Raw genomic sequence first — 57671 nt, 5'->3', positions numbered from 1 at the left:
GGGGATGATGAGAAGGATGCCACAGGGGACTACGAATCGGATCGGTTCTATAACGTGCGCGGCGGCACCCTGATCTCCCCCTGGGTCCAGGGCAAGGTGGGCGAGGTGGAACTGACGGCCGGTGCCCACTATCTGGGCGGCGGGGATGCCCTGTTCACCAATGACACCTATGCAGGATTTGTGCGCGGCGGTTTTGACGTCACCCCCGCCTTCAAGCTGGAAGGCCAGTACTTCTTTAACCTCAACGGCTCACTGATCGAGCCCGGGTTCGACAGCTTCTCCAGCCTGATTCAAAGCAGTCCCCGCCACGATGCCACGGCCACCCGGATCGACGCCCTGAGCATGACCGGACTGGGCAAGGGAGCCAGGGAGTTTGCGAACGTGCGACAGGATTTCGACCGTCATCTGATCGCGGTCCGGGGCACTTTCAGTCCCCGCGACAGCTGGCAGCTCAAGCTGGCCGCCGGTTGGGTGCAGTATGACGGTCTGGCACGGGATCTGAACCAATCCGAGGACGTGGTGTTCGGTGACATCCAGCTTCACTACAACGTCACCCAGTCCACCCGTCTTTGGGCCACTTACGGCTTTGCCGATACCGCTGATCTGCTGCCCGAGCGGGACAGCGTCAACGCGGTGAGCCTCAATCTGCAGACGCGATTCTGATCGCGAGCCATCCTTCGGGGAGCCGAATGGCTCCCCTTTTTTCGTAACGGATTTGATAGAGATGGACTTGCAACCACCGGACCCTGCCGGCTCCCTTGCCTCACGCTACGCCCCGTCGGGGCTTGAACAGATCCTGCGTCAGGCCCTGATCCAAGTGGGGCTGAACCCGGATCGACTTGCCTGCGATGATGTCGCCGCCATCGACCAACTCCATTTGGGCGGACGGGCGGCCAGCCGACGGCTGGCGGGTCGGGCGGGTTTTTCCCACGCTGAGCGGGTGCTGGATCTGGGCTGCGGCACCGGGGGCGCGACCCGTCTGCTGGCCCATGACCATGGGCTACGGGTCACCGGCCTGGATATCACGCCGGATTTCGTGTCCACCGGCCGGTGGCTCAGTCGCGCCACCGGGCTGGCCGCCAGGACTGATTTTGTTCACGGCGATGCCCAATGCCTGCCCTTTGCCACGGCTACCTTTGATGCGGTCTGGGCACAGCATGTGTTCCTGAACGTGCCGGACCTGCCGCAAGCACTGGATGAGATCGTCCGGGTGCTGCGCCCCGGCGGGCGACTGCTGATCCATGAAGTGGTGGCAGGGTCGGGGGAGGGGGCGTTGCAGTTACCCGTACCCTGGGCGGACCTGCCCCGGCACAGCCATCTGCCGGACCTGGCAACCCTGAAAGTGCGGCTGGAGACGATCGGACTGCGTCCCCTGTTCATGGAGGATATCAGCGAGCAGGCGCTGCAATGGCGCCGCAAGCACACCGGCCGTGAGGCCCGGGGCGAGTCCGGGGCGCTGAACCCGTCATTGATCTTTGGTGAGCGCTTCTTCGTGATGGGTCGCAACGTGATGGAAAACCTGGCCGCCGGTCGGATACGGATCATTCAGGGCGGGTGGGAGCGCGCCGGCTGACCAGTCTTCAGGTATCACAAGGCGCCATGGCCCGGGCCACCCGCGAGTTCACGGGCCGCCCCAACTGTCCGCAGATCCAGTGGGCTGTTTCCACCAGGGCCGCCAGGTCCACGCCGGTGTCGATACCCATGCCGTGCAGCATGTAGACCACGTCTTCGGTGGCCACGTTGCCCGAGGCGCCCCGGGCATAGGGACAGCCCCCCAGGCCCGCCACCGAGGTGTCGATGGTGCGGATGCCCAGTTCCATGACGGCATAGAGATTGGCCAGGGCCTGGCCGTAGGTGTCATGGAAATGGGCCGCCAGTTGTGCCATGGGCACGACCTCGGCCACCCGCTCCACCATGCGCCGGGCCTTGAGGGGCGTACCGGTGCCGATGGTGTCTCCCAGGGAGATCTCATGGCAGCCCATGGCATGAAGTCGTGCCGCTACCCGGGCTACGGCCTCCGGCGGGATCTCGCCTTCGTAGGGACAGCCCAGGGTGCAGGAGACATAGCCCCGTACCGGGATGTCCAGCGCCCTGGCCCGTTCCATCAGCGGGGCAAAACGGTCCAGACTGTCGTCGATGCCGCAGTTGATGTTCTTGCGGGAAAAGCTTTCCGAGGCCGCGGCAAAGACCGCAACGTCCCTGGCGCCCGCGGCCACGGCGGCCTCCAGGCCCTTGAGGTTAGGCGTGAGCACCGGATAGCGCACCCCGGGTCGGGGCGCCAGGACGGTCATGATCTCTCCATGGTCCGCCATCTGGGGCACCCATTTTGGGGAAACGAAGGCGGTGGCCTCGATCCAGGTCAGGCCCGTGTCGGCCAGGCGCTCGATAAGACCCAATTTGACGGCCGTGGGAATGGTGCCCGGTTCGTTCTGCAGACCGTCCCGGGGGCCGACCTCCACCAGACGCACGGAAGATCCGGGCAGGTTCATCCGGCGATCTCCCCGTCGCGGGCGCGCACCAGCACACTGGGCTGGAGTTCGACCACCACTTCGTCATGTTGGTTGATACCGGTCCACTGCACCCGCACCACCCCCCAGCCGGGCCGGGATTCCCGCGGGCGGGCCTCCAGAATCTCCAGGTGCAGCCGGATGCGGTCACCGGGGCGAACCGGCTTGGCGAAGCGGATCCCTTCCACGCCCACGCCGATCTGACCTTCCGCCAGGGGCATGCCGGAGCGCACCGCCAGGGCGGTCATGACGCCGATGGTGTGCCAGCCACTGGCCACCAGACCGCCGAACAGGGTGTGACGGGCGGCCTCCGGGTCCACGTGGTGGGGCTGGGGGTCGAATTCCCGGCCGAAGCGGATGATGTCCGCTTCGGTCATGGTGGTGGCCTCGGTCTCGAAGCACATGCCGGGACTCAGGTCTTCCAGGTAATAGGGGGTCGTGATGTGTGCCATGGCTCATTCTCCCTGGCGAATGGTCAGGAGCTGGGCGCCTTCGGTCACCTGTTCGCCTTCACTGTAGTTCACGCTGTCGACGATGCCGTCGGTGAGGGCGCTGATCTGATACTCCATCTTCATGGCCTCCAGCACCATGAGGGGATCGCCTTCCTGCACCACGTCACCTTCCTTCACATGGACGGCGACCACCAGGCCCGGCATGGGGGCCATCAGGCTGCCTTCCTGGATCTCGTCGTCCATGCCTGCCGCCAGGGGATCATGGATCACCAGGTCACGGGTGTGACCTGCCATGAAGACACTGAGGCGGCGCCCCTCCTGCAGCACCCAGGCATCCTGATGCACGCCGTCCACCTGCATACGCAGGCGACCGTCGGGCTGCAGATGGCCCTGGACCCAGTGTTCGCCATGCCCCAGGTCCAGGCGAAAGCCCGTATCCAGATAATGGGCCGCGACCTTGAGATCCCGGTCCTGAGCCGAGTCGAAAAAATGCAGGGAGCGATGGCTGTCGGTGTTCAGGCGCCAGCCGGTGGTGGCATGCCAGGGAGAGGTGGTATCGCCGGACTGCTGCGCCCGTGCCCGGGCTGCCTGTTCCACCCGCAGCAGCTCATGCAGGGTGGCGGCACAAAGCTGTCCGTCAGTGATCGGTGGTACCGGCGGCAGCAGGTCGGCCCGGTGGATGTCGATGAAGCCGGTATCGATCCGTGCCTCGGCAAAGGCCGGGTGGCGGGCCAGTCGGGACAAAAAACCCACATTGGTGGTGGTGCCGACGACGATGAAGGATTCCAGGGCCGTCGCCAGGCGGCGCAGGGCGGTGGTCCGGTCCTGATCCCAGACCACCAGCTTGGCGATCATGGGGTCATAGTGGACGCTGATCTCGTCACCTTCCTGTACGCCGGTATCGATGCGCACGTGCCGGCTCGGCGGCGGGGTCCGCAGGTGGCCGATGGTGCCGGTGGCGGGCAGGAAGTCCCGGTCTGCGTCCTCGGCATAGATGCGGGCCTCGAAGGCGTGACCCCGGATGGCCAAGTCCGCCTGTTCGCAGGGCAGGGGGTGGCCGGCGGCCACCCGGAGCTGCCAGGCCACCAGGTCCTGACCGGTGATCATCTCGGTGACCGGGTGCTCCACCTGCAGGCGGGTGTTCATTTCCATGAAATAGAATTCGCCGCGACTGTCCATGATGAATTCCACGGTGCCGGCGCCCACGTAGCCGATGGCACGGGCGGCGGCAATGGCCGCCTCGCCCAGCTGGTGCCGACGGTCCTGGTCCAGGCCGGGGGCGGGCGCTTCCTCGATGACCTTCTGATGGCGCCGCTGCACCGAGCAGTCCCGCTCGAACAGGTGGACCACCCGGCCCTGGCTGTCCGCAAAGACCTGGACTTCCACGTGGCGGGGCTGGAGCAGGTACTTTTCCACCAGCACCCGATCATCGCCGAAGGCGGAGCGGGCCTCGCGCCGGGCCGCTTCCAGGGCCTCGCGGAACCGGGCCGGATCATCCACCCGTCGCATCCCCTTGCCGCCGCCACCGGCGGAGGCCTTGATCAGGACCGGATAGCCGATCCGGGCGGCCACGTCGGCCAGCAGGGCGGGGGACTGATCGTCGCCGTGGTACCCCGGTACCAGGGGCACGCCGGCGGCTTCCATGATCGCCTTGGCGGCACTCTTGGAGCCCATGGCCTCGATGGCCCCCACCGGGGGACCGATGAAGACGATGCCGGCCTCGTCGCAGGCGCGGGCAAAATCGGCGTTCTCGGACAAAAACCCATAGCCGGGGTGGATCGCCTGGGCGCCGCTGCGTCGGGCCGCCTCCAGGATGCGGGGGATGTTCAGGTAGCTATCCCGGGCCGGTGCCGGGCCGATGGGCCAGGCCTCGTCGCAGGCCTTGACGTGCATGGCCTCCCGGTCCGCCTCCGAATAGACGGCCACGGTACGAATCCCCAGCTCGCGGCAGGTGCGGGCAATGCGGCAGGCGATCTCGCCCCGGTTGGCAATCAGTATCTTGTGGAACATGCTCGATTCCCTGCGGTTGGGGGCCATCAGGCCGGCTCGGAGGGGCACCAGGCGGGCTGCCGTTTTTCCTGGAAGGCACCCAGGCCCTCCTGGGCTTCCCGACCGGCCCGGATACGTGCGATGCGCCCGGCGGTCTCGGTCACCAGGGCAGCGTCGACGGGGCGATGGCTCACGTCCCGGACCAGGGCCTTGGCGGCGGTCATGGCCTCGGGGCCGTTGCGACGGATCTGGTTCAGGGTCTGGAGGATCTGTGCATCCAGGGCGGCCTCGTCCGCCAGCACCTGATGGATCAGGCCGATGCGCATGGCCTCTTGGGCATCAATGCGCTCGGCGGTGGTGAAGTAGCGCCGCGCCTGACGTGCCCCCATGGCCTCAATCACGTAGGGGGAAATGGTGGCCGGGATCAGGCCCAGGCGGACCTCCGAGAGGCAGAAATGGGCCTGCTCCGTGGCCAGGGCCAGGTCGCAGGCGGCCACCAGGCCCACGCCGCCGCCCAGGGCGGCACCATGGACCCGGGCGATGGTGGGCTGGTTCAGGCGATAGAGGGTGTCCATGAGTTCCCCCAGGGCCTGTGCATCTGCCAGGTTTTCCGCCTCGGTGTAGCCGGCCATGCGCTTCATCCAGCCGATGTCGGCGCCGGCGGAAAAGCTCTTGCCGGCGCCTGCCAGCACCAGGGCGCGTACCGCCGGCGTCGCCGACACCCGGCGCAGGGTCTCGGTGAGGTGACGGATCAGGGCGTCATCGAAGGCGTTGTGCCGCTCGGGACGGTTGAGGGTGATCCAGGCGATGTCGTCCCGGATCTCGCAGGTCAGGGCTGAGGTGTCGGGCATGAAAGGGCTCCTTGCGACTACATGCGGAACAGGCCAAAGCGGGTCTCGCGGATGGGGGCATTCAAGCTGGCGGAAATGCCCAGTCCCAGCACCATGCGGGTATCCGCCGGATCGATGACGCCGTCATCCCAGAGCCGGGCGGTGGCGTAATAGGGGTGGCCCTGGCGTTCGTACTGCTCGCGGATGGGGGCCTTGAACCGTTCCTCTTCGTCGCTGCTCCAGGTCTCGCCGCGACGCTCCAGGGTGTCCCGCTTCACCTGGGCCATCACGTTGGCCGCCTGCTCGCCCCCCATGACGGAGATGCGGGCATTGGGCCACATCCACAGGAAGCGGGGCGAATAGGCCCGGCCGCACATGCCGTAGTTGCCGGCGCCGAAACTGCCGCCGATCAGGACGGTGAACTTGGGCACTTGGGCGCAGGCCACGGCGGTGACCATCTTGGCGCCATCCTTGGCGATGCCGCCGGACTCGTACTTGCGCCCCACCATGAAGCCGGTGATGTTCTGCAGGAATACCAGGGGAATGCCCCGCTGGCTGCATAGCTCGATGAAATGGGCGCCCTTGAGGGCCGATTCGGAGAACAGCACCCCGTTGTTGGCGATGATGCCCACCGGGTAGCCATGGATGCGGGCAAAGCCGCAGACCAGGGTAGTGCCGTAGAGGGCCTTGAATTCGTCCAGCTCGGAACCGTCGACGATGCGGGCGATCACCTCGCGCACGTCGTAGGGCTTGCGGCTGTCGGCGGGGATGATGCCGCCGATCTCGGCCGGGTCGTACAGGGGCGGGCGACTGGGGCGAATGTCCAACTCCACCCGCTTGCAGCGATTGAGGCGACCGACGCTGCGCCGCGCCAGCCCCAGGGCGTGGGCATCGTTGAGGGCGTAATGGTCCGTGACCCCGGAGACGCGGGAATGTACATCGGCCCCGCCCAGTTCCTCGGCGCTGACCACCTCCCCGGTGGCCGCCTTCACCAGCGGCGGCCCGGCCAGGAAGATGGTGCCCTGTTCCTTGACGATGATGCTTTCCTCGGCCATGGCGGGCACATAGGCGCCGCCGGCGGTACAGGAACCCATCACCACCGCGATCTGGGGAATGCCCTGGGAGGACATCACGGCCTGGTTGTAGAAGATACGGCCGAAGTGATCCCGGTCCGGAAAGACCTCGTCCTGGCTGGGCAGGTTGGCGCCGCCGGAGTCCACCAGATAGATGCAGGGCAGCCGGTTCTGCCGGGCGATCTCCTGGGCCCGCAGGTGCTTCTTCAAGGTCATGGGGTAATAGGTGCCGCCCTTCACCGTGGCGTCATTGGCCACGATCATGCACTCCTGGCCGCAGACCCGCCCGATGCCGGCGATGATGCCGGCGGACGGCACTTCATCGTCGTACATCCCCAGAGCCGCCAGTTGGGACAGTTCCAGGAACGGGGAGCCCGGGTCCAGCAGGACCTGGATGCGTTCCCGAGGCAGCAGCTTGCCCCGGGACAGATGCCGGTCCCGGGCCCGTTCGCTGCCCCCCTGGGTGATGCGGGCCACCCGGGACCGCAGATCTTCCACCAGGGCGCCCATGGCGGCCCGGTTGGCGGCAAACTCCCCGGATCGGGTGTCGATCTTGCTCTTGATGACGTTCATGGTGGTCCCTGACTCCCCTGTGCTGGCATCCCCGACAGTGACCCGGCTGAAGCAGGCTCAGCGGGTTTCCTTGAACAGTTCGCGACCGATCAGCATGCGCCGGATCTCCGAGGTGCCGGCGCCGATCTCGTAGAGCTTGGCATCCCGCAGCAGGCGCCCGGTGGGGTACTCATTGATATAGCCGTTACCGCCCAGGCACTGGATCGCCTCCAGGGCCATCCAGGTGGCCTTTTCGGCGGCAAAGAGGATGGCGCCGGCGGCATCCTTGCGGGTGGTCTCGCCCCGGTCGCAGGCCCGGCCCACGGCATAGACATAGGCCCGGGAGGCGTTGAGGCCGGTGTACATGTCCGCCAGCTTGGCCTGCATGAGTTGGAACTCGCCGATGGCCTGCCCGAACTGCTTGCGTTCATGCACGTAGGGGATGACCACGTCCATGCAGGCGGCCATGATCCCCAGGGGACCGGCGGCCAGCACCGCCCGCTCATAGTCCAGCCCGGACATCAGCACTTTCACCCCACCGCCTTCCTGGCCGAGGATGTTGTCCGCCGGGATCACGCAGTCTTCAAAAATCAGTTCGCAGGTGTTGGAGCCGCGCATGCCCAGCTTGTCCAGTTTCTGCGCGGTGGAAAAGCCCGCCATGCCCCGTTCCACGATGAAAGCCGTGATGCCCCGAGGACCGGCTTCGGGGTCGGTCTTGGCATAGACCACCAGGGTGCCGGCCTCGGGGCCGTTGGTGATCCACATCTTGTTGCCGTTGAGGATGTAGCAGTCGCCTTCCTTGCGCGCCCGCAGGCGCATGCCGACCACGTCGGAACCGGCGCCCGGCTCGGACATGGCCAGGGCGCCCACATGCTCGCCGGTCATCAGTTTAGGCAGGTACTTGCGCTTTTGCGCCTCGGTGCCGTTGAGCTTGATTTGGTTCACGCACAGATTGGAATGGGCGCCGTAGGACAGGGCCACCGAGGCCGAGGCCCGGGAGATCTCCTCCATGGCGACCATGTGCGCCAGGTACCCCATGCCGGTACCGCCGTACTCCTCGCCCACCGTGATGCCCAAAAGGCCCATTTCCCCCAACTTGGGCCACAGATCCTGGGGGAACTGGTTCTCCCGGTCGATATCCGCCGCCCGCGGGGCGATCTCGGCGGCGGCGAACTCGGCCACCGCATCCCGCAGCATGTTGATCTCGTTGCCCAGGGCAAAGTCCAGGGTAGGGAAATGGCTCATGGAAAGTCCCTCTGTGTTGGGTGGTTGAGATGGAGCTTAAATTCCGTTGACGTAAACGTCAATATTTGGGCGTGCTTATTTTACGGAATGGTCAAACTTTTGCTTTTAGAGAGGGGCGCGGGGTGCGGGATCATGCCGACCCGATGCGGCCATCAGGGCGGCATGTCGGCGTGGAAGCGGGACGCGGGACGCGCCCCTGCCGTCAGTCTTCCATCCGGGTGGCGGCGGGTGAGGGACGCGCCTGACGGGACGCGGCGGCAGTGCCGTGGTCCTTCACCTTGTGCTGTTCCTGCTGCGCCAGCAGTTGCTCGCAATGGGCGTAGGAGTGATCCAGTTCACGCAGGGTTTCTTCCAGATCTTCCCGCTGGCGGATCAGGTGCTGGCGCTTTTCCTCAAGCACCGACAGGTAATAGCGCAGCTGGTGGGCCTCGCCATGAGCCTCGTCGTACAGATTGAAGGTCTCGCGGATCTCCGCCAGGGTGAAGCCGAGGCGCTTGCCCCGCAGGATGAGTTTGAGTCTGGCCCGGTCACGGCGGCGATACAGACGCTTGGAACCGATGCGTACCGGGCTGATCAGGCCCTCATCTTCGTAGAAGCGGATGGCGCGGGTGGTGATGTCGAATTCCTTGGCCAGTTCTCCAATGGTGTAGGTGGTGCCGTTGAGGTCGTGTTCCCGAATCGTCGGCAGGGGATCGCTCATGGTGGTTTCCTGTTGGCTATCGATACTTCCGGATAGTGATGACGCTCTATGCCGGTCAGGCCTGGGTTTGGACCTGCTGGAATCGGGCAGGTTTCCGTTAACGGAACATTTTACGCAATCAATGTCTGCCCTGCATGGGTTTTGTGCGCTGCACACAGAAACCCTGGTGTATACATGGAAAAAAATAGTTGACGTGGACGTAAACGGTAAATAAATTGGCCATAACTTCATAACCAGACTGGCATCATTCGGAACGTCGGCGCTCCGGAGGAAGGAGAACATGAGCCATCCTGATTACAGTTATGTGCACGGCGCGGGCGCAGAGCCGCTGCAGGGCACCACCGTGGGTGACTGTCTGCGCCGTCAGGCGTCCACCCGGCCGGAGGACCTGGCAGTGGTGGATTGCACCCATGATGTGTGCCTGAGTTGGCGGGAACTGGATGCCGCGGTGGACCGGCTGGCCGTTGCCTTCCTGGCGCTGGGGCTGGAGCCGGGGGACCGCATCGCCATCTGGATGATGAACCGCAGCGAATGGACCCTGACCCAGCTGGCTGCGGCGCGCCTGGGCATGATCTCGGTGAACATCAATCCCGGGGCGCGCAAGGCGGAACTGCAGCGTTTCCTGAACTTGGTACAGGTACGGGCACTGGTGACCCAGGATGTCTTCAAGACCAGCGACTACATCCAGATGTTACAGGAACTGTTGCCGGAACTTGCCGACGCTGAAAACGGCATCCTGAGCGCAGCCGCCATCCCGTCACTGCAGCGAGTGATCCGTGTGGGGGAGGCGGAAACCCCGGGCACGCTCAATTTCTCCCGCCTGATGCAGGCCGAATGTACCCCGCAGGCCCTGGCCCGGGTGGCCGAAATGGCCGCCCGGGTGGAGATGGACGACCCGGTGAACATCCAGTTCAGCAACGCCATGGGCGGCGAGCCCGCCGGCACCACCCTGACCCATCACAATATCCTCAACAACGGCCACATGGTCGGGCAGAGCCTGTGCCTGGGTGCCGATGACCGGGTCTGCATCCCGGTCCCCCTGTTCCACTGCTTCGGCATGGTGATGGGCAACATGGCCTGCCTGGGACATGGGGCCGCCATGGTCTATCCCGGCGAGGCCTTCGACCCGCTGGATACCCTCAAGGCCGTGGCCGGTCAACGGTGCACCGCCCTCTACGGGGTGCCCGCCATGTTCAAGGCCATGCTCGACCATGAACGGTTCTCTGATTTTGACCTCGCTTCCTTGCGCACCGGCATCATGGCCGGTGCCCCCTGTCCGCCGGAAACCATGGATCAGGTGATGCGCCTGATGCACATGGCGCAGGTCACCATCGGCTACGGCATGACCGAATCGTCCCCCATCTCCTTCATGAGCGATGTGAACGACCCGGTGGAACGGCGCCTCAACACCGTCGGCACCATCCGTCCCCATGTGGAGGCCAAGGTCATCGACAGCGAGGGCCGCATCGTCCCCAGAGGGGTTACCGGTGAGCTGTGCGTGCGGGGGTACAACGTCATGCGCGGGTACTGGGACGATCCGGAGCTGAGCCGGCGGGTGGTGGATGCCGCCGGCTGGCTGCATACCGGCGACCTGGCGCAGATCGACGGGGCGGGTTACTGCCGCATCGTCGGCGGGGTCAAGGACATGATCATTCGCGGCGGCGAGAACATCTATCCCCGGGAACTGGAGGATTTCCTGCGCACCCATCCGCAGATCCGGGATGCGGTGGTCGTGGGCATTCCCGACGACCGTCTGGGGGAGGTGGTCTGCGCCTGCGTGGAACTCGGAGCAGGAACGTCGCTGACGGAGGCGGCGGTCAAGGACTTCTGCAAGGGTCAGATCGCCCATTTCAAGATTCCCCTGCACGTGCGCCTCTATGAGGCGTTTCCCCGCAGTACGGGGCGTGCGCTCAAGTTCATGCTTCGTGACGAAGCCCTGGCGGCGCTGGGCATTCACGCTCCGCCGGCGACCTGAAGGCGGTCCGGCCCCGCCGCAGGCATGCAAGGGGCTGATCACGGAAACAGTGACCGGTACCGAGCCGCCCCGGCGGCCACGGGCCGGCTGCGGCCCATCAACGCAACACACCGCCGGCAGCCTGGCCGCCGGCAGTCAAGATCACCAGGCATCGGGAGGGTTAAGGCGTGACACAGACTCAGCATGACGCCGACCAGGACATCGTACTGGAATGCGACCAGGTGAATCGCTGGTTCGGCGGTCTTCAGGCACTCAAGGGCATCTCCCTGTCGGTACGCCGGGGAGAGATCTTCGGGCTGGTCGGCCCCAACGGCTCGGGCAAGACCACCCTGGTCAATGCCATCACCGGCTTCTATCCGCCCCAGCAGGGCCGGATCCGATTTATGGGTGAACCCATCAACGGGCTCAAGCCCCATTGCATCGCCCGGAAGGGCATCGCCCGCACCTTTCAGAACGTGGCCCTGTTCCGAGGCCTGAGCGTGCTGGACAACATCCTGCTGGGCCGTCACATCTTCATGCGCCCCAGCGTCATGGCCTCCCTGTTCTACTGGTGGTGGGCCCAGAAGGAGGAGGTGGCGCACCGGGTCAAGGTGGAGGAAATCATCGACCTGCTGCAGCTGGAGAGTGTGCGGGACGAGCCCGTGGATGTGATCCCCCTGGGGATGCAGAAGCGGGTGGAGCTGGCTCGTGCCCTCTGTGCCGAGCCCCGTTTCCTGGTGCTGGACGAACCCATGGCCGGCATGAACCAAGAGGAAAAGGAATACATGGTGCGCTTCATCCTGGATGCCCGGGAGGCCATGGGCACCACCATGCTGCTGATCGAGCACCACATGGACGTGGTCACCGCCATCTGCAACCGGGCCGTGGTGCTCAACAACGGCGAGAAGATCGCCGAAGGCCCCACCCGCGAAGCCATCAATGATCCTGCCGTCGTCACGGCCTATATCGGGAAGGTCAAAGATGCTGCCTGAAAAGATACATCAGAACCTGGAGACCTCCAGGGCCATGCACCCCGGCTGGCAGGATAAGGACCACCTGATCCGGCAATTGGTGAACAATGCCCGTGACCATGCCGACCAGATCGCCCTGCGGGAGCGGGACCGGGGCATCTGGCAGGAGTATACCTGGCGGGATTACCTGGAACGGGTCATGGCTCTGGCCGCGGGTCTGGAGACACTGGGGGTGGGTCCGGGGGATCGAATCCTGGTGGTGGGTGACAACCGGCCGGCACTGTATTTCGGCATGCTGGCGGCGGTGACCCTGCGGGCCGTGCCGTCCCCGGCCTATCCGGACACCAATCCGCAGGAAATCCAGGCCCAGATGGAGGCGGAGTCCATCCGCTGCGCCCTGGTGGAGGACCAGGAGCAGGTGGACAAGCTGCTGGGTATCCGCGTTGCCGGCTACGGCCATCTGGATCACATCCTGTTCGATGATCCCCGGGGGCTCAAGGACAAGGAACCTCGAGGGGCGCTGGCCCTGGGAGATCTGCTGGCCCGGGGGCGTGCCCGGCTGGAACGGGAGTCGAACCTGGCCCAGGACCTGCAGTCCCGGCCCTCGGTCCATGACACGGCGGTACTGCTGCATTCCTCGGGTACCACCGGCGCCCCCAAGGGCATTCCCCTCAAGCATGGTCATATCCTCTCGGGGGTGCGCAATGCCTCGCAGGCCGGCTATTTCCGCGAAGGCGAGGTGCACATGGCCTACCTGCCCATGGCCTGGGTGGGTGACTTCATCTTTACCATCGGTGCCGCCCTGGTATTACGGTTCTGCGTCAACATCCCCGAGCGTCAGGAAACCGCCCTGCACGATCTGCGGGAAATCGCCCCCACCCTGTACTTCGGTTCGCCCCGGGCCTGGTCCAACATGCTGACCCGCATCCAGGTGGGCATCAATGAATCCACCGGTCTCAAGCGTCGCCTCTATCACCATTTCATGCCCTTTGCGGTGGAACTGGAACGGCGTCGGCTGGCCGGTCAGGCGCCCACGGCGGCCGAGCGTTTCTGGCGCGCCGTGGGGGAAGTGCTGATCTTCGGACCCCTCAAGGATCAGTTGGGACTGGCCCGGGTGGAGCGACCCTATACCGCCGGCGAGGCCATGGGGGAGGACGTGTTCCTGTTCTTCCGCGCCCTGGGCCTCAACCTGCGCCAGTTCTACGGCCAGACCGAGAACTGTGCCCTGTGCGTGGCCCAGCCACTGGATTCCATCAGCCTGCACACTGCGGGGCGGCCTTTCCCGGGGGTGGCGCTGAAGATCAGCGACGACGGCGAGATCCTGGTGCGTTCCGACAACATCTTTGATGGTTACTTCAACAACCCCGAGGCTACCGCCGAGACCCTCCAGGACGGCTGGATGCATACCGGAGATGCGGGTTATCTGGAGGAGGACGGGCAGCTGGTGGTACTGGGCCGGGTGTCCGAGGTGGTCCATACCCGGGCCGGCGAGCGGTTCATCCCCACCTACGTGGAGAACCGTCTCAAGTTCAGTCACTACATCAAGGATGCCTGCATCCTGGGCAAGGATCGTGACTATCTGGCCGCCCTGATCGTCATCGACATCGACGCGGTGGGGCACTGGGCGGAGGAGAACGGGGTGGCCTACACCTCCTTTGCCGACCTGTCCCAGAAGCCTCAGGTCTACGAACTGGTGCGCAAGGAAGTGGCCCATGTGAACGCGGTACTGCCCGATGCCCTGGAGATTCGGCGCTTCGTCAACCTGCACAAGGAGTTCGACCCGGACGACGGCGAGGTGACCCGAACCCGCAAGCTGCGGCGCAAGGTCATCGACGCCCATTACGCCCCCATCATTGAGTCCCTCTACGACGGCCGCAGCGCCATCGAGTTCGAGGCAAGAATCAGTTACGAAACCGGCGAGTCCGGCATCCTCAAGCGCCACCTGGCGGTGGCGGACGTGGTCGGTGCCCGGCTGGCGGAGGAGGTGTGATCCATGGATTTCCAGTTTCTAATCGAATTGACCATCAACGGGGCGCTGACCGGGCTCATGTACAGCCTGGTGGCCCTGGGCATTGTGCTCATCTACAAGTCTTCCGGGGTGCCCAACCTGGCCCAGGGGGCCATGGTGATGATCGCCGCCTATCTGGTGTGGATCTTTGCCGGCCTGCTGGGCACGCCCATTCTGGTGGCCGTTTTCCTGGCCCTGGTGGGCATGTTCCTGTTCGGCATGCTCACCGAGCGCTTCTTGCTGCGCAAGATGGTGGGTCAGCCCATCATCATGGTGGTCATGCTCACCCTGGGTCTGGAGAGCCTGTTGCGGGGCATCGGCCCCGGCCTGCTGGGGGCGGCGCCCAAGAGCCTGGACCTGGGCCTGGACATGATGCCCATCATCATCGGTGACGTGTTCATCAACCGGGAGTATCTGGTGGGCGGCCTCATCGGCGCGGCCATGGTGGGCCTGTCCCTGCTGTTCTTCCGCACCCGCCTGGGCACCAAGCTGCGGGCGGTGTCCGACAACCACATCTCCAGCTGGTCCGTGGGCATCTCCGTGGAGCGGGCGGTGGCCGTCTCCTGGGGGCTGGCAGGGATCTCCGCGGTGGCCGCCGGGGCCATGTGGGGCTCGGTACAGGGGGTCGACTGGACCCTGACGGCCTTGCTGTTCCCGGCCGTGGCCGTGGTCATCCTGGGCGGTCTGGACAGCATCTACGGCGTTCTCGTCGCCGGTCTCATCGTCGGCATCCTGGGCAGCGTGATCCCTGGTTACGTGGACCCGCTGGTGGGTGGCGGCACCCGCGACGTGGTCACCTCCCTGATCATCCTGCTCACCATCATGTTCCGTCCCCACGGCATCTTCGGCCGTGAAGACATCGAGAGGGTCTAAGCGCCATGTTCTATCGACTGTCCGGCATTCACCATACCCGTTACGAGTCGGCGCGTGCCCTCTGGCCCGTGACCGCCGACCGGCGGATCATCCAGGGACTGTTGCTGCTGGCACTGGCGGCCCCGTTCCTGCTCTCCGACCTCTACCTGACCAGCTACATGCTGCCCTGGCTGATCTGGACCGCGGCGGCCCTGTCCCTGACCTTGCTGATGGGCATTGCCGGCCAGCTGCACTTCGGCTTTGCCGCAGTGATGGCCATCGGGGCCTATACCAGCATTCATCTGACACGAGCCGGGGTGCCCTTCGAACTGGCCTTGCTGGGTGCCGGCCTGATGGCGGCCCTGATCGGTTGCCTGTTCGGGGCGGCGGCCCTGCGGGTGAAGGGGCTGTACCTGGTGATGGCCACCCTGGCCATGCAGTACCTGGTGGAGTGGACCATCATCAACGTGCCGGCCATCTCCGGCGGTGCCCAGGCCACCCTGAGCACTCCCGACGTGACCTTCCTGTTCGTCCCGCTGCAGAGCGATGGTGCCCTCTACTACACGGCCCTGCTGTGGACGGTGGTGGTGACGCTGCTGATCATGAACATCAAGCGCAGCAGCTTCGGGCGTGCCCTGGTGGCGGTGCGGGACAAGGATTTTGCCGCCTCGGTGATCGGCGTCAACCCGCTCAGGTACAAGCTGCTGGCCTTCTTCGCCAGCTCCTTCCTGGGCGGCGTGACCGGTGCGGTGCTGGCATTTTGCTACTACCAGGCGGTGACCCCGGAGCAGTTCGGGTTCAACGTCTCCATCCAGCTGGTGGCGATGGTGCTGGTGGGGGGGCTTGGCAGCGTCATCGGCGCCTATCTGGGGGCCGGGTTTGTCCTGCTGCTGCCCATTGTGCTCACCAACCTGCTGGCCTTCGTGGCCCAGTTCGACCTGATTCCCATCTCCTTCAACCTGCTGTCGCACATTCCATTGATGGTCTACGGGGCACTGATCATCGGTGTGATTCTGTTCGAGCCCCTGGGACTGGCCAAGATCTACGACAACATCCGCAAATACTTCCTGGTCTGGCCGTTCCGTCATACCCAGAGCTGATATCAACCAGGCCCCATCGGGCCAGATGATCATAATGAGGAGTATGCCATGAAGACATTGCTCAAAGGGCTGGCCGGGGTGGCCGGTGCCGTGGCCCTGGCGGTGGGAGGGACCGCCAGTGCCGACAAGGAACCGATCAAGTTCGCCCTGTTGCAGGACTTCACCGCCGTCTACACCTTCGTCTCCAGCGAGTACAACCAGGGCCAGCAGGACTACCTGCGCCTGATCAACGAGACCGGCGGCGTCGAGGGTCACCCCATCGAGACCATCATCCGTGATACCGCCAACGAGCCCCAGCGGGGTCTGGAGGCCTACAACCGGGCCCGGCGCGAGGGCGCCGTGCTGGTGGACTTCTTCAGCACGCCGGTATCCCGGGCGGCGGTGAATCGGGTGCTGCGGGATGAAGTGGTGATGATCACCGCCCTGCACGGGCGCGGCGATGCCTCCGACGGCGAGACCTTCCCCTTCGTCTTTCCCATGATGGCCACCTACTGGTCCCAGGCCACGCTGCTGGCGGACTACATCGAGCGCCATCAGGGCGGCCTGACCAACAAGCGCATCGCCCTGGTACACATCGACTCGCCCTTTGGTCGTGAACCGTTGCCGGTGCTGCAGGAGCTGGCCCAGCAGAAGGGCTTCCAGCTGCGCAGCTTCGGTTATCCCAGCCCGGGCGCCGAACAGTCCGCCACCTGGTCCGATGTGCGCCGTTACCGACCCGACCACGTGATCATCTGGGGTGCCGGCGGCGGTCAGCAGGTGTCCGTGCGCGAGGCCATTCGCAACGGCATCCGTCCCCAGAACATCCTCTCCGTGGTGTGGCTGTCCGAGACCGACGCCCGCAACGTGGGGGGCAACCACATGAACGGCGTCAAGCGCTTCGAGGCGGTGGCCTCCGGCCGGGAGCCGGCGGTGATCCAGGACATCGTCACCCACGTGGTCGAGCCGGGCCTGGGTGCCGGTTCCGCCGCCAATGTGGGTTCGAGCTACTACAACATCGGCGTGGCCACCATGGCGGTGGCGGTAGAGGCCGCCCGCCTGGCCATTCGTGAGTTCGGAGCCCCCCTGACCGGTGACACCCTGCGGCGCGGCTTTGAGATGATCGATGGCTTCGATGCCCGTGGTTTGATGCCCCCGGTGACTCTCACCGCCGCCGACCATCAGGGCGGCGGTTATGGTCGTGTCTCCCAGTGGAACGGCCAGACCTGGGAACCCCTGACCGACTGGAGCAACGCCTTCCAGGAGATCGTCTGGCACGAAATCGAGAAGGATGCCCAGGGTTTCAGGGACGGCCGCTAGTGCGTGATCGGCCACCCCGGTGCTGCCTGGGGTGGCACTCCCCGGAACCTTCCACCACAGACAGGAAAACGGTGTTCCCATGCTGACATCATTGAATACCGCCGTGCCCCTGCAGGATACGGCCCGACCCCTGCTTGAACTGAGCAACGTGGAAGTGGTGTATGACCGGGTGTTCCTCGCCATCAAGGGCGTGTCGCTGAAGATCGAGCAGGGGCAGATGATCGCCCTGCTGGGCAGCAACGGCGCCGGCAAGAGCACCACCCTCAAGTCCATCAGCGGTCTGCTGGCACCGGAACGGGGTCTGGTCACTCGCGGCAATCTTTGGTTCAAGGGGCAGGACATGTTGCCGCTGACGCCGCCCAAAAGGGTGGCCGCCGGTCTGGTCCACGTGCTGGAGGGACGACGCATCTTCGAGCACCTGACCCCGGAGGATAATCTGCTGGCGGCCTTCCCCCTGCGGGGCAGCCGGCAGCGCTATCAGGAACTTAGGGAACAGGTGTTCACCTATTTTCCCCGCCTGAAGGAGCGGGCTCGCACCAAGTCCGGTTACCTTTCCGGCGGCGAGCAGCAGATGCTGGCCATCGGCCGCGCCCTGATGACCGAGCCGGACCTGATCATGCTGGATGAACCCAGTCTGGGCCTTTCCCCGCTGCTGGTGCAGGAGATCTTCGAGATCATCCGCAAGATCAACGAGGAACAGGGTATGAGCGTGTTGCTGGTGGAACAGAACGCCACCGCCGCCCTGGCCGTGGTGGACTATGCCTACCTGCTGGAAAACGGTCATGTGGTCATGAGCGGTGAGGCCGCCGTGCTGCGGGAGAATCCGGATGTACAGGAATTCTATCTGGGCGGTGCGGGCAAGGTGGATTACCTCAACGTGAAACATTATCGACGCCGCAAGCGCTGGCTTGCTTGAGTCGCGCAACGTCCTTAACAAGGAGCCATGTCATGTCTGCTGCCGTCACCATTCCGCTGGATTCAAGCGTCCGCTCCCAGGCGGCCCTGCGGCCGGGGCTGTCACTGGCCGGTCAACTGGGCCTGCGGGTCCGTCTGGCCTCAGTGGTGTCCCGGGACCAGGATGCCGGCGAACGCAAGGCCCTGTTGCAGAGTATCCTGGCGGCCCGGGGACTCAATGATGGCCTGGTGGAAGTGATCACCCATGCCTCGGTCACCGACGGGGTGATGGAACTCATCGGCCGGGACCCGGACTCGCCGGTGGTCATGTCCACCCATGCCCGCGGCCTGGTGGGGGAGGCCGTGGCCGGCAGCGTGGCCAGTCACATGGTCAGGCACACCCACCGGCCCCTGCTGTTCACCGGGCCGGAGTTTGCCGAGGACTGGACCGGCCCCATCCGCACCCTGCTGGTCTGCCTGGATGGTTCGCCCCTGTCCGAGGCCATGCTGCCGGAGGCCGTCTCCTTTGCCCGCGCCATCGGCGCCGACATCCGTTTGATCCAGGTGCTCAAGCCGTCTTTCGGCGGGGGTGGCGGGGCCGACTCCGGTGAATGGGTCTACCTGCGTCGGGTGGCCGATCACGTGCCGGATCTGTACGGCATGTCCGTCAACTGGGATGTCCTTCACGGCAAGGACGTGGCCCAGGCGGTGGTGGACTATTCCGCCCTCATCAAGGGCGCCGTGATCGCCATGACCACCCACGGGCGAACCGGCCTGCAGCGGGCACTCATGGGCAGCTTCGCCCGCGAGGTGGTCCGCGCCGCCCGCTCGCCGGTGCTGGTGATGCGTCCCGAAGACAAATCCTGAAGGAGAATGCCCCATGAAGGTACTGGTACCGGTGAAACGGGTCGTCGATTACAACGTGCGGGTGCGTGCCCGCTCGGATGGTTCCGGTGTGGACCTGGCCAATCTGAAAATGTCCATGAACCCCTTTGACGAGATCGCCATGGAAGCGGCCGTGCGCCTGAAGGAGGCGGGGCAGGTGAGCGATGTGGTGGCGGTGAGCATCGGCACCGATGCCTGTCAGGACGTGCTGCGCACTGCCCTGGCCTTCGGCGCCGACCGGGCCATCCTGGTCAAGACCCCGGAAGCCGCCCTGGAGCCGGTGGTGGTCAGTCGCATCCTCAAGGCCATCGTCGATGAAGAAGCGCCGCAGCTGGTGCTCATGGGCAAGCAGGCCATCGATGACGACTGCAATCAGACCGCCCAGATGCTGGCGGCCCGTCTGGGCTGGGGGCAGGGCACCTTTGCCTGCAGGCTGGTGTTGGCGGACGGCGAGGCCCGGGTCAGCCGGGAAGTGGATGGCGGTACCCGTACCGTGGCTCTGCCGTTGCCGGCGGTGGTCAGCACCGACCTGCGGCTCAATGAACCCCGCTACCTGAAACTGCCCAACATCATGAAGGCCAAGAAAAAACCACTGGACATCAAGCCCCTTGACAGCCTGGGCGTGAATACGTCCACCGACATCCGCTGTCTGGGCGTGTCGGAACCGCCGGCACGCAAGCCCGGGGTGCGGGTGGAGAGCGTGGAAGAATTGCTCCATCGGCTCAAGCACGATGCCCAGGTGATCTGAAAAGGAGAACAACCATGACAGTCCTGGTAGTGGCGGAACACGATCATAAAATCCTTTCCGATGCCGGTCGACGGGCGGTGGCGGCGGCGACGGCCCTGGGGGAAGACATCCGGGTTCTGGTGGCCGGTCACCACTGCCGTGCCGTGGCCGAGGCCGCGGCACGGCTGCAGGGTGTAACACAGGTACTGCTGTGTGATGACCCGCTGTATGAACACCAGCTGGCGGAACCCCTGGCGGTACTGATCGCCGCCCTGGCTGCCGACCATCAGGCGGTGGTGGCCGCCGCCACCAGTCACGGCAAGGACGTGATGCCCCGGGTGGCGGGCCTGCTGGACGTGGGGCAGGTATCGGACATCACCGCGATCGAAAGCCCCACCGTCTTCCAGCGTCCCATCTATGCAGGCAATGTCATGGCCCGGGTCTGTTGCGAGGAGCGCATCCGGGTGCTGACCATCCGCACCACGGCCTTTGCCCCGGCCGCAGAAGGTGGGCAGGCAGAGATCACGACCATCGCGGCCGGCCCCGATCCGGGAGTGTCCCGGTTCGTGGAGGACGCCATGACCCGCAGCGAACGGCCCGAACTGGGCGCGGCCCGGGTGGTGATCTCCGGTGGGCGGGGCGTCGGTAGCGCGGAGGGCTTTGGATTGCTGGAGGCGGTGGCCGATGAACTGGGCGCCGCCATCGGTGCCTCCCGAGCGGCGGTGGACGCGGGGTTCGTGCCCAACGACTATCAGGTAGGCCAGACCGGCAAGATCGTCGCCCCGGAGCTGTACATCGCCGTGGGCATCTCCGGCGCCATCCAGCACTGGGCCGGCATGAAGGACAGCAAGGTGGTAGTGGCCATCAACAAGGACGAGGAGTGCCCCATGGTGCAGACCGCCGACTATGCCCTGGTGGGGGATCTGCTGGAGATCCTGCCGTCGCTGCGGGACGGACTCAGACAGATGAAGGCCTGACCCACCACCCTCACCCGGAGAAACCCGCCATGTCGGAACGTGAAAGCATGGAATTTGATGTGGTCATCGTCGGCGCTGGCCCGGCCGGCCTGGCGGCGGCGATTCGTCTACGGCAACTGGCCGCGGCTGCCGGTCGGGAGCTGTCGGTCTGCGTCCTGGAAAAGGGCTCCGAGGTGGGTGCCCATATCCTCTCCGGGGCCGTGTTCGACCCCCGGGCTCTGAACGAACTCATTCCCGATTGGCAGGCGCGGGGGGCACCCCTGCACACGCCGGCCACCGAGGATGCCTTCCTGTGGTTGGGCCGGGAACGGTCGGTCAAACTGCCGTTGCCGCCCCAGATGCACAACCAGGGCAATTACATCATCAGCCTGGGCAATCTCTGCCGCTGGCTGGCCCAACAGGCCGAGGATCTGGGGGTGGAGGTCCTGCCCGGTTTCCCGGCGGCGCAGATCCTGTTTGATGATCAGGGCGCGGTGATGGGCGTGGCTACCGCCGACATGGGCCGCCTGGCCGATGGCAGCGAAGGCCCCCAGTTCGAGCCGGGGGTGGAACTCCACGCCCGCCAGACCCTGTTCACCGAGGGCTGCCACGGTTCACTGACCAAACAGCTGATGGCACACTTTGATCTTCGGGATGGCGTTGATCCTCAGACCTACGGCCTGGGGATCAAGGAACTCTGGGAGGTGGACCCGGCCCGGCACCGGCCCGGCACCGTTCGCCACACCATCGGCTGGCCGCTGGACCACGGCACCTACGGCGGTGGATTCCTCTATCACCTGGAAGACCATCAGGTGGCGGTGGGTTTCATCGTCGGACTGGATTATCGCAACCCCTATCTGAGCCCCTTCGAGGAGATGCAGCGGTTCAAGACCCATCCCGCCATCCGCGAGGTGCTGGAGGGCGGGCGCCGCATTGCCTTCGGGGCCAGGGCCCTGGTGGAGGGCGGCTGGCAGAGCATTCCCCGTCTCAGCTTCCCGGGTGGCCTGTTGGCCGGAGACGCCGCCGGTTTTCTGGATGTGCCCCGCATCAAGGGTAGCCACAACGCCATGAAGAGCGGCATGACGGCGGCCGAGGCAGTGTTCGATCTGCCGGCCGACGGGGCCGGGCGGCGGGGCGAGGCCGTCGATTACCGGCAGCGTCTGGATCAGACCTGGGTGATGCAGGAGTTGCATGCGGCTCGCAACATCCGTCCCGGTTTTCGTTGGGGCCTGTGGGGTGGTCTAGCCCATGCCGCCCTGGAAACCTACGTGCTCAAGGGCAGGGCGCCTTGGACCCTTCACCATCATCCGGACCATGCCGCCCTGCAGCCGGCGGCATCCTCGACCCCCGTCGAGTATCCCAAGCCCGACGGCACGCTCACCTTCGACCGGCTTTCCTCGGTGTTTCTGTCCAACACCCACCACGAGGAAGGCCAGCCGGTCCACCTGCAACTGCGGGACCCGGCGCTGCCCCTGTCACTGAACCATGCCCGCTTCGCCGGTCCCGAAACCCGCTACTGCCCTGCGGGGGTCTATGAATACGTGCAAAAGAACGGTTCGGGTGCGCGCCTGCAGATCAACGCCCAGAACTGTGTGCACTGCAAGACCTGCGACATCAAGGACCCGGGCCAGAACATCAACTGGGTGGCGCCCCAAGGGGGGGATGGCCCTAACTATCCTGCCATGTAGGGCCATCTCGGGCCGGATCAGCCTTCGATCCGGGCGGCGATCGCTTCGCCCAGGGTACGGGTGTTGCCTTGTCCGCCGATGTCGGGGGTCAGCACCCGGGAATCTCCCTCGGTCAGCACCCCTTCAAACGCCGTCACGATGGCCTGGGCCGCCGCCTGGTGGCCCAGGTGTTCCAGCATCATCGCCGCCGACCAGATCTGGCCGATGGGGTTGGCGATCCCCCGGCCGGCAATGTCCGGGGCACTGCCGTGTACGGGTTCGAACAGGCTGGGGAAGGTGCCGTCGGGATTGATGTTGGCCGACGGGGCCACGCCGATGGTGCCGGCACAGGCCGGTCCCAGGTCGGAGAGGATGTCGCCGAACAGATTGCTGGCCACCACCACGTCGAACCAGTCGGGGTGAAGCACGAAATTGGCCGTGAGGATGTCGATGTGATACTGGTCCACCGCCACCTGCGGATAGCGCTCGGCCATGGCCTTCACCCGCTCGTCCCAGTAGGGCATGGTGATGGAAATCCCGTTGGACTTGGTGGCGGAGGTCAGTTTGCGACGGGGGCGGCGATCGGCCAGTTCAAAGGCATACTGCAGCACCCGGTCGACCCCGATCCGGGTCATCACCGTCTCCTGGATCACCACCTCCCGCTCGGTGCCTTCGAACATGCGGCCGCCGATGCTGGAATACTCGCCTTCGGTATTTTCCCGCACCACGTAGAAATCCATGTCACCGGGGCTGCGTCCCGCCAGGGGGCTGCGGATGCCGGGCAGCAGCTTGCAGGGGCGCAGGTTGATGTACTGGTCGAAGGCGCGCCGGAACTGGAGCAGGGAACCCCACAGGGAAATATGGTCCGGCACCCGCGCCGGGTCGCCCACGGCACCGAAGAAGATGGCGTCAAAGCCCTTGAGCCGCTCGAACCAGTCCTCGGGCAGCATGCGGCCGTGGGCCAGGTAGTAGTCGCAACAGGCGAAGTCGAAATGGGTGTATTGCAGGTCGATGCCGAAGCGCCGGGCCGCGGCCTCCAGGGCGCGCAGGCCCTCGGGCATGACCTCATTGCCGATACCGTCGCCGGGGATGACGGCGATTGAATGTGACATGAAGAACTCCAGTTGCCGTGCCTGCCCTGGCCGGATAGTTGAGTGGGTTATTGAGTAATGGTGCAACGCACCCGGATCTGGCATATGGTATCGCCTGAATCCAAGGTTGTGTCACCGATGCACCGTTTCCTGGGAGGTTCTTCGCATGTACAAGTTCAGGGTGCCGTTGTCTTTGCTGGTTGCCGGGCTGTCCGGCACCGCCTGGGCGGGTCAGGTGGTGGAAGTCACCCTGTTTCCCGGTCAGGCCGGCGTGGTGATGGAACAGACGGCCACCTTGAGTGCCGGTCAGGGGGTGATCACCGTGGACCGGCTACCCGCCGATCTGGACACGGCCGGCCTTCGGGTCAGTGCCCGAGGCCCCGAGGGATTGATACTGGGCACCCTGGAGACCCGGGTGGTGCATGGTCGTGATCTGGCCCATCCCACGGAGCAGGCCCTGACGGAAAGACTGCAGGCGCTGGAGGATCAGCAGCGGGGGATCACCGATGAGATTCGTGCCGGTGAGATCCAGCTGCGTCTGGTGGAGCGGATGGGACAGGCCGCGTCGCCGGCGGAATCGGGCCTGAGCCCGGACCAGTGGCCCCGGGCCTGGCAGGTGGTGGGGGAGGGTGCCCTGGACATCCTGCGCACCATCCAGAACCACGAGCAGTCCCTGCGTGAAGTGGAGGCGGATATCCAGCGCATCCGTGACGAACTGGAGACCCTGCAACGAGGCCGTCGGGATACCCTGGAGGCGCGGGTGCATTATCAAAGCCCGGTGGCGGGAGAAGCCGTCCTGACCCTGGAATATCGGGTCCGCCATGCCGGCTGGCGCCCCCTCTACGAGGCCCGCCTGGATACCGCCACCGGTGAGCTGCGGCTGGTGCAGCGGGCAGAGCTGCGTCAGAATACCGGTCAGGACTGGAATGATGTGATCCTGCGACTGTCCACCGCCCGTCCCGAACTGGGCGGTCGGCTGCCGGAACTGCAGCCCTGGTATGTGGACGTGGCCAGGCCGACGCCGGCACCCACGGCACGACGTTCCCAGGAGGTGACCATGGATGCCCTGATGTCCATGGCACCGGCGCCGGAGATGAAGGCCGGTGAGCAGATGGCTGACCTGGAGGCAGCGGAGTTCAGTGCCCTGTACCGGATCGCGGGGCAGGTCAGCATCCCTTCGGACAACCAGCCCCATCGTCATACCCTGGCGGAGCATCGTCTGGAGGCTAGCCTGTCGGCCCGGGCCGTGCCCCGGCTGATGCCCCACGCCTACCTGTTTGCGGAAACCACCTTCGAGGGGGCGGCGCCGCTCCCGGCCGGACAGGTGAGCCTGTTCCAGGACGGTAGCCTGGTGGGAGGGGTACCGTTCCCGTCCCTGCAGCCCGGCAGTCCCCTGCGTCTGTCCTTCGGGGTGGATGAGCGCATCGGCATCCGCTACGAATTGGACCGGGACAGCCGCGGTCAGGAGGGGCTGATCCGCCGCCAGCAGCGGCTGGAGCGGGCGTACCTGATCTCGGTGCATAATGCTCATCCGCGTCCCGTGGATGTCACCGTACTGGATCAGCTCCCGGTGGCCCGCGACGAACGCATCAAGGTGGAACTGGACAGCCGGAGCACACCGCCCACTGAGCGGGACGTGGACGGCAAGCAGGGAGTGCTGGCCTGGCACCAGTCCCTGGAGGCGGATGCCCGGACCCGGATCCGCTTCGCCTATACCCTGACCTGGCCTGAGGACGTGGAGGACATCATTGGACTGCGCTGACCCATGAAGCGGCTAAGAACTCACTACGAAAACCTGCAGGTCACCGAGAACGCGAGTCCTGAAGTCATCCGGGGTGCCTACAAGTTCCTGTCCCAGAAGTGGCACCCGGACAAGAACCAGCATCAGCGGGAGAAGGCGGAGCGGATCACCAAGATCATCAACGATGCCTACACGGTGCTGTCCGACCCTGAGCGGCGCCGTGAGCATGATACGTGGATCGCCAATCAGCGTTACGCCCGCGGATTCCAGCAGCCGGAACCGGCGGCCCGGCCCAGCAGCGCCCGCCGGTATGCCTATCAGTATTCCTACGCCCTGACGCCCGCAGCGGTCGGGCGTGGCGAGCGTTTCATCGATCTGGCCGACGGCACCGTGATGGATCTGAAGACGGGCCTGCAGTGGTTTGTTCACTCGGTGGGGGAATCCTGGCTCGGCGGCACGGTGTACGGTAGCCCCGATGTCTTTTCCGCCGAGTCGGCCATGGTTCGTCTGCAACACTTCAACAGCAACGGGCACGCGGGGTTTCGGGACTGGCGCATTCCCAACAAGAAGGAACTCAAATCCCTCTATGCCCGCAGCTTGATCTCATTTCGGCGGGGTCTGGACGAGTCCGTTTTTTCCCGGGATTACAAGGCGCCTTACTGGACCCTCTACGATAACCCCTGGCTCTACGAGAACCGGCCCCGGGTCGTCTCCCTGACTACGGACAATTCCTCCAGTGACACCGACGAGCCCTTTGGCCGACTGCGCTGGGTGCGAGGACCCGACCCGGCCATGCTGGTCGAACTGCTGCATCAGATGGCCCGGGAGTGTATGAACCGGCGCGCCTTCGACAAGGCCATGGAGCACCTGGAGGCGGCATTGAAACTGTCGGCGGAACCGGGACGGGTGGAGACCGACAATCTCACGGTCATCCTGCGTGACCTGGCGGTGACCTGTTTCGAGGCACGGGATCATACGGCGGCGGAAGGTTGGCTGCTCAAGGTACTGGAGCAGAAACAGCAGACATACGGCTATGCCCACATGGAGGTGTTCCACACGCTGGTGGACCTGGCCGCCCTGCAGAAATCCACCGACCGGTTGCCTCAGGCTCGGGAGACCCTGCTGGAGGCCTACGAGCTCCTGTCCGGCCTGGATGAATATGACCAGGCCGCCCAGCTGGGGGTGCTATACGACCTGCTGGTACTGCTGATCTGGAGTCGGGATTTTGCCCGCGCGGAGGCCCTGATGACCGATTATGTGGAAGGATTGGGGGACGAGGGTTTCAGCGCCCTGCCCGAACGCACCATCCTTATGTTCCTGGTACTGGGACTGCTCCGGGAGACCATGGGTCAGGGGGAGAGCGCGGCGGATCTGTACCGCCTGTTCCTGCGGGTGGCACCCCCGCCCCTGGCGTCGGCGGGGGATTTCAAGCGGGTGGGGGACTCAGGCCCGCTCAGGCCACGGCCCTGATCATGGCGACCAAGGCGCACACGAGGCCGATCACCGCCCATATCCCCGCAATGATGGCGACAATAACGGCGGCGATCAGGTCGGTGACGCTGACCAGCATGCCCGGGACCAGGGCATGCAGAAAGGTGACGATGAGGGTCGCCAGCAGGGAACTCAGGACCAGCAGCATCAGGCCCCTGTTTTCCAGGAAGCGGGGATGGGCGGTCACCAGCACGCCGATGCAGACCAACTTGCAGGTCATGAGCAGACCGAGGACGACGGCGGCGCCGGCGGTGGGAAATCCGGCATAGCCCAGAGCCGCGTAGGCCACCGGTCCGAAGGGTACGGCCAGCAGCAGGCCGACGAGCAGCATCAGCAGGGTGAAGGCGGCAAACCCGGTCATCAGACAGGCAATCAGGACCAGAAAACTGAAGATCAGGGTCAGCACCCCCTGGATGCGTCCCGTGACCCGCTCCGGCAGCAGCAGGGGGGCGGTCATGAGCAGGGCGGTGAACAGAAGCTGAGCATCCAGCAGGGCCAGTGACGGTATTCCCCAGCCCACGGTGCCGGCGGGCAGTGCCGGAAAGAGGGCGCTGATCGCCGTGCCCAGTTCGATCAGCAGCACCAGGCCCAGGAGGGCCACCGCCAGCACAAAGAGGGGACGATACAGCGGACGGGGCTTCATTCCGGCCACCGTACCCGGCTGTTGCCCTGTCGGTTTTCCAGACGCAGTTGCCCGCCCTGGTCGTAGATGATGAAAGCCGGCGGGTCCCCACGGGGGTAATCGTCCGGCCAGATCTGGGGTTGGACGGATTCATCTCCGATCCGCTGGCCCTGAACCGGTTCATAGCGGATGCGGACCTGTCCTTCCACCGCGAGGACAAGTCGTCGGGTCCGGGTACCCGGTGCCGGCAGTACTTCGTAGACCACCGTCTGGTTGCCGCTCAGATGCAGCACCTGGGGAAAGCCCGCTCCGTCCCGGCGCAGATCCGTCGCCTGCACGCCGGGTCCGCCGGCCAGCCCCCTCAGGGTGGAAATCCATCCCGGAGGCTCGAATGTATCCGGCATGCCCGGTGATGATCCCCGAGCCAGCATCCAGGTAATCCCCACCGTGCACAACACGGCTGCCAGCACAAGCAGGAGTTGTAGTACCTTGGGGGGCATGTCCGTTCTCCTGACGGCCGTTGTGCAGATCCGTCCTTCAACGTTGGGGATTGGCGGGATTTATGATGATGGGATCCCTTAATGGGATGGGAGTTATTCCCCCGGGCCGTCCGCATTTCAGGTAAAGATCGACTTCGGAACCGATCGGCACCGGGGTGCCGGTGGCGGGATGGGTCCGCTCCACGTCCCAGAAGGGTCCCAGGCAAGTCCTGCCCTGGGCAAAGGCCATGCCGACTTCCAGTCCCGCTTCACGAATGGCCTGTCTGGCTGCAGCGATCCTCTGGTTCTCCACGTCAGGAATCCGTATCAGTTGAGGCCCGCTGGATACGATCAGATCGACCTGGCTCCCGGCGCTGACGCGCACCCCTGACTCGGGTTCGCCGCGGATTACCCGACCTGCCGTAATCTCGCCATCATGTTCAGGGGTTTGTGCTCCCGCCCGGAGTCCGGCTGCCTCCAGGTCGAGGATGGCCTGTGCCGGCATCAGGTCTTTCAGCGGCGGCACTTCGACCGGCTTATCTCTAGAGTTCATCCACCAGGTCAGCCCCCCGACGCCGACCGTCAGTACCAGGGCGAGTACGATGATGACCCACCAGGGAAAGCCCGCGGCAGCCGCCGGGGCCGGTTCGGTCACCTCAAAGGTGATCATGGGGCCCTGATCGTATTCCTCGTCGGTATTGTCCACGGACATCAGATCCAGGCGCATCCCGTAACGCCCCGGCAGGGTACCCGGCGGGATCGTGACATGTACCCGGAAGGTCTGGGTCTGACCCGGTTGCATCGCCCGTTGATCCGGTGATTCCAGTCTCAGCCAGGTGGGCAGCGTCCCTTCCAGAGGAACCGCCCGGGCCCGCGCCTCGACGCTGCGGCCACCCACGTAACGTACCCCGAAGCTGGCCTCGCCCTTGCCGCCGGTCAGCGTCAGGCGGTCATCGGTCGGGGTGATTTCGTAATAATTCGGCATTGTGCTTACCCCCTTGTTATCGGAACTGCAACTCTTTGCGGTCGTAGGTCACGTAGGCAGGCTTCTCGCTCTCGATGATGGTGTGGATCAGTGCCTCATGGGGAGCGGCCGCCGCCGGTGCCGTGACCCGCAGATGAAAGGGACGGTGTCGGCCTTCCCGATCCAGGTTCTCGTGGAGTTCGAAGCCTGTATGGCCGGTGGCGATCTCCAGAAACCGGATCAGGCCCCGGGGGGTGCCACGCAGGCGCGACAGGTCGGCCGCGGCACAGCACAGTTCCCGCAGGCGACCCAGCCCGCTGGGCAGCATCCCACCAGCGCCGTCATCGGCCAGACGGGGCAGAAAACGGTCCAGGTCCACCCAGCGGGCCAGGAACGGGACCATGGCTTCCGGTGTCCGTCGGGGGTCAAACAGGCTGTCCATCCGGGCCAACAGTTCCTCGCTGGGTTGGGGTAGCCGGGCCGCCACCTCCAGGATCGCATCCAGGGGGGAACCCGGCCGGATGGCCGCCTGGTAGACCGCGGGCAACAGGGCTTCAATCTCCCGGCGCCGCATCGTGACGGACCTCGATGACATGATCGCCGCTGCAGAACAGGAAACCCTCTCCCGCCGTTACCACGTCGGGATATTCCAGCCGGGAGGCAGGGATGAAGCCTTCCTCCCCGCGGGTGCCCGCAAAAATCCCCAGCGGACCGCCGCAAAGCAGGGTCGGCGGCCGGTCGACCCGGTGGTGCCGGGGGGCGATGGCCAGGGCATCCAGTCGGTGCAGCAGGCGTTCGGTATCCCTCAGGGGCAGGCCGCTGTCCAGTCGCGGCAGTTGCCAGAGGGCGTCTTTGGCGGCACTGTCCAGGGTGGCAATGCCGGCGTGAAATGTGGCGGCATGCACGTGCTCACCGTCGAAGGCCAGAGCGCGACAGGAGCCGCCGCGCCACTTCCGTGCCATGGCACGCCAGCCCTCAGCATCTTCCGGATCACGGCGCAGCTCCCAGTACAGGCAGCCGTCTCCTTCCTCGCCACCCACCGCCGCCAGCCCGGCCCAGAGGTAATGGCGAGGCCCCACGGTCTGAATCCGCAGGACTCTTACATCCCGACCCTTGAGGCCGATGTGACGAAAGCTCTGAATACGTTCGTCGTTGCACAGGTAAACGCCGCCGGTGGCGCGCGCGGCCACGGCGATCTGGGTGCCGATACGCGGTGCTTCCACGGTGGTGACTGCATACAGGGGCATGGCCTGAGCGGTCGCATCCACCAGCACCGGCATGGGTCCGCCCCCGGGAGGGAGCTGAAACAGCCCCTCGTCGGTGGCCAGCAGCAGGATGGCTTCACCGCTGCGTCGATACCAGGCGGCATCATGGATGGTGAAACCGAGATTGTGGGTGTCAGTCCAGTGACGGCCGCAATCCCGGCTCAGGCGAACGTTGCTGCCGTTGCGACCTGCCGCCGGTGCCTGGGTGATGAGGGCCGTCAGGCCGGGCACATGGGGCGAGCAGGTGATGCAGCGGATGATTTCCGCAGGGAATTCAGTCAGGTGTTCCCAGCCGGTGCCGTTATCGGTGGAGCGGAACAGGGCGCCCCCGGCCCCGGCCAACCAAAGCCCCTGATGAAAGGGGTCCGCCGCCAGGGCCGCCACATCCCGGTCGGGGGCCTGTTCCACCAGGAAACGGACCCGTTCGGCATAGATGACCCCGGGTTCGCCAAGGATGCTGTGATAGACGTCGGAGACGTGCAGCCGGCGTCGCAGGGCATGGGTGCCCAGGGGATTGATCATCTTGTGCAGTCGACCGATCACCCGCCGCCTGACCGCCTCGGGCGACTCCTGGGCATGCAGGATCAGCCGTGCGCTGACGGTGACGGGCTTGTAGCCGAACCAGTCCACACGGCAGACCGTGCCCAGAGGCCGACGCTGGTCAACGGCCTGTTGCACCCGGGCCAGGGCCTCCCGGGTCTGGGCCTGCTCCAGATCCTGCCGCCGGTGGCAGCCGCCGGTGCCGCCGGTCAGGGCCGGTACCAGCAGCAACTGCACGGTGCCTGGCGAGGCATATTGCCAGTGATCGGCCTGAGCCGTCGCCTGGGCACGGCCCACGCTGCCTTCACGCAGGGCCACAGCCTCGAAATCCCGGGCCGTCACGGCCCGGTGCAAGCTGTGCAGCTCCCGCGGGCCGCGTAGCATCGCATTGTCCAGGGTTTCAACCTCGCTGCCGCCCACGGCGGCTTCCGGATTGCACACCCTCAGTCCGGCGATGGGATCCTTGAGCACGACCAGGGTCTGCGCCGCCACATTACCGGCAAGACCACCCCCCCGGCGATACCAGGCCAGTATCTGTCGACCGGCCGCGGGGATGGCGGCCAGTGCCTGGGGTGCCCGCGGGGGGCCGGCAGCGGGCTGGACGCCGTCCGCCAGGTGGACCGCGGGGGCAAAGCTGACGATGCCATGGGTCCGGTCCACCACATAGGCGATGCTGTCCGCACGGGTTCGGCCGAAGTGTTCGACCTCGTTCCAGATCCGGTACTGTCGACCCTGGTGAACGAGGGCGGGGACGCGGGCGTCCAGGGGTGCCTCCGATTCCACCGCCACCACCAGATCCAGGGGGTCGCCGGTGGGGGCGATGACCGGCGGCCGGTGCAGCCGAAAACTCTGTCCGGGAAGGCCGCTGGAAAGGCCCAGGCACTCACCTTCCACGGCTTCGCAGTGAAAGGCCGTGACGGCGATCTCATCGACCTCGGGAGGGAGCGCCACCGCCTGTGCGGTGGCAAACACGGGAGGGGCTTCGCCGGGGGCGGTTCTGGTGACGGTGACCCGTGTCCCCCGGGGAATCGTGACGGGGCGGGTACTGCCTTCCGTCCGAGAAAACAGCAAGGTCACCCGGGCGGCGCCGGGTGGTGCCAGCCTGACACCCATCAGCCGCAGGAACTCCACCTGGGCCTTTTCCGGGATTCGGTTGATGCGGTACAGCATGACCTGGGTGAGAAAGGCATAGAGTTCCAGCAAGGTGGTGCCGGGATCCCCGGGACTGAGGTCCGTCCATGCCGGGCACCGTGCCAGCACCAGGCGTTTGGCCTCGGCCAGCAGGTCATCAAAGCTGCGATCATCCAGCCTGGGGGAGGGTAGGGTCATGGCGGTGGTGTCTCGTGCCCACCGATATCGTGCAGACCGCCCTGACGCAGGTCGAACCCCAGAGCCAGCTCTCCCTCTTCGCCGCTGTCTCGCAGGCGGTAGTGCAGCACGATGTCCAGGATGGCGGGGTTGCCGGTGTGATGCAGATCGGAACCCGCCTCAAGGCGGATGATCACGGCGCGGGGTTCCCACCGTCGAATGGCTTCCCCCACATAGTGAATGGCCAGGCCCGCGGTGCCCGTATCGTTGGGAGCAAAGACCAGGCGATGCAGCCGGCAGCCGTAATCGGGACGCATGACCCGCTCCCCGGGACAGGTGCTGAGCAACAGGAGAACGGACTGGCGCACGGCCTGCTCTTCCTCGATCATGGCGATACCGCCGCCGCTGGTCAGCCTCGGACCCGTGGCGGGTCCGACGGGGTCGGTGGCGGCCGCGTCCATCGGCAGCGCGAACCACCAGGCACGATCCGTGGGTCTTTTCATCGCTGCCTCACAAGGTGTTGGCCGCTGTCGCGCACCCGGTACTGCACATGACCGGGCGGGGTGCCGTCGGTGATGCCCGTCAGGGTGTCAAGACAGACCGCGCGTCCTTCGATCCTGATGAACGACGAATACCCTCCCATGACGCCGAGGGTGGTCTGACAGGGCTTGATGCTCGGCCCCAGATTGGGGCAACCACGCACGGGGTTGCCGGGGGGATCGCCCGCCACCAGTATGGGGTCATCCTGAATACGCACCCAGTGCTGGCTGGCCTTGACGGTGATCCGGCCCAGTTCGTGGGCACAGCGAAGGTCCGCGTTTCGGGTGAGAAATTCCATGGTCATGCCTGCTCCATATCGATGGTCCGGGCACGCAGTGTCAGGGGCTCTCCAGGGCTTTCCAGCACCAGGGTGCCGGCGGCGTGAAGCACGATACCCTCCGGGGTCAGATGTAGGTAGCTGCCACTGCGGTTCTGCAGCCGGATGGAACCGTCCCCATCGTTGAACTCGATGCGCTGACCACCTCGTGTCGTCAGAAGGTAGGGGCGCTGGGAGCGGCCGCGACGGGTCCGACCCAGGCCCCTCGGGGGGCCTTCGCCGCCATAGATCCCCCCCAGCACGATGCCCCTGGCGGGATCCCCCTCCGGCAGCGCCACCACCACCTGGTCACCGACCTCGGGCAAGGCCACCAGGCCCTTGTCCCTGCCCGCGCCGGGTTGTGTGACCAGCAGCCAGGGACTCACTGCCTCTGCGTAGCTGTCCAGCAAAACCTGCACCCGGCCTCGGGACTCCGGGTCAGCCACGTCGCAGACCTCGCCCAGCACCAGTGTCTGCATGGGTGAAGGTGGGTCCTGTGGCTGCGGGCGGCTGCTCAGCTCGCACTGATAACCTTGCCGGGTATCCACCGAATGCACCACCGCGGTGAGCAGAAACGGGGGCAGCCCACCTGTGGCCAAGCCTCGCGGGGTGACCCACATGCCTGGCCGCAGCTGGGCGTCGCCTTCGGCCACGCCTTCAAAGGTCAGGCCTTCATGGCGCAGCCGTACGGCCTCGCTGCGGGCCAGGGCCAGGGCCTCGGCCTCGCCGGCCAGCGGGCGTCCCGGCAGGGTGCGGGCCAGGGCCGGGCCTGGGTCGGGATCAGACCGGAACGGGAGGGGGGTGATGCCCTGCCGGGCCACGCCGGTATGGGGATCCCAGCCCAGGACCTGCACTGCGTCCACCTGGCGGAGCCGATTGTCCTCGATCGCGGCCTCGAAAAGGTCCTTGCCCAGGACCAGCTCCCTGTCCGCGGCGGTCGGTGGCGTGGGTGTGAAGAGGCACACCGCCCCCTCGCGCAGATGAAAATGCAGTCCACTGCGGCCGCAGTAATGGCGCAACAGGGCCAGATCGTGAGGGAATCGGGGGATGATGCGAGGCCACAAGGGGCCTTCTTCCTCCACCGCCTCTTCCACCGTCATGTCTGCCGCGGTGCACAGGGTACGGAGCAGTTCCGCGGTGGTCACCTCCACATGGGTACTGAGGCTCTGTCGGCGTTGCAGCCGAGCCAGGGCGTCATAGGCCCGCAGGCGCAGGGTAAAACCACCGGAGGGCTCGTGAAGGTATTCCAGGGCCGTGATCTCACCACTGAACAGGGGGTGGGATGCCAACGCCACCGTCAGCAGGCGGCCGATGGCGGGAAAGTCAGGTTGATCCCTCTGGTCCGGATCGGGCCAGGGTGTCGACCAGCAGAGTTCGCACTGGCTGGGGGCATCCAGGCGCTGCACCAGTCGAAGCGTGGCCAGGCAGAATCCGTCCGGCAGCTGCACGCCTTCCAGAGTGATGCGTGGCAGCGACTGGGCCGGCTTCATGGGGTAAATCCCATCAGGCGCCGGCTGAGCGCCTCCATATCCTGGGGCGGACCGGTGGCGGGGACCGATTCCGGCTCGACGTCGTTCACCCGCAGGAACCGCAGCCGCAACCAGGACCGGCGTGGTCTGCCGTCCGGGGTGAATTGCTCCAGGCGTTCCGCTGCCGCGCTGATGATGCCGGGGATGTTGCACCCGGTACCCCATAGCAGGCGCACGAGGGGCGGCCGGCCTCGACCACTCTCATGCCGGTTCTCCACCAGGCCCCAGAGCGGCCGTGTGAGCTGGCGGACATCGTCCAGTGGCGGGGTACCAAGGGGCTGGTAATGCAGGGACAGGTCAAACAGCAGCTCCAGGACAATCTCGGTGCGGCCGCCTCCGGTGTAGAGCACCGGGTCATCGCTCAGGTCGGACTGGCCGATGAGACCGGAGCGTGAGTGTCGGGGAACGACCCCGGCGCTGCGCCGGATCTCCAGGCGTTCGGGATTCATCAGGCAGCGAATCTGATCGCCGGTGTGTTCAACGAGCAATATCACCTTTTCCATGATCCCTCTCCCCGCATCGGTTCACCAGCCCATCTGTTCCCGGGCCAGTCGTTGCAGATGGGCAGCATCCTGCCCCGGTGCCGGCCCTGCCGTCTCCGGATCAGGTTCCGGTGGTAGTGACGGCCACCGATCCTCCCCGAGGGCGTCAGGGACCAGCTCGTGCTCCCGGACCGGTGCGGCGGTGAATGGTCTCCGGTCGGTGGTCTCGGGTTCCGTCCAGCCGGAGCGGTCATCTTCCGGGCTGGCCCCTGAGCGTTTCGAGAGGTCAACGAGATGGGCGGGGGCCGGCAATGGCCGCCCTTCAAGTGATAGCAAGCCTTCCATGCCTACACTCACGCCCCGTTGTCGCGGTTGCCTCTGGGGCAGGTGCAGGGCGGATTTAGAAAGGTTTGTGCCAGCGATGGCCGGTGGATTTGGGGGTATCCTGCTGCACGGGATGGACCTCGCTACGGGGTGTGCCCGCTCGCTTGACCTTTCGGGGCGAGGTATCGGGACTTGCTCCAGATGCCCGGGACCCATAGTCCCCGCCCGTGGGGCGATGAGGATTCTCTTTTCACCGGATCCAGGGAAGGGCTCGGTCTTCTCAGGGAAGGCTGTACGATGGTCAGGGAAGGCTGCACGATGGGGTCTTGAGGTCAGGTTCAATGCCTGGGCTTGAGATTCGGGCATACAGACGACGACCCCGGAAGACCCCGCGACTTCATCGGTGGGCCGGGTAACGGATGGTATTCGAGTTGCCGGCCGATCATGGGCCTGAAAACCCAGGGACGGGCCAGTGCGGTCCTGAGACGGGCGCCGGGCAATCGAGGGGCCGGCGGGCGTCCTCGCGGTGCGCTCCTGTCGGTCGGCCTCATGTCTCGTGATGAACGGCGTGGGTTGCATGGGCCGTGCGGGCCGCGTCTGTCCCAGGACCGAGCCGTGGATACTGGTACCCACCAGCCTGAGCCAGGCCTGGCGGCCCCGCTCCCGGGCCAGGCTCATGGCCAGCGGTCCCGGGGTTGAGGGACGCACCGTCCCGGCGTGGGGGCGGAAGCGCCTGAAGGAGGCCGACCAGCGCCGCCACCAGGCCTTGATGACCGCAAGCGGGCGTGCCGGTGTCATCACCCACCCCCTCCTGCGGCCACCACGCGCTCGAACTCTTCGAATACCAGCACCAGGCTCTCCACCGCCACCTGATTACCCAGCGCGTCCAGGGGGGTGCCGCGCCAGGAACGAGGCCAGGCGTTGCGAAGGTTCCATCGAGTCACTTCGGTGGCACCGTCATGACCGTACAGAATCACCGAGACATGGCGACGATCCACGTTGCCGGCAATGGAAGACTCCATCCATTCCCATAACTGGGTGGAAGAAGTCATTCCGTAGCGCAGGGTGAGGTCGGAATACTCCACCCGCCCGGGCAGACGGTGAACGATCTCATGGGCACCGGCCTGGCGGTAGCGGATGGCCTCCACGTCCACGCTGATGCTGCTGCATTCCACAAAGCGGGCTTCGGTCACGCCGTTGATATCGATGGCGAAATGAAACGAGGTGTAGGGATCGGTCCATTCGCCGGTGGCGCCCGCACCGGGGTTGTTCTGGTTTTTCGCCATGTCTGTCTCCCGAGTTTTTCAGTGCGACTGCAAGGGCCGTCATGGGCTGTGGGTGATCAGCCGCCGGCCGGAGCTTCCCGCTCCACGCCCCCAGACCCCTGTCCGATCTGGAAGATGACGAACTCGGCCGGCTTCACCGGGGCCAGGCCGATACGGGTGACGACCCGGCCGGCGTCAATCACTTCCTGGGGATTGGTAACGGCATCACACTGGACGAAAAAGGCCTCTTCAGGGGTGCCCCCCTGGAGGGCACCCTGGCGCCAGAGTAGGGTGAGGAAGGCGGAGACGTCCCGCACGATGGCCTTCCACAGGTATTCGTCATTCGGTTCGAACACCACCCAGCGGGTACTCAGCGCAATGGACTCCTTCACCATGTTGAACAGCCTGCGCACGTTGATATAGCGCCATTCGCCGGCGGCCGGGGCCAGGGTCCGTGCGCCCCAGACACGAATGCCCTCACCGGGAAAGAAACGGATACAGTTGACGCCCTGGGGATTGAGTTCCGCCTGTTCCTGCCGCGTGAGCCGGTAGCGCACGTCCAGGGCGCCCCGGATGCTCTCGTTGGCCGGGGCCTTGTGTACCCCGCGCCGGGCGTCACAACGGGCATAGATCCCCGCCAGATGACCGGAGGGGGGGGTGAACAGGGGATGGCCCGGACGGAAGGGATCGGCACAGACGATCCATGGGAAGTAGACGGCACCGTAGCCCTGGTCGGAATTCCGCGGTCGCAGCCCCTGTACCTGCTTGGGGTTTGCGGCAGGCTCCGCCTCTGCTTCCGGACTCCCGGCTTGGCGGCGTCGGCCCCCCTCGGTGGCTACCTGGATCAGCGCCTGCATGGAGGGGGCCTCGGGTGCACCGTCGAGGATGGCCACACGATTTTCCATCAGCTCGCAGTGGCTCAGGACGGCATCATAAGCGGATGCACCGGTCATGCCGGGGGCGGCCACGATGGCCACCTCGTCCACCGTCTCCAGGACATTCACACCCTGGTGGCTGCCGGTGAGCTGGTCCTCGCTCTGGCAATTGACCACGTAGCAGCGGCTGCCACCGTTGAGAAAAAACCCATAGACGGCCTGTGCCAGATGATTGCCGACGTGATCGCCTCCATTGGACACGAATTCCCGCAGAAACTGGGTCCAATTGCTGATGCCGACTGCCTCCTGGGGGTGCGCCGAGGGTAGTGGAGCGATGCCCACGAAGCCCGCCGTGCTGGTGCCCACCGCCTGAATGGGGCGGGCACCGGAGGGCACCTCTTCCACATACACCCCGGGTGCCAGATATTTACCCATTGCGCAGCTCCTGTGACGTTGGTGCCCAAGATGGACCGGCCGCAGGGGGCCGGATGGGGTGTCAGTTTCGCGTCTGTAGATGGACTTCCCGGACTCTGACGGGCGGTGCTGCCTGGAAGTCCTCATGACACGTGATGCAGGCTTCCAGCTGAAAGCCGGGGCGTGGCCTGGCCCCCTGGGCCAGCCACCAGACCGGAGCCGGGCTGGCGTCCGATACCGTGAAATCGGGTTCCAGTTCGGCCCATGCCAGGAGCTGGAGCAGGGCGTGGGCCGTCTGCCGATCGTCATCACCGCCCACGGAAACCAGGTAGCCGGCCCTGGCAACGGGGCGCACCATGCCCCGCCGCCGGGGCGAGGCCTGTGCCCGGCGGCGGGGTTCAGGCGCGATGCCCAGCAGGGTGGCGGCGACGGTCAGCGCCGGATCGATGGCATCCAGGCGGCTGCTCAGGCGGGCCGGCAGACCCTGCTGCTGCAGCTGAGCCACCCAGTGATCGAAGGTCTGATGAATGGCCGTCAGTTCCATATCCGTCTCCGGCAGGGGCAAGGCCAGCGCTGAGTACTACAGATGATGGCCGGAAAGTCGCCCGGCACGAGGGCCGGCCATAGCATGCTTATAGTCAACCCGCCTGAGACTTGCCAGGACGGCTTGCCGGGAGCGGAGCTGCGGCACGCTATCGGACGGTGCTGCAGGCTCGGCAACGTGGCTGTTTTCGCCTTGATGCGAGTCAAGGCCGGGCCGTCGGCCTGCTACCCATACTGCGACCACATTTTCAGATCCCTCCAGGAGCGCAGTCATGAATTGCAACCAGTGCGAACAGACCTTCCGCCAGACCGCCTGTGTCAGCTCGCCAGGCACCTGCGGCAAGGATGAGAACATGCATTCCCTGCAGGAGTTGCTGCTCTACGGCCTCAAGGGCATGGCCGCCTATGCCCACCATGCCCGCCGTCTGGGTCAGTCCGATCCGGAGGTGGCCGCCTTCATGGAGGAGGCCCTGTTCGCCACCATGACCAACGTCAATTTCGACATGGAGAGCCTGCTGGCGCTGTGCCTGCGCTGCGGACAGATGAACCTGAAGGTGATGGAGATGCTGGACCGGGGCCATGTGGAGACCTTCGGCCAGCCCGCCCCGGCCACCGTCAGACACGGTACGGTGGCCGGCCCCGGCATCCTGGTAACCGGCCATGACCTGCTGGATCTGTGGCACCTGCTCAAGCAGGTGGAAGGCACCGACATCATGGTTTACACCCACGGCGAGATGCTGCCGGCTCACATGTATCCCAAGCTTCATCGGCATCCGAACCTGGCCGGCAACTTCGGCGGTGCCTGGCAGGATCAGAAGCGGGAGTTTGCCCAGTTCCCCGGTGCCATCCTGGCCACTACCAACTGCGTGTTGATCCCGCCGGAAAGTTATCGGGATCGCCTGTTCACCACCCGGGCCACGGCGGTGCCTCAGGGGCAGTGCATCGAGGGTGATGATTTCTCGGCCGTGATCGAGGCCGCCCGGCGTTGCGCGCCTTGCCCCGCCGCCGTGACCGGTGAGTCGATGGTGGGTTTCCATCACAGCGTGCTGCTGGCCCACGCCGAGACCCTACTCGACGCGGTGAAGGCCGGTCAGATCCGGCGCTTCTTCGTCATCGGCGGTTGCGACGGGGCGGCCAAGGGCCGCAACTACTTCAGCGACTATGCCGAGGCCACGCCCCGGGATACCTTCATCCTCACCCTGGGCTGCGGCAAATACCGTATCCGCGACCATGACTACGGCGAACACCTGGGCTTCCCCCGTCTGCTGGACATGGGGCAGTGCAATGACGCCTACGGCGCCATCCGGGTGGCCACCGCCCTGGCCCAGGCCATGAACTGCGGGATCAACGAACTGCCGCTGACCCTGGTGATCAGCTGGTTCGAGCAGAAGGCGGTGGCGGTACTGCTGACCCTGCTGAGTCTGGGGGTGAAGGGGATCACGCTGGGGCCGAATCCGCCGGCCTTCATTACCCCCGACGTGTTTCAAGTGTTGCAGGAACGGTTTGACCTGCGTCTGACCGGGAGTGACCCCCGTGGAGATGCGGTCCGCGCCGTTGCCTGCGCCTAGCGGCGCAGGCGTCTGAGAAGCTCCAGGGCTGCGGGGTAGTCGAAGTGGTCGATATGCCGCTGCAGCGCCTGGGCTTCCGGGCCCAGGGTCCTGTGCAGCCAGTCCCGGTGTGCCTCGTAAACATCGACGATGTCGGTATCGTCACCGTCCAGCAGGACTTCCATCTGATCCAGCAGGCGCCGCCCATCCTCAGGCGCAATGGAAGGGATGTCATTGTCGACGGACTCGGGAGGGTGGGGGGCTTCACTTGCGGTCGGGAAGCCGGTCCTCAGGTTATCCAGGGTGTGTCGCAGTTGTTCACACAAGGTGTTCAGCATTTTCGTGTCCTGTGCATCGCGTCCCAGCCCTTCCAGCTCCCGGGCAATGACGGCAATGGTCTCGGCACCCAGATTGGCGGACGCCCCCTTGAGGGCGTGGGCGCGTCGGCTCAATGCCTCCCACTCGCCCTGGTCGGCCAGATCCCTGAACAGGGCGGGGTCTTCATCGTGATGCTGCAGAAAGCGGGGGATGAGTGCCCGATATTGTTCGTGGTAGCCGACGCCGGTGGGTAATCCTCGGGGCGCGGCATGCCCCCGATCCTGACCCGCTGCCTGCTCTGTTCCCGAACCGACGGTCTCTACGGTTTCTACGGTCTCTACCGTGCCCGGGTTCAGCCGACGTGCGATGGCCCGGTAGAGCAATTCCGGTTCCACGGGTTTGGGAATGAAGTCATTCATCCCCGCCGCCAGGGCGGCACGCCGGTCTTCCTCGAACACATTGGCGGTCATGGCCAGGATGGGGGTCCGGTCCCGGCCGGGCAGGGCGCGGATGTGTCGTGTGGCGGTCAGTCCATCCATGCCGGGCATGTGTACATCCATCAGGATCAGGTCATAGTCCGCCGTCGTTGCCATGTGCAAGGCCTCCCCCCCGTCCCGTGCGCTGTCCACCGACAGGCCGACCCGCTGCAGAAGCTCCGCGGCCACCTCCTGATTGATGGGGTTATCCTCCACCAGCAGCACTCGCTTGCCGGCATGTTGCTTGATACGCTCCGTGGCGGGGATGGCCTCGTTCCGCATGCCGTCAGCGACGGATCCGGGGGCGCGGCCTTGGTTGAGCCTGACGTCAAACCAGAACAGGCTGCCCTTGCCGGGTTCACTGCGGGCGCCGGCGCCGCCGCCCATGAGCTCCGCCAGTCGACGCGTGACCACCAGTCCCAGGCCGGTTCCACCATACTTGCGCGTGATGGAAGTATCCGCCTGTTCGAAGGGCTGGAACAGCAGGTCCAGGCGGCTTGCCTCGATTCCGATGCCGGTATCTTCCACCTCGAAGCGGATCCGCACCGTGTCTCCCCGGCCCGACAGTCGTCGGGCACGCAAGGTGATCGTCCCCTGTTCCGTAAACTTCACCGCGTTGCCCGCCAGATTGAGCAGGGCCTGGCGTAGCCGGGCCGGATCGCCCCGCAGCCAGACGGGGATCGTATCGGTGTCGGTGTCGGTGTCGGTCGTCAGGGTGAGACCCTTGGCGCGCGCCGTCTCGGAGATCACCGAGCGCACATGATCCAGGATTGCGGAGAGGTGGAAATCCTGCTGATCCAGGGTGAACTTGCCGGCCTCGATCTTGGAAATGTCCAGGATGTCGCTGATGATGGAGAGCAGGTGATGGGCGGCACTGTCCACCTTGTTCAGCCTTTCCCGTTGCGCGGGGGTGGCGTTCCCCGTACGCAGCAGGTGCACCAGGCCCACGATGGCATTAAGCGGAGTGCGGATTTCGTGGGTCATGTTGGCGAGAAAGGCGCTTTTGGCCTGATTGGCGGAGTCGGCTCGTCGGCGGGCATCTTCCAGCTGTGCCGTGCGGTCGGCCACCAGGGTTTCCAGCTGGTGTCTGTGACGATCGAGTTCCGCCGCGGTGCGTTTCTTTTCGGTGATGTCTTCCTTGACCGCGACGTAGTGGGTAATGTCGCCGTCCGGCTGTCGCAGCGGGGCGACATGGCCGAATTCGATGTATTCAGTGCCGTCCTTGCGCCGGTTGTAGAACTCACCCTTCCAGGGCTTTCCCTGCGTCAGTTTCTTCCACATGCGTTGGTAGTGCGTCGGCGGGGTGTTGCCGGACTGCAGGAAGCGCGGGTTCTGCCCCAGGACTTCATTGCGGCTATATCCCGTGATCTGCAGAAACGCCTCATTGACGTACAGTATCCGTGCCTGCAGATCGGTGATGACGATACTGTCGGGGCTTTGCTCGATGGCCAGGGAAAGTTGGCGCAGGTGGTTTTCGGACTGCTGACGCTGCACCCGGTGCCAGGTCTGTTCAGCGATCAGTCGCAGGGTTTCCGTATCGGTATCGGTGTAATCGGACGGTTTGTTACCCACCCCGGCCACCATGACCACGCGGCCCTGTTCGATCACCGGCACGGCCAGAACCCGTGTCAGGGGACAGTGACCTTGCGGTAGTCCCTTCCTGTCCGGCCGGCCGGCATAGTCATTGATGATCAGCGGCATTTTCCGGCGTGCGGCATCGGCCCATATGCCGGCCTGCGCCAGGGGATAATGGGGGGGGGTCTGACCCGCACGGCAGGCATCAGCCAGGGTCCGTTCTGACCAGGCGATCATTTCAACCTGGTCGCCGTCTTCATGCACGAAGTGGATGAAACCGACCCGGCTGTCGGTCAGGTCCTCTGCAATGGTCAGGGTATGTTGCAAAAAAGCGGTCTCCTCCAGGACCTCGGCGGCCTTGGGCAACTCGAGCAGGGCCTCCGCCCGCCGCGCCAGCAGGCGCAGGGTCCATGACTGGTGGTGACGTTCGGTGATGTCCTCTGACAGGATCATGATGCCGCCCACGTCGCCGTCGTCATGGAGCCATGGGCGTACCTCCCAGCGTAGCCATTGCACCATGCCGTCGGCATGCTCGAAGCGATCCTCTTCGGCATGGATGATCTCGCCGGCAAGGCCGCGCCGGTGGACGGCTTTCCAGGTCTCGCCGATCTCGGGAAAGACGTCGTAATGGCTGGCACCGGTTACTTCCCTTTCGCCGCGGCCATAGATGTCCCGCCAGCGGCGGCTGGTGGCCAGGTAGCGCATGTCCCGATCGAACATGGCCAGGGCCGCAGGGGCGTGCTCGATGAACTGCTGTAGCAGTTCTTCGCGTTCCCGCAGGCGCGCCTCCGAGGCCTGGAGCTGTTGCTGGTGCTGTTCGGCCACGGCCAGGCGCTCTGCTTTCTCCCGGCTGATGGCCTGCTCCAGTTGCAGCCGACGGCGCTGATTCAGGAGCATGGCCGTGGCCGTGGCGACAAGGAGGATCATCAGGACGACCATGATGGTCACGATGAGCCAGGAAAGCTCTCCGCCTGCATCCGGCAGCAGGGATTCATGGTTCATGCGGTTTCAGCGTCGGGATGGTGATGGGCGACGCGTGCGAATTCATCGTAGACAGCCATGAAGGCATCCGTCACGTCGGGATCAAAATGGCGTCCACGGGCATCGCCGATGAAGTGGCGGGCCTGACTCATGGGCAGGGCCGGTTTGTAGACCCGGGGCGAGGTCATGGCATCGAAGACGTCCGCCGCCGCCATGATCCGGGCCGAGACGGGAATGGCGTCCCCGGTCAGACCATCCGGATAACCGCTGCCGTCCCATTTTTCGTGGTGCCAGCGGGCGATCTCCTTGGCCAGGATGAGAAAAGGAACCGGGCGTTCCACATCGGCCTCCGCCCGCTCAATGGCATCAAAGCCGAGCCGGGCATGGGTCTTCATGATGCGCCATTCATCATCGGTCAGTGGCCCGGGCTTGAGCAGGATACTGTCCGGGATGCCTACCTTGCCGATGTCATGCAGGGGGGCCGACTTGGTCAGGAGTTCGATGTTGGCGGGTGTGAGGTGGGACACGAAACGGGGGTGGTCCCTGAGTTTTTCAGCCAGCAGTCTCACATAGACCTGGGTGCGCAGGATGTGGTTGCCGGTTTCGGGGTCACGGGTTTCTGCAAGGTGGGCCAGGGCGCGGATGCCGACCTGCTGGGCGATTTCGTGATCCACCATCCGGCGCGCGATCTCGGCTTCCAGAAAGGCATTCTTGTTCTGCAGAAAGTCACGGGCCTGCTTCACATCCAGCTGGGTGCGGACCCGAGCACGCAGCACGGCGGGTTTGATGGGTTTGGTGATGTAATCGTTGGCGCCGCATTCCAGGCCCCGTTCCTCGTCGACGGCATCGCTCAGGGCGGTGAGAAAAATCACCGGGATATCCCGGGTGTCGGGGTGGGTACGCAGGGTTTCCAGGACGGTGTAGCCATCGATCTCCGGCATCATGACATCCAGCAGGATGAGATCCGGAGGGGGGTTGGAGGCCGCTGCCTTGAGTGCATGGCGGCCCGAACCGGCCGCCCTGACCCGATAATCGGCACGCAGCAACTCTGTCAGCAGGGACAGGTTGACGGGTTCGTCATCGACGATCAGGACGGTGAGCTTGTCCACATTACCGGGCTCTGTGGCTACGTCTGAGCTTAGAGTATACCGGTGATCATCAGAATCGGTCCGCGCTATCGGCGTTTGGATTGCCTCAGGTCTGTTTTTGCTGGTCCGGTCCCGGGTCCTTGAACAGGGGCTCAATCGCGGATTTAAGCCATGAGAACGAGCGATTGCCGCCGCGCCCCCTGACCTTTCCGCCGAGTTTGCGTCCGGCCGGGGTCAACTCCAGTTGATCCTTTTGATTCCTTTTCAGCATGCCTTTGGATTCCATTTCGGCGAGGAATTCAGGCGTCTTCATCTTCAGTGCCGCGGCGATGCGGGAAGAGGGCTGACGATCGTCCTCCGCAGCGCGGGTGTCATTCGGTAGCGGCGTGTCGGCTGCCTCTTCTCCGGACGGCTGTGGGGTGGGTTCCGGCGGCGCCTCCTCATCCTGCACGGCGATGTCTTGGCCCCTCTCCATCTCGCCGTCTTCGATCTCTTCCGGAGATACCGGTTCCGGTTGATCCAGATCCAGGCGTTCTTCATAGTCCATCGGGGCAGGCTGGTGCCGGTCCATCAGATCGAAGCCGATCCGCTCCAGGGTGTTCAAGTCCACCCGGTTGGTGGCCCTGCGCACGAGTGCCTTCACGCCCTGGGTCAGTGGGGTCTTCATCCGCTGTTTGGCGTACCAGGGCAGGAAATCCCCCAGTTTGATGACGCGGGATGCATAGATGGCCGGATCATCCAGGACAATCCTGTCGTGATCGTCCACCACCAGGCAGGTCTCGATGGGATGCGCCAGGGGGATACCCATGCGTTTGGGCCACCACCCTGCGTCCAGGATCCGTCCCAGGATCTGCGCCTTTTCCTCCAGTTCCGGGAACGGCTGCCTGACGGCCGTCAGCCAGCGGCTATTGCCCTCGGGGCAGATGAGGCTTTCACCGGTCGCGGTGACTCGCAAGGATCCGCAGCCGATAAGAACGGAGTCCACCAAGGTGATCTGCAGGTTGCGGTTGATGAGCAGGTGATCGATCTCCACGACACGGCCTTCGTGCTCAAGGCGCAGGTCATGCAGGAGCACCACAGTCTCGTCGAGGGGATCCATCTGCATTTCCAGCAGTTCCGCGAACATGTGGATGGATTCGCGCAACTGCAGCCGCAGCAACTCCCGATGAATCTCGGCCGACTGCCCGGGATAGGACTCCATCAGTTCGTGGAGTGCTTCTGCATGATGGGAATGGTCGTCGGGGTGCTTGATCAGCATGGTGAAACGCCTTGGCCGCTGTGGATGAGTCCCGGCTGGACGGTCGATCGGTTATTCCATGGTCAGGGATTCACGCCCGGGACCGGCGGGAATCCCTGCGTTCAGTCCGGATAATACGGCGACATTAAATTATTGTCCCGCCGGGATCAAATGACACCCGTCAGGGTAGGTGGGGACTGGCCAGGTACGCCCGTGACTGCATCTCCAGCAGGCGGCTGACACAGCGCTGGTATTCGAACCGCAGTCGCTGTCCCTGGTAGATCTGCTCGGGACGGGCCTCGGCCGAGATGATCAGCTTGACCTTGCGGTCGTAGAATTCGTCCACCAGGGCCAGGAACCGCCGTGCCGCATTTTCCATGGCCGCATCCATGACCGGCAGCCCGGAGATCAGCACGGTATGGAATTCCCGGGCGATTTCCACATAATCCAGCTGGCTGCGGGGGCCGTCGCAGATATCCTTGAAGTGGAACCAGACCACCCCGTCGGCCAGTCTTTGCACCGGGATCTGTCGTCCTTCCACCGCCAGAGCACCGCCTTGGGTACCGGGCTCCGGCGCCAGGGACTGAAAGGCCTCGTTGAGACGGACCCCGGCTTCGTCATCCAGCGGGGCATGGTAGATTTCCGCCTGTTCCAGGGCGCGCAGCCGATAGTCCACAGCCCCATCCAGATGTACCACCTCCAGATGACGTTGCAGGATGTCGATGGCGGGCAGGAACAGTTCCCGCTGCAGGCCGTCCTTGTACAGCGCCCGGGGCGGGATGTTGGAGGTGGTGATCAGGGTCACCCCGTTTTCCATCAGGCCCGCCAGCAGGCGGTGCAGGAGCACGGCATCGGTGATGTCGGAGACGAAGAACTCGTCCAGGCACAGCACCCGCGCCGTGGCCAGCCGGTGGCTGACGATGCGGATGGGGTCGGGCTGGTCCTTGAGGGTCTTGAGTTCGGCATGGACCCTCTGCATGAAGCGGTGAAAATGCAGCCGCAGCTTGTCTTCCAGGGGCAGTGCCTCGAAGAACCGGTCCACCAGAAAGGTCTTGCCGCGACCCACGTCGCCCCAGAGGTAGAGGCCGCGGACGGGTTCGGCAGGTGTTGGTGCGCGGCGGAGCCAGCGGGTGAAGGCATGGCTGCGGGCGGGGCGGGGCGGGGCGGCGAGCAGGTCATCACGGATACGCTGCAGGTGCTGCCAGGCCTGTTCCTGGGCCGCGTCCAGGACCTTGTCCTGAACGTCATCTTCGAGCAATGGGCGATGTTGCGGCATGGCGCAGGCTCATTCAGACGGTCATGTAGCGGCGCAGCATAGCATGTTTTGAATTTGCCATAAGTAAATGCCTGTTTATTAGCAAGGTAATGGGGCTAAAACCCGGTATTGCCGCGGGCACTGTTCAGGTTGGGGCAGGGCGGTTAGCATTACGGGTTATTGACAGCCTGATCGATGTTTGAGTCCACCGCTGATTTTGAAACGAGAGTCGAGATCCATGAACAAAGCCCCGGCAACCGACCTGAAAGTCCTGCTTGAACAGTCCACCCCCGATGTCAATGGCTGTTTTGGTCCTTACGGTGGCCAAGCGGTGCCTCCTCATCTCAAGGCCATCATGGATGACATCTGTCAGGCCTTCCTGGATATTCGTCAGACCGAGGCCTATCAGAACGAGTTGGCGGAGCTCTACACCTACTATGTCGGTCGCCCCAGCCCCATCTACCATGCCAAGCGTCTGAGCGCCCATTGCGGTGGCCAGGCCGAGATCTACCTCAAGCGCGAAGATCTCAACCACACTGGTGCCCACAAGATCAACCATGCCCTGGGAGAGGCCCTGCTGGCCAAACACATGGGCAAGACCAAGGTCCTCGCCGAGACCGGTGCCGGCCAGCACGGCGTGGCCATGGCCACCGCCTGTGCCCTGGTAGGGCTGCCCTGCGAGATCCACATGGGGGCCGTGGACATCGAGAAGGAACATCCCAACGTCACCAAGATGAAGATCCTGGGTGCCAAGCTGGTCAGCGTCGAGACCGGCACCCGCACCCTCAAGGATGCCGTGGACAGCGCCTTCGAGGAATACATGAAGGACCCGGAGAACTTCTTCTACGCCATCGGTTCCGTGGTGGGTCCGCATCCCTTCCCCATGATGGTGCGGGACTTCCAGTCCATCATCGGCCGCGAGGCCCGGGAACAGTTCCTGACACTCAAAGGCAAGCTGCCGGACTATGTGGTGGCCTGCGTGGGCGGGGGTTCCAACGCCATGGGTCTGTTCTCCGGTTTCATGAAAGATCTGGCCGTGCGTCTGGTGGGCGTGGAGCCGTGTGGACGCGGTCTGGGACTGGGCGACCATGCCGCCACCCTGACCTACGGCACACCGGGCACCATGCATGGCTTCCACTCCTACATGCTGCAGGATGAGGCCGGTGAGCCGCAGCCGGTGTATTCCATTGCCTCCGGCCTGGATTACCCCTCCGTCGGTCCCGAGCACAGCTATCTCAAGGATATCGGCCGCGCCGAGTACCATGCCCAGGACGACGACGCCTGTCTGGATGCTTTCATGAGCTTGTCCCGTCTGGAAGGGATCATTCCCGCTCTGGAATCCGCCCATGCGGTGGCCTGGGTGATGAAGGCCGCCCGGGAAGCCGAGCCCGGCACCCGCTTCCTCATCAATCTGTCCGGCCGCGGTGACAAGGACGCAGACTTTGTTGCGGAGCGCCTGGGCCTCTGACCGGAGGGGTCGCTCCTGTGCAGGGGCAATTTCCTGTACAGGAGCGGCTGCTTGACCCTGAAAAAGCCACGCAGTAGCCTGCTCTCCTGACCGCTTTGTCCATCAGGACGATCCCGAGCCATGACGGAATCCCCGAAGGTTGACCCATCACACCAGGACCTGCCGGAATCCCTACCGGGCAAGGCCTATCGCCTCTGTACCGAAGGCGACAGACGCTGGTGCCTGCTGCGACGCCTGATCAACCTGCTGTATTTTTGGAAGATCGACTACTGCGCCGGCCGTCACTACGAGGACCTGCACCGCCGGCCGCTGCCGGGCCAGGACAGGGACGGCGGTCACTGACGGTACACTTCAGTGCCGCGATGGGGTGACCGAAGCCTCATCCAATCCAGTATCGGGTTAGATAAAACGATTACTGATGCCCCCCGGACCGGAAATGCCACTTTCCCCGGTGTCCGCGGTCCAATCTCATCATTTGCTGATGAGGAAGGGCCATGAAATCCATCATCGCCGAACACCCCAAGGCAGCCCTCCATGGGCGCATGGTGCTGCCTTGGGGCGGAGCCCTGCTGGCCGTGCTGCTGGTGCTGGCATTGCGTGATCCGGCTGCGTCGCAGGCCGTCGAAGCCGACACGGCCGCCCTGCTGAGCGGATTTGCCGGCCTCAAAACGGCGCTGACCCTGGGCGCGCTGACACTCGTGAGCTGGCGTCTTTTGAGACCCGTGGACCGCCGCTACCTACTGGGTTACACCCTGGCGGTGACGGCCATGGCCGGGGCCACGGCCATGGTCTGGCAGTTGTCGCATCTGGGGGCGGCGTCGCTGTTCTTCCATGGCGGACTGTTCACCCTGCTGTTCATGGGGTGGCGGGACGTGGATCCGCTGTCCGGCCTGGGGCGCAGCCGGCGGCCATGAAGTCCCCGGCGGCCTCTGGCGTCACTCCCAAGTTGCCGCCTTCACTCCCGATCCCCCTTCCCCTCACTCCCGCTTCCCTTCCCGTCACTCCCGCTTCCCTTCCCGTCACTCCCGCGAAGGCGGGAGCCCAGGCCTCGGCCTCAATATGCGCCCGTGCCGAGATCGGTCACTCCCGCGAAAGCGGGAGCCCAGGGGTTTTTGCACACACTGGATTCCCGCCTACGCGGGAATGACATACTATTAACCCGGCAATCAAAAGTCTTTGACTTAAAATCTCAAGCTATTGATTTCAATCGTTTAAAGTTGAAAATGATCATGCTTGTTTAATTGCCGGTTTGGTAATCAAACGTCTCCATCAACTTCCTGCCGGGGTAGGGCGCCCAGCAGACGCTCCAGATTCTCTCTGAAACGGGCCTGCTGCGACTCACCGGCCTCAAGGAACCGCACATCCTGCTGCACCAGCGCGGACATGATCCGCCCCGCCTCTTCCTGCGGACGATCCAGGAACGCCAGCACGGAACGGTTGAACTGCTCCTGCATCTCCCGCATGAGCTGTCCAAGACGCAGGCCGGGCCGGGCACGCTCGCCTTCCTCGATCTGCTGGGTCTGCTGATATCGCGCCGTGGCGGAATACTGCTCCACCCGGGTCATGCTCAGATCCATGGAAGCCAATTGGCTGCTGTCAAAGCGCAGATCAGGGACCATCTCGAAGGCTTTTTGCACATCTCCGTTGAAGAACTCATTGGCCAGGCCACTCACGTCCCGCACCAGGTTCTCGATGGCCTCCAGCTCCTGGGCATTGAGATCACCTTGAACCGAGAACCGGTAGCCGCTCTGCTTGGCTCGGCTCACATCCAGCCACTGCATGGACTGGTCACCGTCGCGGCTCATCCCGCCGCGTGCCTGGATGTCCGTGGCACTCTGGAACTGGACGGTCACCTTGTCGCCTTCGCGGGTGGTCAGGGTTAGTTCCAGGCTCTCGGCGCGGCTGTAACGCTGCATCACCGACAGATTGGTCAGGGACGACAGGGACTGTCCCTGACCATTGGGTGCCAGGGCCGTCAGACCTTCTAAGGTGAGCCGCTCCGTCTCATCCACCTGTTCGGCGATACGGCCATTGAGCAGGTTGAGGCCTTCCAGGATCTCGCGAGCTTCCTTGAAACCCCGTTCCACACCTTTCATGGCGCTGTCGTACATGGACTGCAGCTGTTCTTCGGAAGCCCCGCGGGCGCGGGCATTGGCCAGGCCCATTTCCACGAACTGGGTGATCCGGTCCGAGACCTTTTCCGGGGTGTAATCCTCTGCCTTTAGCTGCTTGAAACCGGCGGCGTTCAGACCGGGCGTATGCTTGGCCAGGGCCTCCAGGATGCGGTTCTGGAGGTTCGAGAGCGCGCGAGTGCTGTCGTTGTCGGTACGGCCACCAGCTTGGGACATCCCCTGGTTTCTGGTCTTGAAGTCGGGGGTGCTGGGAAGGACCGTGACGGGTGTGTTGATCTTGACCACGGTGAACTCCGGGAATGATGGGTATGCTGCTTGTATCGGCAGTCTCTTGAATGACTTTAGGCTTTTGAATGAGATTGGAGATATTCTGAATAAGCCATTCCCGTGCAAGCGGGAATCCATTGACGTGCAGGACCCCCTGGGCTCCCGCTTTCGCGGGAGTGACGGCAAGGGCGATCGGGAGTGACGGCAAGGAGGGGGGGGCTTCAAGGGGTATTCTGAATACGTCATTCCCGCGCAAGCGGGAATCCATTGACGTGCAGGATCCCCTGGGCTCCCGCTTTCGCGGGAGTGACGGCAAGGGCGATCGGGAGTGACGGCAAGGGCGACCGGGAGTGACGGTGCAGGCTGGGGCCTTCTCATCTCGTCCTTCGGCAAATTCATGGGGAAACATTTCATATTATGGCAGTCAGAAAAGCCATGCCCCTCGGCGCCACGGTGCGCTGGATGATGGGCGTCAATCCACCACCGGAGCAAAACCCGGAAAAGACCCCAGGAGGGACGGTGATCCCGCTGACCCATCACGAAATCCTCAAACTGGTGGCGCCCTTTTCACGGGACGGCCGCCGGGTGGACCTGGCGGCCACGGACCGGCAGGCACGAACCCTGGTCTTTCAGCCCGTCGAGCATGAGTCCGTGGGTCTGGCCGGCCTGACCCTGACGGAAACCCTCACCCTGGAAAACCCGAAGGCCGACCAGTTCCGCCTGGTCCGTACCCTGGCCCATCCCTCGGGACTCAAGGCCAGGCTTGAGGTGGAAGGACCTACGGTGGAAGGGGTCTACCGGCAACTCACCAAGGTGGCGCCGGCGCAGCAGTTCATGCGGGTGGACGGGGTACTGGCGGCTCTGGACTATCGCGTCCGCCGGGTGGTTCGGCGTCGGCTGCAGGGCGGTGAGATCTGGCCCATGCGGTTTGCGGGCGGCGAGGCCGTGGTGGCCGGTCGCCGCCTGTGTCTGGACGCCCGCCAGGTGGAAGGTCTGCCGGCCAAGCTGGTGCTGGAAAAGCCGTCTGCAGGGGAGGTGGCTTTGCCCGCCGACCTGTTGGCCGTGCGCGGCCGCGCCTGGCGGGCCTTGCAGGCGACGGACAGCGGATGGAAGTCCACGATCAAACTGGCCCATCGAGAGCCGGAGCGTTCTGAGGATGCCGAAAGCAAGTTTGCCCGGACCATTTCCCATCTGGTGGCGGTCTTCTCCCACCCCCCTGAGGACTTTCATGCTCACTTCCTGCGTCGGCGCTGGCAGGTGGTCTTTCGCCGCAGCCTCCCGGTCCAGGGGGTATTGGGCATCCTGGCTCTGGTACCGGTGCTTTACCTGCTGGGCCTGGGTCGCGAAGAGCCCTTGCCTCTGTGGACCACCGGCATCCCGCCGGTTCTGTTGCTGGCGGTCTTCTGGAGCTGGTCGCGGGAAGTTCCAGTGCTGGAGATCCCACCTCTGCCCAAACCCCTGGATCTGTCGGCCTGGGTCCGTGACACCGATTCTTGAACCAAGAGGATGGATTTAAAGCATGCAAGGCAACCCCATGAACATCCCCGCAGTATCCATTGCCGCCGCCAAGCAGGCCCTGATCGAGCAATATGCCGATCCGGTGCTACGGCGCCGGGCCTCCATGCTGTGGGGGACCCGGGGGGTGGGGAAATCCTCCATCGTCGCTCAGCTGGCGAGGCACTACGACGTTCCCTTGGTGGACCTGCGTCTGACCACCATCGAACCGGTGGACATTCGCGGCGCCATCTACGCCGATGAACAGCAGTCCCGCACCGTTTGGTTCCCACCGGAATTCCTGCCCGAGGCCGACACCCCGGAAGGAATCCTGTTCCTGGACGAACTGACTGCCGCGGACCAGCGCCTGCAGATCTCCGCTTATTCCCTGATCCTGGACCGCCGCGTCGGCCACTACCACCTTCCCGAAGGCTGGATGGTGGTGGCGGCCGGCAATGCCCGTTTCCACGGCGCCGTGAGCCACGACATGGGCACGGCCCTGGCGGACCGCATGTTCCATTTCAACGTGCAGACGGTGATCGACGCCTTTCTGGAACATGCCCTGGCGCGGGGATTCGCCCCCGAGGTCATGGCCTACCTCAAGGTGCGTGCCGACAAATTGGACGACACCCAGACCCAGCTGGCCAACGACTACCTGATCGGCGCCAGCCCTCGGGGCTGGGAGGATATCTCCAACGTGCTCAAGTCGGGCATGTCCGACAGTGCCAAGCGCCTGTTCGTTCAGGGGCGCATCGGCGCCGCCAACGCGGCGGAATTCTTCGGTGTGTTGCGGGAGATCCAGGCCGGGGTGGACGTCACCCGTCTGCTCGAAGCCGCCCCCGGCAAGGAGACGGCGGCCCTGCTGCCCCGCACCCTGGACGGCCTGTACGGCATGATCTATGGCCTTTTGGCGGCGGTGACCGGGGAGCACGGCATGGCCCGGGCCCTGGAGATCGTGGAGCAGTATCCGGACATCCGCGGCGACGTGCCCCTGCCCATCCGCGAAGCCCAGACCCTCACCATGGAACTGCTCATGCACCGGGCCCTGTCCCTGGGGCTGGAGAATGCCGTGCTGGGCAGTCCGGTCTACGGGCGCTACATGGAACAGCGTGGGGAATGAACACCCCCACCTTCACCACCGGCCCCACCCACCGGGGCACCCGCGCCATCCAGACCCTGGTGGAATTCGCCCCGTCCACGGGCGGCCTGGCCCTGTGGGTGCAGCACCGTGACCTGCCGGACGGGCGGGAGGCCCTGACCGTCGCCAACGACGGCCACACCATCTTCTACGGCCCCGCCTTCGAACGACTGCCTCATCCCCAGCAGGTGGGCCTAGTGGCCCACCAAGTGCTGCACGTGGCCCTGCGCCACCCCCAGCGTATGCAGGCCATCGCCCGTCTGAGGGGCAGCGTGGATCCGGCCCTCTTCAACATCTGCGCCGACGCCATCGTCAACAGCAGCCTCGGGCACCTCACCTGGATGGCCCTGCCCAAGGGCTCCGTCACCCTGTCCAGCCTGCTGGACGATGTGCTGCAGATCCAGCAGAGCGAGGAAAAATCCTTGCTGGAATGGGACGTGGAACGCCTCTATCGCCAGATCGACGACCGCCGGCCCAGTAGTGATTCGTCTTCCCGGCAATCCAGTCAGTCATCCCGGGAGGGTGACGGCGGCTCGGGCCCTGCCCGGGAAGGGCAGGGCGGTCAGGCCCAGGCCATGGAAGACGGCCCCCGGGCGGCCCGTGCCCGTCAGCTGGGGGCGGATATTCTGAGGGACCTGCTGCCCTCCGATGAGGATGCCCTCAAACCGGAAACTGTGGCAGAGCAGAGCCGGGAATGGGCGCAGCGCATCACCCGAGCCCACGCCGGGGACGGGGACTTTTCCATGCTGCGGGGCCTCATCGCCGATCTGCCCCGGGTGAAGGTGCCCTGGGAACAGGTGCTGCGTACCCGGGTCAGCCGGGGACTGGCCCGCCGACCGGAAGTGTCCTGGTCCCGGCCCTCCCGGTCCTACCTGGCCAATCGGGGGCGGGCACCGGGAGGGCGACGCATGCCCTGGGAACCGGGCATGGTCACCGCCGCCTCGGTGCCACGGCTGGTGCTGGTGGTGGACGTGTCCGGCTCCATCGACGAGGCCTTGCTGGGCCGTTTCGCCACCGAGATCGAGGCCATCACCCGGCGCACGGAATCCCGCCTGGTGGTAGTCATCGGCGATACCCGGGTGCGGGCGGTGGAAGAGCTGGAGCCGGGGGTATCCAACCTGCGGGACATCGTCTTCGAAGGGGGCGGGGGCACGGACTTCACCCCCTTGCTGCAGGCTGCGGACCGCTATCGACCGGACATGGGCGTGGTGCTCACGGACCTGCAGGGGCCGGCCGAGTTTCGGCCCGGCTGGCCCGTGTTGTGGGTGGTCTCGGCGGCCTTTCAGGACGCCGAGCCTCCCTTCGGCACCCGGCTGGTGCTGACCGACTGAGGCTTACGGCATCAGCCGGGTCAGCCCCCAGCCCGCCTCATCCCGGTGGTAGCGGAACCGGTCATGGAGCCGGTTATCCCGGCCCTGCCAGAACTCGAAGGCCTCCGGCACCAGCCGGAAACCGATCCAGCTCTCCGGTCTGGGCACGTCCCCGTCCGGATGGCGTTCCTGCACCGCCTTGAGCCGGGCCTCCAGTTCATCCCGGCCGGTGATGGGGGCGCTCTGGTGCGAGGCCGCCGCCGCCAGCCGGCTACCCAGCGGACGGCTATGGAAATAGTCCTCCGCCTCCGCCACGGGCAACCGCTCCACGATTCCCTCCACCCGGATCTGCCGTTCCAGCGGCGCCCAGTAGAACAGCAGACAGCCGCGGGGATTATGGGCCAGCTCCCGCCCCTTCTGGCTGCGGGTATCGGAGTACCAGCACAGCCCCCGGGTATCCAGATGCTTGAGCAGGACCATGCGTTGCGAAGGCTGGCCGTGGTCATTCACCGTGGCCAGGGCCATGGCGGTGGCATCGGGCTGGTTCTCCGCATCCGCCAGCCAGCGGCCCAGTTGCGCGAACGGATCGGCGGCCAGGTCCGCCCGGCGCAGGCTGCCCCGGCTGTAGTCACGACGGGTCTGTCGGTGGTCGATCTCGGTCATGACTGGCTCCGGCAACGGCCCAGGATCTCGCCGGCGGCGATGGTCCCGGACAGAATGGTGGGGGGCACCCCCGGTCCCGGCACGGTGAGCTGGCCGGCAAAGTACAGATTGTCCAGCTTGCGGCTCTGCATGCGGGGCTTGAGGAAGGCGGTCTGCATCAGGGTATTGGCCAGGCCGTAGGCGTTCCCCTTGAAGGCATGATAATCCTCGGTGAAGTCATTGTGGGCATAACTGCGGCAATACACCACATGCTCGCGGATGGACTGGCCGGTGATAGCCTCTATACGGTCCATGACGAGGGTGTAGTACCGATCGCGCACGGCCGGGGTATCCTCCAGCCCCGGGGCCACCGGGATCAGGACCATGAGGTTTTCCTGGCCTTCCGGTGCCACGGAAGGGTCGGTCTGGGAAGTGACATTGATGTACAGGGAGGGTTCCGTGGGCCACTGAGGATCTTCATAGATTTGCGCCGCATGGGCCTCAAAATCCGCATCGAACAGCAAGGTGTGGTGCAACAGTCCCTCCAGCTTCCTGTTCACCCCCATGTAGAAGATCAGGGAGGAGGGGGACATGACTCGCTTATCCCAGTAGGCCTGGTCGTAGGTGCGGGCCTCCCGGGGCAGCAGGACCTGTTCCATGTGGTGATAGTCGCCGGAGGCGATGACGAAATCCGCCTCGAACCGCCCCTGGTTCGTCTCCACCGCCACCGCCTTGCCGTCCCGGGTGTCGATGCGGGTGGCCTCGGTACTGAAGTGGAACGTCACCCCCTGTTCCTCCGCCAGCCGGTGCATGGCCCGGGCCAGCTGGTGCATGCCCCCCATGGGATACCAGGTGCCCAGCTTGATATCACCGTAGTTCATCATGCTGTACAGGGCCGGGGTGGTGCGGCCCGTCCCCCCCAGGAACAGGATGGGGAACTCCAGCATGCGCTGGATGCGGGGGCTCTTGAAGTAGCGGCTGATGTGGCTGCGGAAGGAGCGCAGCAGGTGCATGGAAAACAGATACTTGAGCAGCCGCAGCTGGGCGAACTCCATGATGGACAGACAGGGCTTGTTGGCGAACTCGCCGATGCCCACGGTGTACTTCACCTCGGCCTCCTTCATGAAGGCCCGCAGCTGCGCCCCGGCGCCGGGTTCGATGCCCTCGAACAGGGCTTCTGCTTCTTCCATGCTGGCGGGGATCTCCACGTAATCCTCCTTGCCGAAATAGATCCGATAGGACGGGTCCAGCCGTTTGAGCTCGAAATAGTCCGATACCCGACGGTCGAAGCGGGCGAAGAAGTCATCGATCACATCGGGCATCCAGTACCAGCTGGGTCCCATGTCGAAGGTGAACCCTTGCGCCGAGAACTGCCGCCCCCGTCCGCCGGGGATGTCGTGGCGTTCGATCACGGTCACGTCCATCCCTTCCCGGGCCAGGGTGGCCGCCGCCGCCATGCCGGAAAAGCCGGCACCGATGATGGTGATCTTCTTCTTGTTCGTCATGGGGTTATCCGAATCTCTGGTCGATGCGAAGAAAGGCCACACGATACAAGAAAACGGGGGAGTGGGGCGCCCAAAAAACGCAAAATCGGGAAACGGCCGGCATCCCTGCCGAACCGGACGGCAAGTTGGAGCTGAAACAGGAAATGGGTCACAAATCACACGATGGGCGCAGATACCGCTTACGCATTACAGTTGCCTCGGCATCGCGCCCAAGCAGATCAACGTTACCGGTGTGCAGGTCGGTGATCGACACACCGCCTGACGGTGGGGGGCCCCTGGCGATCAGCACGGAAAACCTGACCTGAAACATGAAGTGCGTCACAAAATGAGATAATCTCGACTCTAGGACCATGCATTGGAAAGGTCATGGAGTACAGGGAACCCGTGCGGCCCGAATGGGGTAGGGCCGCTGCATCGCACCACACACAATCTCCGGCCGGATTCCTCATCCGACACGCGGGGGTGTGGGCATTCCACCAGCCTCATGCCGCTCCCATAAAGCAGAGCGGCGATCATCTATGCAACGCCCCCAAGTTCGCCAAGCATGCGCCGCACCTCCTCTTCGCGCTTGACCGAAACTCGCCAGTATTGCCCTTCGAAAGTCACGTTCCATTCCGTGTAAGGTGGCTTATGCGGAGTCTGTATAGCACTGGCCGTCTGGGAGCATGGAATCAGCCTGATCTGGTGTCAGGGTACTGGTTCGGATTTGATTTCATTTTGAATCAGTTATTTACCGAAGCGGTGCCAGAAAATGCGTGCTTTGTTCCTGGGGGGAGGGGATGTGCTATACG

50 protein-coding genes and 2 pseudogenes (1 of these 52 running past the window's edge) are annotated in these 57671 nt (G+C 64.9%); 22 read left to right on the top strand and 30 right to left on the bottom strand.

What is annotated here, in order from left to right:
* Together LQ956_RS13465 and LQ956_RS13460 are read left to right on the top strand one after the other, a co-directional pair.
* Positions 1-663: the 3' portion of a hypothetical protein gene (locus LQ956_RS13465; RefSeq protein ID WP_238630153.1), read on the top strand. The gene continues 594 nt to the left of window position 1, outside the view; 663 of the gene's 1257 nt are visible here — the last part of the coding sequence; its start codon lies beyond the left edge, outside the window; it ends in the stop codon at positions 661-663.
* Between the two features lie 61 nt (positions 664-724).
* Positions 725-1573 (top strand): class I SAM-dependent methyltransferase, encoded by an 849-nt coding sequence (locus tag LQ956_RS13460; protein WP_238630154.1) that lies wholly within the window; start codon positions 725-727, stop codon positions 1571-1573.
* 7 nt (positions 1574-1580) lie between these two features.
* Here the strand turns inward: LQ956_RS13460 and LQ956_RS13455 are convergent, their stop codons facing one another.
* From LQ956_RS13455 to LQ956_RS13425, 7 genes are all read right to left on the bottom strand, one after another.
* Positions 1581-2489: a hydroxymethylglutaryl-CoA lyase gene (locus LQ956_RS13455; protein ID WP_238630155.1), complete on the bottom strand. Its 909-nt coding sequence runs from the start codon at positions 2487-2489 to the stop codon at positions 1581-1583.
* Entirely contained in the window at positions 2486-2959 is a 474-nt protein-coding gene (locus LQ956_RS13450) for a MaoC family dehydratase (protein ID WP_238630156.1), read from the bottom strand. Before LQ956_RS13450 ends, LQ956_RS13455 begins: the two co-directional genes overlap by 4 nt.
* 3 nt (positions 2960-2962) lie before the next feature.
* Positions 2963-4969 (bottom strand): acetyl/propionyl/methylcrotonyl-CoA carboxylase subunit alpha, encoded by a 2007-nt coding sequence (locus LQ956_RS13445; RefSeq protein ID WP_238622724.1) that lies wholly within the window; start codon positions 4967-4969, stop codon positions 2963-2965.
* 26 nt (positions 4970-4995) lie between these two features.
* Positions 4996-5799: an enoyl-CoA hydratase/isomerase family protein gene (locus LQ956_RS13440; RefSeq protein ID WP_238622725.1), complete on the bottom strand. Its 804-nt coding sequence runs from the start codon at positions 5797-5799 to the stop codon at positions 4996-4998.
* Between the two features lie 17 nt (positions 5800-5816).
* A complete protein-coding gene (locus LQ956_RS13435) occupies positions 5817-7424 on the bottom strand; it encodes a carboxyl transferase domain-containing protein (protein WP_238622726.1) in 1608 nt (535 codons plus the stop codon).
* Positions 7425-7481: 57 nt separating this feature from the next.
* Positions 7482-8648: an isovaleryl-CoA dehydrogenase gene (locus tag LQ956_RS13430; protein WP_238630157.1), complete on the bottom strand. Its 1167-nt coding sequence runs from the start codon at positions 8646-8648 to the stop codon at positions 7482-7484.
* 202 nt (positions 8649-8850) lie between these two features.
* A complete protein-coding gene (locus LQ956_RS13425; RefSeq protein ID WP_238622728.1) occupies positions 8851-9348 on the bottom strand; it encodes a MerR family transcriptional regulator in 498 nt (165 codons plus the stop codon).
* 280 nt (positions 9349-9628) lie between these two features.
* Here LQ956_RS13425 and LQ956_RS13420 point away from each other — a divergent pair, with 280 nt between their 5' ends.
* From LQ956_RS13420 to LQ956_RS13370, 11 genes are all read left to right on the top strand, one after another.
* Positions 9629-11323, top strand: a complete 1695-nt coding sequence (locus LQ956_RS13420; RefSeq protein ID WP_238622729.1) for an AMP-binding protein — start codon at positions 9629-9631, stop codon at positions 11321-11323.
* A 167-nt stretch (positions 11324-11490) separates the two neighbouring features.
* Complete coding sequence (locus tag LQ956_RS13415) at positions 11491-12294, top strand: ABC transporter ATP-binding protein (protein WP_238630158.1); 804 nt, start codon at positions 11491-11493, stop codon at positions 12292-12294.
* Positions 12284-14263: an AMP-dependent synthetase/ligase gene (locus LQ956_RS13410; protein ID WP_238630159.1), complete on the top strand. Its 1980-nt coding sequence runs from the start codon at positions 12284-12286 to the stop codon at positions 14261-14263. Before LQ956_RS13415 ends, LQ956_RS13410 begins: the two co-directional genes overlap by 11 nt.
* Positions 14264-14266: 3 nt before the next feature.
* The gene (locus LQ956_RS13405) at positions 14267-15154 is read left to right on the top strand and encodes a branched-chain amino acid ABC transporter permease (protein WP_238630160.1); all 888 of its coding nucleotides are present in this window, start codon (positions 14267-14269) and stop codon (positions 15152-15154) included.
* A gap of 5 nt (positions 15155-15159) precedes the next feature.
* Positions 15160-16233 (top strand): branched-chain amino acid ABC transporter permease, encoded by a 1074-nt coding sequence (locus LQ956_RS13400; RefSeq protein WP_238623487.1) that lies wholly within the window; start codon positions 15160-15162, stop codon positions 16231-16233.
* 48 nt (positions 16234-16281) lie between these two features.
* Positions 16282-17529 carry an ABC transporter substrate-binding protein gene (locus LQ956_RS13395; protein WP_238630161.1) on the top strand — a complete coding sequence of 416 codons (1248 nt, stop codon included), beginning with the start codon at positions 16282-16284 and terminating at the stop codon, positions 17527-17529.
* 79 nt (positions 17530-17608) lie between these two features.
* Positions 17609-18445, top strand: coding sequence for an ABC transporter ATP-binding protein (locus LQ956_RS13390; RefSeq protein WP_238622494.1), 837 nt, complete (start codon positions 17609-17611; stop codon positions 18443-18445).
* A 32-nt stretch (positions 18446-18477) separates the two neighbouring features.
* Positions 18478-19290, top strand: a complete 813-nt coding sequence (locus LQ956_RS13385) for a universal stress protein (protein WP_238622495.1) — start codon at positions 18478-18480, stop codon at positions 19288-19290.
* Between the two features lie 13 nt (positions 19291-19303).
* Positions 19304-20056, top strand: a complete 753-nt coding sequence (locus LQ956_RS13380; protein WP_238622496.1) for an electron transfer flavoprotein subunit beta/FixA family protein — start codon at positions 19304-19306, stop codon at positions 20054-20056.
* A gap of 14 nt (positions 20057-20070) precedes the next feature.
* Complete coding sequence (locus LQ956_RS13375; protein WP_238622497.1) at positions 20071-21012, top strand: electron transfer flavoprotein subunit alpha/FixB family protein; 942 nt, start codon at positions 20071-20073, stop codon at positions 21010-21012.
* Positions 21013-21041: 29 nt separating this feature from the next.
* Entirely contained in the window at positions 21042-22679 is a 1638-nt protein-coding gene (locus tag LQ956_RS13370) for an electron transfer flavoprotein-ubiquinone oxidoreductase (RefSeq protein ID WP_238630162.1), read from the top strand.
* Between the two features lie 17 nt (positions 22680-22696).
* On the opposite strand, the gene LQ956_RS13365 is transcribed toward LQ956_RS13370, so the two are convergent.
* The gene (locus tag LQ956_RS13365) at positions 22697-23770 is read right to left on the bottom strand and encodes a tartrate dehydrogenase (protein WP_238622499.1); all 1074 of its coding nucleotides are present in this window, start codon (positions 23768-23770) and stop codon (positions 22697-22699) included.
* Between the two features lie 145 nt (positions 23771-23915).
* Between LQ956_RS13365 and LQ956_RS13360 the strand changes: the two genes are divergently transcribed.
* Together LQ956_RS13360 and LQ956_RS13355 are read left to right on the top strand one after the other, a co-directional pair.
* A complete protein-coding gene (locus tag LQ956_RS13360; RefSeq protein WP_238630163.1) occupies positions 23916-25511 on the top strand; it encodes a DUF4139 domain-containing protein in 1596 nt (531 codons plus the stop codon).
* 3 nt (positions 25512-25514) lie between these two features.
* Positions 25515-26960: a DnaJ domain-containing protein gene (locus LQ956_RS13355; protein ID WP_238622501.1), complete on the top strand. Its 1446-nt coding sequence runs from the start codon at positions 25515-25517 to the stop codon at positions 26958-26960.
* Here the strand turns inward: LQ956_RS13355 and LQ956_RS13350 are convergent.
* From LQ956_RS13350 to LQ956_RS13290, 13 genes are all read right to left on the bottom strand, one after another.
* On the bottom strand, positions 26944-27624 hold the full coding sequence (locus tag LQ956_RS13350) for a hypothetical protein (RefSeq protein WP_238622502.1): 681 nt from the start codon (positions 27622-27624) through the stop codon (positions 26944-26946). The two genes, LQ956_RS13355 and LQ956_RS13350, sit on opposite strands and share 17 nt — an antisense overlap.
* A complete protein-coding gene (locus LQ956_RS13345) occupies positions 27621-28103 on the bottom strand; it encodes a hypothetical protein (RefSeq protein WP_238622503.1) in 483 nt (160 codons plus the stop codon). The genes LQ956_RS13350 and LQ956_RS13345 overlap by 4 nt, the downstream gene beginning before the upstream one ends.
* A 37-nt stretch (positions 28104-28140) precedes the next feature.
* Positions 28141-29067: a PASTA domain-containing protein gene (locus LQ956_RS13340; protein WP_238622504.1), complete on the bottom strand. Its 927-nt coding sequence runs from the start codon at positions 29065-29067 to the stop codon at positions 28141-28143.
* Positions 29068-29083: 16 nt separating this feature from the next.
* On the bottom strand, positions 29084-29641 hold the full coding sequence (locus LQ956_RS13335) for a phage tail protein (RefSeq protein WP_238630164.1): 558 nt from the start codon (positions 29639-29641) through the stop codon (positions 29084-29086).
* On the bottom strand, positions 29601-32180 hold the full coding sequence (locus LQ956_RS13330; protein WP_238622506.1) for a baseplate J/gp47 family protein: 2580 nt from the start codon (positions 32178-32180) through the stop codon (positions 29601-29603). Before LQ956_RS13330 ends, LQ956_RS13335 begins: the two co-directional genes overlap by 41 nt.
* Complete coding sequence (locus LQ956_RS13325; RefSeq protein WP_238630165.1) at positions 32177-32662, bottom strand: GPW/gp25 family protein; 486 nt, start codon at positions 32660-32662, stop codon at positions 32177-32179. Before LQ956_RS13325 ends, LQ956_RS13330 begins: the two co-directional genes overlap by 4 nt.
* Positions 32659-33003: a hypothetical protein gene (locus LQ956_RS13320; RefSeq protein ID WP_238622508.1), complete on the bottom strand. Its 345-nt coding sequence runs from the start codon at positions 33001-33003 to the stop codon at positions 32659-32661. The genes LQ956_RS13325 and LQ956_RS13320 overlap by 4 nt, the downstream gene beginning before the upstream one ends.
* A complete protein-coding gene (locus LQ956_RS13315; RefSeq protein WP_238630166.1) occupies positions 33000-34505 on the bottom strand; it encodes a phage baseplate assembly protein V in 1506 nt (501 codons plus the stop codon). The genes LQ956_RS13320 and LQ956_RS13315 overlap by 4 nt, the downstream gene beginning before the upstream one ends.
* Positions 34502-35047, bottom strand: coding sequence for a CIS tube protein (locus LQ956_RS13310; RefSeq protein ID WP_238622510.1), 546 nt, complete (start codon positions 35045-35047; stop codon positions 34502-34504). Before LQ956_RS13310 ends, LQ956_RS13315 begins: the two co-directional genes overlap by 4 nt.
* Before the next feature lie 21 nt (positions 35048-35068).
* Complete coding sequence (locus tag LQ956_RS13305; protein WP_238622511.1) at positions 35069-35371, bottom strand: hypothetical protein; 303 nt, start codon at positions 35369-35371, stop codon at positions 35069-35071.
* A 776-nt stretch (positions 35372-36147) separates the two neighbouring features.
* Entirely contained in the window at positions 36148-36636 is a 489-nt protein-coding gene (locus LQ956_RS13300; protein ID WP_238622512.1) for a phage tail protein, read from the bottom strand.
* A 56-nt stretch (positions 36637-36692) separates the two neighbouring features.
* Entirely contained in the window at positions 36693-37925 is a 1233-nt protein-coding gene (locus LQ956_RS13295) for a phage tail sheath family protein (RefSeq protein WP_238630167.1), read from the bottom strand.
* 61 nt (positions 37926-37986) lie between these two features.
* The gene (locus tag LQ956_RS13290) at positions 37987-38448 is read right to left on the bottom strand and encodes a hypothetical protein (protein WP_238630168.1); all 462 of its coding nucleotides are present in this window, start codon (positions 38446-38448) and stop codon (positions 37987-37989) included.
* A gap of 271 nt (positions 38449-38719) precedes the next feature.
* On the opposite strand from LQ956_RS13290, the gene hcp reads away from it, so the two are divergent.
* Positions 38720-40015, top strand: a complete 1296-nt coding sequence (gene hcp / locus LQ956_RS13285) for a hydroxylamine reductase (RefSeq protein WP_238630169.1) — start codon at positions 38720-38722, stop codon at positions 40013-40015.
* Here the strand turns inward: hcp and LQ956_RS15135 are convergent.
* From LQ956_RS15135 to zapE, 6 genes and pseudogenes are all read right to left on the bottom strand, one after another.
* Positions 40012-41589 (bottom strand): Hpt domain-containing protein, encoded by a 1578-nt coding sequence (locus tag LQ956_RS15135; protein ID WP_430733477.1) that lies wholly within the window; start codon positions 41587-41589, stop codon positions 40012-40014. The genes hcp and LQ956_RS15135 overlap by 4 nt on opposite strands.
* Before the next feature lie 21 nt (positions 41590-41610).
* Positions 41611-41856 (bottom strand): annotated as a pseudogene (locus tag LQ956_RS15130) (histidine kinase dimerization/phospho-acceptor domain-containing protein); the annotation flags it as partial.
* 42 nt (positions 41857-41898) lie between these two features.
* Positions 41899-43260, bottom strand: a pseudogene (locus LQ956_RS15125) (PAS domain S-box protein); the annotation flags it as partial.
* Positions 43261-43361: 101 nt separating this feature from the next.
* Entirely contained in the window at positions 43362-44453 is a 1092-nt protein-coding gene (locus tag LQ956_RS13275) for a response regulator (protein ID WP_238630171.1), read from the bottom strand.
* Positions 44454-44538: 85 nt separating this feature from the next.
* Positions 44539-45690, bottom strand: coding sequence for a nuclease-related domain-containing protein (locus LQ956_RS13270; RefSeq protein WP_238630172.1), 1152 nt, complete (start codon positions 45688-45690; stop codon positions 44539-44541).
* Positions 45691-45850: 160 nt separating this feature from the next.
* Complete coding sequence (zapE, locus tag LQ956_RS13265; RefSeq protein WP_238630173.1) at positions 45851-46945, bottom strand: cell division protein ZapE; 1095 nt, start codon at positions 46943-46945, stop codon at positions 45851-45853.
* A gap of 217 nt (positions 46946-47162) precedes the next feature.
* Between zapE and trpB the strand changes: the two genes are divergently transcribed.
* From trpB to LQ956_RS13250, 3 genes are all read left to right on the top strand, one after another.
* The gene (trpB, locus tag LQ956_RS13260; protein ID WP_238623192.1) at positions 47163-48392 is read left to right on the top strand and encodes a tryptophan synthase subunit beta; all 1230 of its coding nucleotides are present in this window, start codon (positions 47163-47165) and stop codon (positions 48390-48392) included.
* Between the two features lie 120 nt (positions 48393-48512).
* Positions 48513-48734, top strand: coding sequence for a hypothetical protein (locus LQ956_RS13255; protein ID WP_238623191.1), 222 nt, complete (start codon positions 48513-48515; stop codon positions 48732-48734).
* 152 nt (positions 48735-48886) lie between these two features.
* Positions 48887-49306, top strand: coding sequence for a hypothetical protein (locus tag LQ956_RS13250; RefSeq protein ID WP_238623190.1), 420 nt, complete (start codon positions 48887-48889; stop codon positions 49304-49306).
* Between the two features lie 342 nt (positions 49307-49648).
* Here the strand turns inward: LQ956_RS13250 and LQ956_RS13245 are convergent, their stop codons facing one another.
* A complete protein-coding gene (locus LQ956_RS13245) occupies positions 49649-50809 on the bottom strand; it encodes a DUF5610 domain-containing protein (RefSeq protein WP_238630174.1) in 1161 nt (386 codons plus the stop codon).
* A gap of 399 nt (positions 50810-51208) precedes the next feature.
* On the opposite strand from LQ956_RS13245, the gene LQ956_RS13240 reads away from it, so the two are divergent.
* Genes LQ956_RS13240 through LQ956_RS13230 form a run of 3 tightly spaced genes read left to right on the top strand, consistent with a single transcriptional unit; the run spans position 51209 to position 54754 of the window.
* Positions 51209-52288 carry a hypothetical protein gene (locus tag LQ956_RS13240; protein ID WP_238623188.1) on the top strand — a complete coding sequence of 360 codons (1080 nt, stop codon included), beginning with the start codon at positions 51209-51211 and terminating at the stop codon, positions 52286-52288.
* Positions 52289-52310: 22 nt separating this feature from the next.
* Positions 52311-53405 (top strand): AAA family ATPase, encoded by a 1095-nt coding sequence (locus LQ956_RS13235; protein ID WP_238623187.1) that lies wholly within the window; start codon positions 52311-52313, stop codon positions 53403-53405.
* Entirely contained in the window at positions 53402-54754 is a 1353-nt protein-coding gene (locus LQ956_RS13230; RefSeq protein ID WP_238630175.1) for a vWA domain-containing protein, read from the top strand. Before LQ956_RS13235 ends, LQ956_RS13230 begins: the two co-directional genes overlap by 4 nt.
* Positions 54755-54757: 3 nt before the next feature.
* Here the strand turns inward: LQ956_RS13230 and pdxH are convergent, their stop codons facing one another.
* Both pdxH and LQ956_RS13220 read right to left on the bottom strand, forming a co-directional pair.
* Entirely contained in the window at positions 54758-55396 is a 639-nt protein-coding gene (pdxH, locus tag LQ956_RS13225; protein ID WP_238630176.1) for a pyridoxamine 5'-phosphate oxidase, read from the bottom strand.
* On the bottom strand, positions 55393-56880 hold the full coding sequence (locus LQ956_RS13220; protein WP_238630177.1) for a phytoene desaturase family protein: 1488 nt from the start codon (positions 56878-56880) through the stop codon (positions 55393-55395). Before LQ956_RS13220 ends, pdxH begins: the two co-directional genes overlap by 4 nt.
* Between the last annotated feature and the right edge of the window lie 791 nt (positions 56881-57671).

The sequence above is a fragment of the Ectothiorhodospira lacustris genome (genome assembly GCF_022227845.1).
GTDB lineage: Bacteria > Pseudomonadota > Gammaproteobacteria > Ectothiorhodospirales > Ectothiorhodospiraceae > Ectothiorhodospira > Ectothiorhodospira lacustris.
This window is presented reverse-complemented; position numbering and strand designations above follow the sequence as displayed.

Coding starts and splice junctions, on each gene's coding strand:
- hcp (WP_238630169.1), top strand. CDS start 38,720: ATGAATTGCAACCAGTGCGAACAGACCTTCCGCCAGACCGCCTGTGTC.
- LQ956_RS13220 (WP_238630177.1), bottom strand. CDS start 56,880: ATGACGAACAAGAAGAAGATCACCATCATCGGTGCCGGCTTTTCCGGC.
- LQ956_RS13395 (WP_238630161.1), top strand. CDS start 16,282: ATGAAGACATTGCTCAAAGGGCTGGCCGGGGTGGCCGGTGCCGTGGCC.
- LQ956_RS13435 (WP_238622726.1), bottom strand. CDS start 7,424: ATGAACGTCATCAAGAGCAAGATCGACACCCGATCCGGGGAGTTTGCC.
- LQ956_RS13325 (WP_238630165.1), bottom strand. CDS start 32,662: ATGAAAAGACCCACGGATCGTGCCTGGTGGTTCGCGCTGCCGATGGAC.
- trpB (WP_238623192.1), top strand. CDS start 47,163: ATGAACAAAGCCCCGGCAACCGACCTGAAAGTCCTGCTTGAACAGTCC.
- LQ956_RS13425 (WP_238622728.1), bottom strand. CDS start 9,348: ATGAGCGATCCCCTGCCGACGATTCGGGAACACGACCTCAACGGCACC.
- LQ956_RS13375 (WP_238622497.1), top strand. CDS start 20,071: ATGACAGTCCTGGTAGTGGCGGAACACGATCATAAAATCCTTTCCGAT.
- LQ956_RS13405 (WP_238630160.1), top strand. CDS start 14,267: ATGGATTTCCAGTTTCTAATCGAATTGACCATCAACGGGGCGCTGACC.
- LQ956_RS13340 (WP_238622504.1), bottom strand. CDS start 29,067: ATGCCGAATTATTACGAAATCACCCCGACCGATGACCGCCTGACGCTG.
- LQ956_RS13290 (WP_238630168.1), bottom strand. CDS start 38,448: ATGGAACTGACGGCCATTCATCAGACCTTCGATCACTGGGTGGCTCAG.
- zapE (WP_238630173.1), bottom strand. CDS start 46,945: ATGCCGCAACATCGCCCATTGCTCGAAGATGACGTTCAGGACAAGGTC.
- LQ956_RS13430 (WP_238630157.1), bottom strand. CDS start 8,648: ATGAGCCATTTCCCTACCCTGGACTTTGCCCTGGGCAACGAGATCAAC.
- LQ956_RS13445 (WP_238622724.1), bottom strand. CDS start 4,969: ATGTTCCACAAGATACTGATTGCCAACCGGGGCGAGATCGCCTGCCGC.
- LQ956_RS13295 (WP_238630167.1), bottom strand. CDS start 37,925: ATGGGTAAATATCTGGCACCCGGGGTGTATGTGGAAGAGGTGCCCTCC.
- LQ956_RS13270 (WP_238630172.1), bottom strand. CDS start 45,690: ATGCTGATCAAGCACCCCGACGACCATTCCCATCATGCAGAAGCACTC.
- LQ956_RS13235 (WP_238623187.1), top strand. CDS start 52,311: ATGCAAGGCAACCCCATGAACATCCCCGCAGTATCCATTGCCGCCGCC.
- LQ956_RS13440 (WP_238622725.1), bottom strand. CDS start 5,799: ATGCCCGACACCTCAGCCCTGACCTGCGAGATCCGGGACGACATCGCC.
- LQ956_RS13320 (WP_238622508.1), bottom strand. CDS start 33,003: ATGACCATGGAATTTCTCACCCGAAACGCGGACCTTCGCTGTGCCCAC.
- LQ956_RS13455 (WP_238630155.1), bottom strand. CDS start 2,489: ATGAACCTGCCCGGATCTTCCGTGCGTCTGGTGGAGGTCGGCCCCCGG.
- LQ956_RS13420 (WP_238622729.1), top strand. CDS start 9,629: ATGAGCCATCCTGATTACAGTTATGTGCACGGCGCGGGCGCAGAGCCG.
- LQ956_RS13310 (WP_238622510.1), bottom strand. CDS start 35,047: ATGGAAAAGGTGATATTGCTCGTTGAACACACCGGCGATCAGATTCGC.
- LQ956_RS13400 (WP_238623487.1), top strand. CDS start 15,160: ATGTTCTATCGACTGTCCGGCATTCACCATACCCGTTACGAGTCGGCG.
- LQ956_RS13350 (WP_238622502.1), bottom strand. CDS start 27,624: ATGAAGCCCCGTCCGCTGTATCGTCCCCTCTTTGTGCTGGCGGTGGCC.
- LQ956_RS13380 (WP_238622496.1), top strand. CDS start 19,304: ATGAAGGTACTGGTACCGGTGAAACGGGTCGTCGATTACAACGTGCGG.
- LQ956_RS13230 (WP_238630175.1), top strand. CDS start 53,402: ATGAACACCCCCACCTTCACCACCGGCCCCACCCACCGGGGCACCCGC.
- LQ956_RS13345 (WP_238622503.1), bottom strand. CDS start 28,103: ATGCCCCCCAAGGTACTACAACTCCTGCTTGTGCTGGCAGCCGTGTTG.
- LQ956_RS13330 (WP_238622506.1), bottom strand. CDS start 32,180: ATGACCCTACCCTCCCCCAGGCTGGATGATCGCAGCTTTGATGACCTG.
- LQ956_RS13305 (WP_238622511.1), bottom strand. CDS start 35,371: ATGGAAGGCTTGCTATCACTTGAAGGGCGGCCATTGCCGGCCCCCGCC.
- LQ956_RS13450 (WP_238630156.1), bottom strand. CDS start 2,959: ATGGCACACATCACGACCCCCTATTACCTGGAAGACCTGAGTCCCGGC.
- LQ956_RS13255 (WP_238623191.1), top strand. CDS start 48,513: ATGACGGAATCCCCGAAGGTTGACCCATCACACCAGGACCTGCCGGAA.
- LQ956_RS13460 (WP_238630154.1), top strand. CDS start 725: ATGGACTTGCAACCACCGGACCCTGCCGGCTCCCTTGCCTCACGCTAC.
- LQ956_RS13385 (WP_238622495.1), top strand. CDS start 18,478: ATGTCTGCTGCCGTCACCATTCCGCTGGATTCAAGCGTCCGCTCCCAG.
- LQ956_RS13250 (WP_238623190.1), top strand. CDS start 48,887: ATGAAATCCATCATCGCCGAACACCCCAAGGCAGCCCTCCATGGGCGC.
- LQ956_RS13355 (WP_238622501.1), top strand. CDS start 25,515: ATGAAGCGGCTAAGAACTCACTACGAAAACCTGCAGGTCACCGAGAAC.
- LQ956_RS13360 (WP_238630163.1), top strand. CDS start 23,916: ATGTACAAGTTCAGGGTGCCGTTGTCTTTGCTGGTTGCCGGGCTGTCC.
- LQ956_RS13365 (WP_238622499.1), bottom strand. CDS start 23,770: ATGTCACATTCAATCGCCGTCATCCCCGGCGACGGTATCGGCAATGAG.
- LQ956_RS13315 (WP_238630166.1), bottom strand. CDS start 34,505: ATGAAGCCGGCCCAGTCGCTGCCACGCATCACTCTGGAAGGCGTGCAG.
- pdxH (WP_238630176.1), bottom strand. CDS start 55,396: ATGACCGAGATCGACCACCGACAGACCCGTCGTGACTACAGCCGGGGC.
- LQ956_RS13335 (WP_238630164.1), bottom strand. CDS start 29,641: ATGTCATCGAGGTCCGTCACGATGCGGCGCCGGGAGATTGAAGCCCTG.
- LQ956_RS13410 (WP_238630159.1), top strand. CDS start 12,284: ATGCTGCCTGAAAAGATACATCAGAACCTGGAGACCTCCAGGGCCATG.
- LQ956_RS13390 (WP_238622494.1), top strand. CDS start 17,609: ATGCTGACATCATTGAATACCGCCGTGCCCCTGCAGGATACGGCCCGA.
- LQ956_RS13240 (WP_238623188.1), top strand. CDS start 51,209: ATGGCAGTCAGAAAAGCCATGCCCCTCGGCGCCACGGTGCGCTGGATG.
- LQ956_RS13300 (WP_238622512.1), bottom strand. CDS start 36,636: ATGGCGAAAAACCAGAACAACCCCGGTGCGGGCGCCACCGGCGAATGG.
- LQ956_RS13370 (WP_238630162.1), top strand. CDS start 21,042: ATGTCGGAACGTGAAAGCATGGAATTTGATGTGGTCATCGTCGGCGCT.